Annotated in this window: 34 protein-coding genes and 1 pseudogene (1 of these 35 running past the window's edge); 20 read left to right on the plus strand and 15 right to left on the minus strand. The window is 73.0% G+C overall.

What is annotated here, in order from left to right:
• Nucleotides 1-55: 55 nt before the first annotated feature.
• Both ACFQ8C_RS06800 and ACFQ8C_RS06805 read right to left on the minus strand, forming a co-directional pair.
• A complete protein-coding gene (locus ACFQ8C_RS06800; protein ID WP_383452993.1) occupies nucleotides 56-289 on the minus strand; it encodes a chaplin in 234 nt (77 codons plus the stop codon).
• 175 nt (nucleotides 290-464) lie between these two features.
• A complete protein-coding gene (locus ACFQ8C_RS06805) occupies nucleotides 465-875 on the minus strand; it encodes a rodlin (RefSeq protein ID WP_383453065.1) in 411 nt (136 codons plus the stop codon).
• Nucleotides 876-1,097: 222 nt separating this feature from the next.
• Between ACFQ8C_RS06805 and ACFQ8C_RS06810 the strand changes: the two genes are divergently transcribed.
• Nucleotides 1,098-1,508, plus strand: coding sequence for a rodlin (locus ACFQ8C_RS06810; protein ID WP_383452995.1), 411 nt, complete (start codon nucleotides 1,098-1,100; stop codon nucleotides 1,506-1,508).
• Between the two features lie 64 nt (nucleotides 1,509-1,572).
• Here the strand turns inward: ACFQ8C_RS06810 and ACFQ8C_RS06815 are convergent, their stop codons facing one another.
• Nucleotides 1,573-1,731 (minus strand): hypothetical protein, encoded by a 159-nt coding sequence (locus tag ACFQ8C_RS06815; RefSeq protein WP_383452997.1) that lies wholly within the window; start codon nucleotides 1,729-1,731, stop codon nucleotides 1,573-1,575.
• A 187-nt stretch (nucleotides 1,732-1,918) separates the two neighbouring features.
• Here ACFQ8C_RS06815 and ACFQ8C_RS06820 point away from each other — a divergent pair, with 187 nt between their 5' ends.
• Together ACFQ8C_RS06820 and ACFQ8C_RS06825 are read left to right on the plus strand one after the other, a co-directional pair.
• Nucleotides 1,919-2,953: an LCP family protein gene (locus ACFQ8C_RS06820; protein ID WP_383452999.1), complete on the plus strand. Its 1,035-nt coding sequence runs from the start codon at nucleotides 1,919-1,921 to the stop codon at nucleotides 2,951-2,953.
• A 96-nt stretch (nucleotides 2,954-3,049) separates the two neighbouring features.
• The gene (locus ACFQ8C_RS06825; RefSeq protein ID WP_383453001.1) at nucleotides 3,050-3,448 is read left to right on the plus strand and encodes a rodlin; all 399 of its coding nucleotides are present in this window, start codon (nucleotides 3,050-3,052) and stop codon (nucleotides 3,446-3,448) included.
• A 76-nt stretch (nucleotides 3,449-3,524) separates the two neighbouring features.
• Here ACFQ8C_RS06825 and ACFQ8C_RS06830 read toward each other — a convergent pair whose 3' ends face one another.
• Nucleotides 3,525-5,549, minus strand: a complete 2,025-nt coding sequence (locus ACFQ8C_RS06830) for a thioredoxin domain-containing protein (protein WP_383453003.1) — start codon at nucleotides 5,547-5,549, stop codon at nucleotides 3,525-3,527.
• A 676-nt stretch (nucleotides 5,550-6,225) separates the two neighbouring features.
• Between ACFQ8C_RS06830 and ACFQ8C_RS06835 the strand changes: the two genes are divergently transcribed.
• Nucleotides 6,226-7,173: a LuxR C-terminal-related transcriptional regulator gene (locus ACFQ8C_RS06835; RefSeq protein ID WP_383453005.1), complete on the plus strand. Its 948-nt coding sequence runs from the start codon at nucleotides 6,226-6,228 to the stop codon at nucleotides 7,171-7,173.
• A gap of 45 nt (nucleotides 7,174-7,218) precedes the next feature.
• Here the strand turns inward: ACFQ8C_RS06835 and ACFQ8C_RS06840 are convergent, their stop codons facing one another.
• Genes ACFQ8C_RS06840 through ACFQ8C_RS06860 form a run of 5 tightly spaced genes read right to left on the minus strand, consistent with a single transcriptional unit; the run spans nucleotide 7,219 to nucleotide 12,353 of the window.
• Nucleotides 7,219-8,913 carry a DUF885 domain-containing protein gene (locus ACFQ8C_RS06840; RefSeq protein ID WP_383453007.1) on the minus strand — a complete coding sequence of 565 codons (1,695 nt, stop codon included), beginning with the start codon at nucleotides 8,911-8,913 and terminating at the stop codon, nucleotides 7,219-7,221.
• 32 nt (nucleotides 8,914-8,945) lie between these two features.
• Nucleotides 8,946-9,584, minus strand: coding sequence for a GPP34 family phosphoprotein (locus ACFQ8C_RS06845; RefSeq protein ID WP_383453009.1), 639 nt, complete (start codon nucleotides 9,582-9,584; stop codon nucleotides 8,946-8,948).
• Complete coding sequence (locus ACFQ8C_RS06850) at nucleotides 9,581-10,021, minus strand: rhodanese-like domain-containing protein (RefSeq protein WP_383453011.1); 441 nt, start codon at nucleotides 10,019-10,021, stop codon at nucleotides 9,581-9,583. The genes ACFQ8C_RS06845 and ACFQ8C_RS06850 overlap by 4 nt, the downstream gene beginning before the upstream one ends.
• Nucleotides 10,021-11,325, minus strand: coding sequence for a glutamate synthase-related protein (locus ACFQ8C_RS06855; RefSeq protein WP_383453013.1), 1,305 nt, complete (start codon nucleotides 11,323-11,325; stop codon nucleotides 10,021-10,023). The genes ACFQ8C_RS06850 and ACFQ8C_RS06855 overlap by 1 nt, the downstream gene beginning before the upstream one ends.
• The gene (locus tag ACFQ8C_RS06860; RefSeq protein ID WP_383453015.1) at nucleotides 11,322-12,353 is read right to left on the minus strand and encodes an asparagine synthetase A; all 1,032 of its coding nucleotides are present in this window, start codon (nucleotides 12,351-12,353) and stop codon (nucleotides 11,322-11,324) included. Before ACFQ8C_RS06860 ends, ACFQ8C_RS06855 begins: the two co-directional genes overlap by 4 nt.
• Nucleotides 12,354-12,940: 587 nt before the next feature.
• Here ACFQ8C_RS06860 and ACFQ8C_RS06865 point away from each other — a divergent pair.
• The 16 genes from ACFQ8C_RS06865 (at nucleotide 12,941) to ACFQ8C_RS06940 (ending at nucleotide 30,067) form a co-directional block, all read left to right on the plus strand.
• The gene (locus ACFQ8C_RS06865) at nucleotides 12,941-13,729 is read left to right on the plus strand and encodes a hypothetical protein (RefSeq protein ID WP_383453017.1); all 789 of its coding nucleotides are present in this window, start codon (nucleotides 12,941-12,943) and stop codon (nucleotides 13,727-13,729) included.
• Nucleotides 13,730-13,743: 14 nt separating this feature from the next.
• Nucleotides 13,744-14,973 carry a fatty acid desaturase gene (locus tag ACFQ8C_RS06870; protein WP_383453019.1) on the plus strand — a complete coding sequence of 410 codons (1,230 nt, stop codon included), beginning with the start codon at nucleotides 13,744-13,746 and terminating at the stop codon, nucleotides 14,971-14,973.
• A gap of 2 nt (nucleotides 14,974-14,975) precedes the next feature.
• Nucleotides 14,976-16,349, plus strand: coding sequence for a phosphoribosylamine--glycine ligase (purD, locus tag ACFQ8C_RS06875; protein WP_383453021.1), 1,374 nt, complete (start codon nucleotides 14,976-14,978; stop codon nucleotides 16,347-16,349).
• Between the two features lie 31 nt (nucleotides 16,350-16,380).
• The gene (ectB, locus tag ACFQ8C_RS06880) at nucleotides 16,381-17,676 is read left to right on the plus strand and encodes a diaminobutyrate--2-oxoglutarate transaminase (RefSeq protein WP_383453023.1); all 1,296 of its coding nucleotides are present in this window, start codon (nucleotides 16,381-16,383) and stop codon (nucleotides 17,674-17,676) included.
• The gene (locus ACFQ8C_RS06885; protein WP_383453025.1) at nucleotides 17,673-18,929 is read left to right on the plus strand and encodes an acetyl-CoA carboxylase biotin carboxylase subunit family protein; all 1,257 of its coding nucleotides are present in this window, start codon (nucleotides 17,673-17,675) and stop codon (nucleotides 18,927-18,929) included. The genes ectB and ACFQ8C_RS06885 overlap by 4 nt, the downstream gene beginning before the upstream one ends.
• A 29-nt stretch (nucleotides 18,930-18,958) precedes the next feature.
• Nucleotides 18,959-20,260: an acetyl-CoA carboxylase biotin carboxylase subunit family protein gene (locus ACFQ8C_RS06890; protein WP_383453027.1), complete on the plus strand. Its 1,302-nt coding sequence runs from the start codon at nucleotides 18,959-18,961 to the stop codon at nucleotides 20,258-20,260.
• Between the two features lie 2 nt (nucleotides 20,261-20,262).
• Entirely contained in the window at nucleotides 20,263-21,531 is a 1,269-nt protein-coding gene (locus ACFQ8C_RS06895) for an ATP-grasp domain-containing protein (RefSeq protein ID WP_383453029.1), read from the plus strand.
• Nucleotides 21,532-21,603: 72 nt separating this feature from the next.
• Nucleotides 21,604-22,929 carry an MFS transporter gene (locus ACFQ8C_RS06900; protein WP_383453031.1) on the plus strand — a complete coding sequence of 442 codons (1,326 nt, stop codon included), beginning with the start codon at nucleotides 21,604-21,606 and terminating at the stop codon, nucleotides 22,927-22,929.
• Nucleotides 22,930-23,330: 401 nt separating this feature from the next.
• The gene (locus tag ACFQ8C_RS06905) at nucleotides 23,331-24,209 is read left to right on the plus strand and encodes a hypothetical protein (protein WP_383453033.1); all 879 of its coding nucleotides are present in this window, start codon (nucleotides 23,331-23,333) and stop codon (nucleotides 24,207-24,209) included.
• Entirely contained in the window at nucleotides 24,206-24,499 is a 294-nt protein-coding gene (locus ACFQ8C_RS06910; protein WP_383453035.1) for a PqqD family protein, read from the plus strand. The genes ACFQ8C_RS06905 and ACFQ8C_RS06910 overlap by 4 nt, the downstream gene beginning before the upstream one ends.
• Nucleotides 24,500-24,548: 49 nt before the next feature.
• Nucleotides 24,549-25,790, plus strand: coding sequence for an MFS transporter (locus tag ACFQ8C_RS06915; protein ID WP_383453037.1), 1,242 nt, complete (start codon nucleotides 24,549-24,551; stop codon nucleotides 25,788-25,790).
• Between the two features lie 12 nt (nucleotides 25,791-25,802).
• The gene (locus tag ACFQ8C_RS06920) at nucleotides 25,803-27,035 is read left to right on the plus strand and encodes an ATP-grasp domain-containing protein (RefSeq protein ID WP_383453038.1); all 1,233 of its coding nucleotides are present in this window, start codon (nucleotides 25,803-25,805) and stop codon (nucleotides 27,033-27,035) included.
• A 40-nt stretch (nucleotides 27,036-27,075) separates the two neighbouring features.
• Nucleotides 27,076-27,915, plus strand: a complete 840-nt coding sequence (gene nadC, locus ACFQ8C_RS06925; protein ID WP_383453039.1) for a carboxylating nicotinate-nucleotide diphosphorylase — start codon at nucleotides 27,076-27,078, stop codon at nucleotides 27,913-27,915.
• Between the two features lie 66 nt (nucleotides 27,916-27,981).
• Nucleotides 27,982-28,866 (plus strand): hypothetical protein, encoded by an 885-nt coding sequence (locus ACFQ8C_RS06930; RefSeq protein WP_383453041.1) that lies wholly within the window; start codon nucleotides 27,982-27,984, stop codon nucleotides 28,864-28,866.
• Nucleotides 28,863-29,606, plus strand: a complete 744-nt coding sequence (locus ACFQ8C_RS06935; protein WP_383453043.1) for a dTMP kinase — start codon at nucleotides 28,863-28,865, stop codon at nucleotides 29,604-29,606. The genes ACFQ8C_RS06930 and ACFQ8C_RS06935 overlap by 4 nt, the downstream gene beginning before the upstream one ends.
• Nucleotides 29,603-30,067, plus strand: coding sequence for an NUDIX domain-containing protein (locus ACFQ8C_RS06940; RefSeq protein WP_383453045.1), 465 nt, complete (start codon nucleotides 29,603-29,605; stop codon nucleotides 30,065-30,067). Before ACFQ8C_RS06935 ends, ACFQ8C_RS06940 begins: the two co-directional genes overlap by 4 nt.
• A gap of 64 nt (nucleotides 30,068-30,131) precedes the next feature.
• Here the strand turns inward: ACFQ8C_RS06940 and ACFQ8C_RS06945 are convergent, their stop codons facing one another.
• From ACFQ8C_RS06945 to ACFQ8C_RS06970, 6 genes and pseudogenes are all read right to left on the minus strand, one after another.
• Nucleotides 30,132-30,893 (minus strand): thioesterase II family protein, encoded by a 762-nt coding sequence (locus ACFQ8C_RS06945; protein ID WP_383453047.1) that lies wholly within the window; start codon nucleotides 30,891-30,893, stop codon nucleotides 30,132-30,134.
• Nucleotides 30,886-31,614, minus strand: coding sequence for a 4'-phosphopantetheinyl transferase (locus ACFQ8C_RS06950; RefSeq protein ID WP_383453049.1), 729 nt, complete (start codon nucleotides 31,612-31,614; stop codon nucleotides 30,886-30,888). Before ACFQ8C_RS06950 ends, ACFQ8C_RS06945 begins: the two co-directional genes overlap by 8 nt.
• A complete protein-coding gene (locus ACFQ8C_RS06955) occupies nucleotides 31,611-32,462 on the minus strand; it encodes a metallophosphoesterase family protein (protein WP_383453051.1) in 852 nt (283 codons plus the stop codon). Before ACFQ8C_RS06955 ends, ACFQ8C_RS06950 begins: the two co-directional genes overlap by 4 nt.
• A pseudogene (locus ACFQ8C_RS06960) lies at nucleotides 32,459-38,299 on the minus strand (acyltransferase domain-containing protein); the annotation flags it as partial. The gene ACFQ8C_RS06955 and the pseudogene ACFQ8C_RS06960, both read right to left, overlap by 4 nt.
• Before the next feature lie 112 nt (nucleotides 38,300-38,411).
• Nucleotides 38,412-50,441, minus strand: coding sequence for an SDR family NAD(P)-dependent oxidoreductase (locus ACFQ8C_RS06965; protein ID WP_383453053.1), 12,030 nt, complete (start codon nucleotides 50,439-50,441; stop codon nucleotides 38,412-38,414).
• Nucleotides 50,442-50,542: 101 nt separating this feature from the next.
• Nucleotides 50,543-57,671: the 3' portion of an SDR family NAD(P)-dependent oxidoreductase gene (locus tag ACFQ8C_RS06970; RefSeq protein WP_383453067.1), read on the minus strand. 3,707 nt of this gene lie beyond the right edge of the window; the window shows 7,129 of its 10,836 coding nt (coding positions 3,708-10,836); its start codon lies beyond the right edge, outside the window; the stop codon is at nucleotides 50,543-50,545.

Genomic DNA, 57,671 nt, shown 5'->3' on the forward strand with positions numbered 1-57,671 from the left:
CGGATGGGCTTCCCGGGGCCGGCCGGTGCCGTGGACGTGACCGCGGCGGTCCGGGTCAGGCGTTGATGCAGACGTTGCCGGCGGCCGGGTTCAGCGCGCCGATGACGTTGACGCTGTTGCCGCAGGCGTTGATCGGGATGTGGATCGGGACCTGGACGACGTTGCCCGAGAGGACACCCGGCGAACCGATGGCGGCACCGTACGCGTCGGCGTCGGCGAAGGCGGGGGTGGCCGCGCCCATGGCCATGATGACTCCGGCGATGACGGCGGCAGCCTTCTTGCACTTCATTTCGTCTGGCTCCTTTTCCGCGACGGAAGATCGGCTTCCGTCGCACACACGGACAACGACAACCTCCCGCGAAGGAAACCGGGAATTGCGGTCCCCGGCCCGGCATTCACTCCGTTGCGCGCACGACACAGGGCCGGAGGAAGGAATTCCTCCGGCCCCGCGGCGCGCTTCGGGATCAGTTGTTGCCGATGCCGTTCCCGGAGAGGACCGGGATGTCCTCCAGGACGTGCGACAGCGGCTCGTCGCCCTTGGCCTGGGTCGAGTTCTCCGCGCACTGCTGGTTCTGCGGGGAGGACAGGACGTTGACGTCCTGGACCGCGACCGGGATGAGCACGCCGATGACCGAGCCGACGTTGCCCTTGACCGGGGCGCCCAGGCAGAGCTTGTTCAGCGAGCCCTGGACGGCGGAGAACTGCGGGCTCAGGTGCCCCTCGGTGGTGGAGTTACCGAACGCCTGGTGGGCGCCGTTCCCCGAGAGGGAGGTCGTGCCGCCGTCGTTGGCGATGGCCATCGCGGGGGCGGCGGCCGCGGCGGCGACGCCGACGGCCGAAGCGGTGACGGCCGCGGCCGCCATCATCTTCTTGATCACGGTGAATCCGTTTCTGTTCGCACCGATCGACGTGATGGATGCGACCGGATCAACTGCGGCCGGGGGGCGAGGTTCCGGTGCTTCACCCGATCGACTGGGAACCACGACGAGCGCTGCCGCGTGCGCTCCGCCAACGGGGTGACAGGGCGGAACCCGCCGCTCCGGAGCGAGTTGATCAGGGGGCTCCCTGCACGGAGCCGGTTCTAGAAGGGAAATCCCGTGATCAAGAAGGTCATGGCCACCGCGGCCGCCGCCGCCTCGATCGTCGGCGTCAGCGCCGCCGCGGCCACCCCCGCCCTCGCCATCGCCGACGACGGCGGCACCACCTCCAAGAGCGGCAACTTCGCCCACCAGGAGTACGGCAACTCCACCACGTACGGGAACATGAGCCCGCAGTTCGCGCTGGTCCAGGGCTCCCTGAACAAGCCGTGCATCGGTCTGCCGGCGAAGCTCAACGCCGGTTCGGTCGCGGGCCTGATCCCGATCGCGGTCCAGGACGTCAACGTCCTGTCCTCCCCGCAGAACCAGCAGTGCGTCGAGAACTCGACGCAGGCCAAGGGCGACGAGCCGCTGTCGCACCTGCTGGAGGACATCCCGGTGCTGTCCGGGAACGGCATCGGCAACAGCTGACCGTCCCTCCCGCACGTCGAGGGGCCGCCCCGCCAGGGCGGCCCCTTCGCGCGTACCGGCTCCGCTAGCGCGGCCAGACGGGGGTGGAGACCAGCCGCTCCCACTCCCGGTCCGGCATGCCCGGCACCGTCCGACCCGCCTGCACCCACTGGGTCACCAGGGCGGAATAGACCGGGAATTGCCGGGAGGACGGCGCCCGGTCGGCGGTCGGCGGTTCGCTCACATACCGGCTCTTCGGAATGAAGGCCATCCGTTCCCATTTCCCGGGATTACCGGGAACCGGCGGCGCCATCCTCGCTCCTTCCGCTGCTATTCCCGCATCATTACACAAGCCTCGCAACCGAGTGATTCACACGCCCGATGCCGCGTCGCGTATCTGTGTGCGAGCGGGGTCGAAATAGCGTGCGGCCATGAGATTCCCGCGTCCGTGGCGGCTCCTGCTCGCACCGGCGGCGCTTCTCGCGCTCGCCCCCGGAGCCCTCGCCTCCGCCCTCGGCGGTCCCCCCGAACTCCCGTCCCCCGAACAGGGACTGAACCTGCTCCTCGTCGGCGTCGACTCCCGGACGGGGATCACCGCCGAGGAGAAGGAACGCTTCCGGCTCGGCGGCCAGGGCTGCGACTGCACGGACGTGATCATGCTCGTGCACGTCTCCGCCGGGTACGACCGGGTCAGCGTGGTCTCGCTGCCCCGCGACTCGCTCGCCGAACTCCCCGGCCCGCACACCGACCAGCGGACCGGCGCCCTCCACGACTCCCATCTCGCGAAGATCAACGCGGCGCACGCGGAGGGCGGTTCGGCCCTGACCGTCGAGACCGTCGAGGCGGCGACCGGGCTCACCGTGCACCGCTACCTCGAAGTCGACTTCCGGCGGTTCATGGACAGCGTCGACCGGGTCGACGAGGGGGTGCCCATCTGTACGGAGAAGCCGCTGAAGGACCTGGCGACCGGGCTCGACCTGGCGGTGGGGACCCGGCGGGTGGGCGGCGGCGAGGGGCTCCAGTACGTGCGGTCGCGGAAGGCCGACGGGGAGATGGACTTCGGCCGCATCCGCAAGCAGCAGAAGTTCCTCGTCAACATGCTGGACCGGGTCCGCGCCGAAGGGATTCTCGGGGACCCGGCGAAGCTGAGGGCGCTCGCCTCGGTCCTGCGCGGCACGGCCGCCGCCGAGCGGGGCGTCTCGACGGCCGAACTCCTCACGCTCGCCACCCGGCTGAAGGCGGTCGGGCCGTCCCGCACCGAGTTCGCGACGGTGCCCGTACGCGGCTTCAACCCGGTCGTCGAAGGGGCCGGGTCCACCGTGGGCTGGGACGAGGAGGGGGCGGCGGAGGTCTTCGCGCGGCTGCGCGCGGACCGGCCGCTGCCGTCCGGCGACCTGATCGCGCCCAGCGAGCTCTCCGTCGCCGACTACGCGCCCGCCCGGGGGTCTTCGCTCATCTGCCCGTAGGCCGTCCGGTGGACATACCGGAACCTCAGCCCCTCCGACCAGTTGATCAGCACGGCTCGGCACTCAGCGCGAGCCAGTCATCCGAAAGGCCAGAACATGAAGAAGCTCCTCGCGACCGCTGCGGTGGCTGTTTCGGTCGTCGGCGCGACGGCCGGGCAGGCGCTCGCGATCGCCGACGACGGTGGCACCACCTCGCTCTCCGGAAACGGCGCGCACCAGGAGTTCGGCAACTCCGCCACCCACGGCAACATGAGCCCGCAGTTCGCGCTCGTCCAGGGTTCCCTGAACAAGCCGTGCGTCGGCCTGCCGGCCAAGGTCAACGCCGGTTCGCTGATCGGCGCCATCCCGATCGCGGTCCAGGACATCAACGTCCTGTCCTCCCCGCAGAACCAGCAGTGCGTCGAGAACTCCACCCAGGCCAAGGGTGACGAGCCGCTGTCGCACATCCTCAGCGACATCCCCGTGCTGTCCGGCAACGGCGCCGGCAACAGCTGAGCGACGGCGCTCGGCCACGGCGCGGCCCCGCCGGCCCTCCTTCGGGAGGGGCGGCGGGGCCGTCTCCGTTCGGGGCTCAGCGCAGCAGCCGGGCCAGGGCGTCCGGGTCGGTGACGGGGGCGTCGCAGGTGAAGTGACGGCAGACGTACGCGGCGGGCGCCCCGGCGACCAGGGGGCGGTCGCGCAGGAGCGGGAACTCCTCGCCGTCGGGGGCTCCGGAGGCGATGACCGCTCCGGGCGTGGTCGCCCTCAGGGCCGTACGGCGCAGCTCCTGGAAGGCCGGGTCGGCGGCGGCGCCGACGACGGCGATCTCCCGGGGGCCGTCGAGCAGGGCCTCGGCGACGGCGAGGCCCCAGCCGATGAAGCGGGGGGCGCGCGGGCCGAGCGCCTTGACCACGCCGAGGGCTCCCTCGGCGGCGGCCCGGTGGGCCTCCGAGCCGGTGTGGGCCGCGTACGAGAGCAGCGCGCCGGCGGCGGCGGTCCAGCCGGACGGGGTGGCGTTGTCGGTGGGGTCCTGGGGGCGCCGGATGAGGGTCTCGGCGTCGTGGGCCGTGTCGTACAGCGCCCCGCCCTCGGCGGTGAAGCGGTCGAGGACGTGGTCCAGGAGGAGGCCGGCGAAGTCGAGCCAGGCGCCCTCGCCGGTGACGGCGGCGAGGGCGAGGAAGCCTTCGGCGACGTCGGCGTAGTCCTCCAGGACGCCCGCGTGGGCGCCGGCCCGTCCGTCCTTCGAGGTGCGGGCGAGCCGGCCGGCGTCGTCGAGGTGGAGGCGGACCAGCAGGTCGGCGGCCTCGGTGGCGCGCTCGACCAGGTCGGGGCGGTCGAAGAGGGCGCCGGCCTCGGCGAGCGCGGCGACCGCGAGGCCGTTCCAGGCGGCGACGATCTTGTCGTCGCGGCCGGGGCGCTCGCGGCGCTCGCGGGCCGCGTGCAGCCGGGTGCGGATGGAGGCGATCCGGCCGGCGTCGGCGGGACCCGCCTCCTGGGGGAGCTGGAGGACGGAGGCGCCGTGCTCGAAGGTGCCCTCCTCGGTGACGCCGTAGTGGGTGGCGGCGAGGACGGCGTCCTCCGGGCCGAGGGCCTCCACCAGCTGGGCGGGGGTCCAGACGTAGTAGGCGCCCTCGACGTGCCGGCCCGCGCCGTCGTCGCTGTCGGCGTCGAGGGCGGAGGCGAAGCCGCCTTCGGGGGTGCGGAGTTCGCGGACCAGGAAGTCGGCGGTCTCCAGGGCGACGCGGCGGGCGAGGTCGCTGCCGGTGGCCTTCCACAGGTGGGTGTAGACGCGGCAGAGCAGGGCGTTGTCGTACAGCATCTTCTCGAAGTGGGGGACGACCCAGGCGCGGTCCACGGCGTAGCGGGCGAAGCCGCCGCCGAGCTGGTCGTAGATGCCGCCGCGGGCCATCGCCTCGCAGGTGTCGGCGGCCATCTGGAGGGCGCCCTCGGCACCGGTGCGGGCGTGGTGGCGGAGGAGGAACTCCAGGGCCATCGACGGCGGGAACTTGGGGGCGCCGCCGAAGCCGCCCCGGGTGGCGTCGTACTCGCGGGTGAGGCCGAGGAGGGCGGCGGCGAGTTCCTCCTCGCCGGGGAGCCCGTCGCCGGCGACGGCGAGGGAGCGGCCGGCGAGGTCCTTCACGATCCTGTCGGCGACCTCGGCGACCTCGCCGCGGCGGTCGGTCCAGGCGGCGTGGACGCCTTCGAGGACCTCGGGGAAGGACGGCATGCCGTGGCGGGGCTCGGGCGGGAAGTAGGTGCCGAAGTAGAAGGGGGCGGCGTCGGGGGTGAGGAAGACGGTCATGGGCCAGCCGCCCTGGCCGGTGGCCGCCTGCACGGCCTCCATGTAGACGGCGTCGACGTCGGGCCGTTCCTCCCGGTCGACCTTGACGGCGACGAAGTGCTCGTTGACCAGCGCGGCGATGGCCTCGTCCTCGAAAGACTCGTGCGCCATGACGTGGCACCAGTGGCACGAGCTGTAACCGACGCTGAGCAGTACGGGGACGTCCCGGCGGCGGGCCTCCTCGAAGGCCTCGGGCGACCAGGGCCACCAGTCGACGGGGTTGTCCGCGTGCTGGAGGAGGTACGGGGACGTGGCCTGAGCGAGTCGGTTGGACATGCCCCCATCCTCGCGCACGGGCCCGCGCGCCCGCCCGTACGGCACGGAACGGAACGGCCGGTGAAGTCGGAAACGGAATCCGCGATCACTGTCACGCTTAGGACAGTCGTAAACAGGAAGACCGGCGGATCTTGATGGGGTGAAGCGGGGCGCGACAGAATTTGGACAGCAACCAGGGGGGTTGCTCCGAATCCGAGGCCCACTGCGGTTCGGGTCATTGAAAGGTTGACTGTCATGCTTGCGAGAATCTTTGCCTTGGTCGCGTTTGGCGTGGTGGTCACTCTCGGGGTGGCCGGCGTGCCGGAGACCGGCGCCGTCGTCGCCTCGGTCGCCAACAACCCCGGCAACGACACCGGCTGGGGCTGACGGAGCCGCCCCAGGGGCCTACGCGCAAACCCGGCCCCCCTCCCGCGTCCAGGACGCGGGAGGGGGGCTGGCGCATTTTCATTTACGGAACTTGACATTCTTTTTGTGGGGGTCACAGGCCGCTTGCAGGTGGGGGGCCTGGACTCGCCTTCCCGAGCGCCTCGCAGGGTGGCGCGAACTTCTCGCAACTGGCAAGATCCAGTCGCTCTCACATTCAAGACTGTCACAAGAAAGACAGCGCGAGATGTCCTCAGAAGATACCCGTTCACCTGACATAGAAGGTTCCGTTCCTACCCTCCAGCCGGTAGCGATGGAGCTCTACCGTCACATCGCCCACAGAACCGTGCTCAACGTCGCCGTCGCGGCGGATGTGGCCGATTGCAGCCCGGAAGAGGCCGAGGAAGCGCTGGACTCACTGCTCCGTCTCGACCTGCTGCGCAGGGTCGGGGCGGAGCTGGTGACGGCCGTGCCCCCCTCCGAGTCCTCGATCGAGAGGATCGACGTCCACGAGGCGCGTCTGCTGGAGGAGCGCAGACGGCTGTCCCTGCTGCGTGACCAGATCATGTCGCTCACGGCGATCCACGCCCGCGCCGACGACGGACAGGCGCCCCCGCTGGAGTGGATCACCTCGATCGCCGCGATCCGGGAACTCCTCACCCACCTCGCCGTCACCTGCAAGGAGGAGGTGCTCGCCGCCCAGCCCGGCGGACCCCGGCCCGAGAGCGAGCTGGCCGAGGCGTCCGAGCGCGACCTGGACCTGCTGAAGCGGGGCATCGCGCTCCGTACGCTCTACCAGTACTCGGCCCGCTTCGACCCGAGCACCAGCCAGCACGCCGCGCTGCTCTCCTCGCACGGCGCCCAGATCCGCACCATCACCGGCGGCCTCATGCGGCTGCTGGTCTTCGACCGCGAGACGGCGGTCATCCCGCTCGGCGACGCCAGCGGAGGCGCCGTCGTCATCCGCGACGCGGCGATCTGCAAGTTCATGGTGCAGATCTTCCAGCTGCTCTGGGTGCGCGGCGAGCCCATCGACCAGGGGCACGACCGGCCCTTCGTCCAGGACCTCACCGACCAGACCAAGCAGGCCATCATGAGCCTGCTGATCGAGGGCGCCGACGACCGGGCGGCGGCCCGCGCCCTCGGCATCTCGGTCCGCACCTGTCAGCGGCACGTCTCGGACATCATGGCCCGCGTGGGCGCGGGGAGCCGGCTCCAGCTGGGGTACCTCATCCACCAGAAGAACCTGGTCATCGGATAGCGCGGCCCGGGTCCCCGTCCCGGGCCGCGCCTCACGGTGCCGGTGTCACAGCGCCGAGAGCTCCGCCACCAGGTCGTCGAGGCCCAGGGAGCCGAGCGACAGCGCCGCCATGTGCCAGGCCTTGGCGTCGAAGGCGTCGCCGTGCGCGGCGCGGGCGTTCTCCCGGCCCCGCAGCCAGGCACGCTCGCCCAGCTTGTAGCCGATCGCCTGTCCCGGCATCGAGAGGTAGCGGGTCAGCTCGCTGCGGATGAACTCGGCGGGCCGGCCGCTGTGGCTCGCGAAGAACTCCTCGGCCAGGTCGGGCGTCCAGCGCTCGCCCGGGTGGAAGGCCGCGTCCTTCGGGATCTCCAGCTCCAGGTGCATGCCGATGTCGATGATGACCCGGCAGGCCCGCATCATCTGGGCGTCGAGGTAGCCGAGGCGCTTCTCCACGTCGTCGAGGTAGCCGAGTTCGTCCATCAGGCGCTCGGCGTAGAGCGCCCAGCCCTCCGAGTTCGCCTCGACCTGGCCGATCGTCGCCTGGTAGCGGGAGAGCCGGTCGGCGACGTACGCCCACTGGCCGAGCTGGAGGTGATGGCCCGGCACGCCCTCGTGGTACCAGGTGGACACCAGGTTGAAGACCGGGAAGCTGGTCTCGCCGAGGGTGGGCAGCCAGGTGCGGCCGGGGCGGGAGAAGTCCTCCGAGGGCGCCGAGTAGTACGGGGCCGCCGAACCTCCCGCCGGGGCGATCCGGGACTCCACCGTGCGGATGGGCTCGGCGAGTTCGAAGTGGGTGCCGTCGAGCGCCTCGATCGTCTCGTCCATCAGCCTCTGCAGCCAGAGCCTGGTCTCCTCCACGCCCTCGATGCGCGTGCCGTGCTCCTCCAGGTGCGCGAGCGCCTCCCAGGGGCCCGCGTCCGGCAGGATCTTCGCGGCCTCGGCCTTCATCTCGCCGAGCAGCCGGTAGTACTCGGACCAGCCGTACGCGTACGCCTCGTCGAAGTCGAAGTCGGCGCCGTTGAACCAGCGCGACCAGCGGGCGTAGCGCTCGCGGCCGGCCGTCTCGGGCGCGCCGGCGACGGCGGGCGCGTACACGTCCCGCATCCAGTCCCGCAGCTCCGCCACGGCCGCGGTCGCCCGGGCGGCCGTCGACGCCAGGTCCGGCTCCACGCCGAGTCCCTCGGGCGCGGGCGCCACCAGCTCGTCGAACCAGCCGCGGCCGTCGCCCACCCACTCCGTGAGCTGGGCGACGAAGGTCGCCGTCGGGCGGGGGGCGCCGAGCAGGCCGCGCTCCAGTCCCAGGGTGAGCGAGGCCCGGTAGCCCTCCAGGGCCGCCGGGACGGCCCGCAGGCGCTCGGCGATCACCCGCCAGTCCTCGTCGTCGCCCGTCGGCATGGCGGCGAACGCCTTGCGCACCTGGTGCACCGGCGAGTGGATGTTGCTGACCGCCCGCAGTCCTTCGCCGGCCTCGCGGACCTCCAGGTCCACGGTGAGCCGCTCGCGCAGCAGGCCGGCGCAGCGCCGCTCGGCGACGCTGTCGGCGCCCGGGCGCTTCTCCGCCTCCGACAGCTCGTCGAGGGTGCGCGACACCAGCGCCTTCACGGCCTCCTGCCCGGCGGGCGAGAGGTCGGGGAGCCTGCGGTCGCACTCCCGCGCGCCGAGGTAGCTGCCGGTGAGCGGGTCTAGGGCGACGAGCGCCTCCACATAGCCGTCCGCCACCTGCCGCGGCAGCGGGCCGGCCACGTTGTCCTGCGTGTCCATCGTCTTCTTCTTCCTGTGGGGGCGACCGGATCTCAGCCGCCGAACGCGAGGGGGACGCCGGCCGCCGCGACGGCCAGCGAGAGGTCCTTGGCGACCACCGCCACGGGTCGCGGGCAGTGGTCCCAGTGGGCCGGTGGGCACCCCATCGCCCTGCCCAGCCGGGCGGCCCCGATCAGGGGGGCCAGGACACCGGCGGTGTCGCCGCCGGCGCCGGGGGTCCCGGAGGCCGTACGCACCAGGGCGACGAGCCGGGCCGCCGCCCGCTCGTCGGCCGGGAGGTGGTCGACCACCGGGAACAGTCCGAGCCTCCTGCGCCGTGCCGGGGTCAGCCGGCCGGTGGCCAGCAGCTGGTCGCGGACGGCGGTGAGCATGCCGCCCGCCAGGGTCTCCAGCCAGGCGCGGGCGGCGTGCGCGCGGTCGGCCAGCACCATCCGTTCGAGCAGTGCGTCGGCGACCGGGTCGTCGGCCGCCGAGGCGTCCCTGACCAGTACCTGGTCCGGGAGCACCTCGACCCGCCCCGTCCGCTCCAGGTCCAGGAGGACGGCGGCGGCCAGCCCGTACCCGAGCTCCCGGTGCCACCGGCGCACGGCGGCCTGGTCACAGGCGCCGGCGAAGGCGAGCAGCAGGGACTCGTGGAGGGCGGGGCCGGCGGCCCGGCGCCGGAGGGTCAACTCCCGGACTCCACGGGGAAGCCCTGGCGCTTCCAGTACTCGAGCCCGCCCAGCATCTCCTTGACGCGCAGGCCGTGGGCGGCGAGCTTGGCCGCGCCCCTGGTGCCGCCGTTGCAGCCGGGGCCCCAGCCGTACGTGACGTAGACCTGCTCCGGGTCGAGCGCGGCGATCACCTCGGGGGTCATGTCGTGGTGCGAGAGGTTGCGGGCCCCGGCGACGTGCTCGTCGCGGTACGACGCGGGCCGGCGGACGTCGAGGACGACGAAGCCGCCGATGCCCGCGACCAGGTCGTGGTTCACGTCGTAGGGGTCCGTCTCGCAGCGCAGTTTCGTGCGGTAGAAGTACTCGACGGCCTCGGCGGGTTCCGCCGCGGGGACGCCGAGCACCTTGCGCTCCTCGTCGTTCAGCTCGTCCTTCAGCTTCTCGAGGTCGTTCATCACACCTGTCCCATGACGGAGTCGGCCGGAGCGGCCGCGGTGGCGGCCCCTTCCGGATGCGGTAGCCAGAGGTCCTCTGGCGAGAGGGTGGAGAGGTCGTACTTGCCCAGCGCGCTGATCAGCAGCTGGAGCTCGAACCGGAGGGCCTCGACCAGGCGGACCAGGCCCTCGCGGGGGTCTTCGTCGACGGCGAGCAGGGCGGCGCGGCCGAGGCCGACGGCGTCGGCGCCGAGGGCCAGGCACTTGAGCGCCCTGCCGCCCTCCCAGATCCGTCCGGAGGCCAGCAGTCCGCGGCGCGTGCCGCCCGCCTCCCGGATCCGGGCGAGGCACTCGCCGAGGCCGAGGCCGACCTGGGAGAGGAAGACCCGGGGCGCCCATCCCGAGCCGCCCTCGGCGCCGTCGACGCTCACCGCGTCCGCGCCGGCGCTCAGCGCCACGTCGACGACGTGGGCGATGTCGCGGCCCGGCGGCAGCTTCACCCAGACGCGGCAGCGCGGGTAGTTGTTGCGCATCAGGCGGATCTGCTGGGTGAGGATCTCGGCGGTGAAGGTGCCGGGGGTCGCGCAGCGCATCACCCGGTCGCTGTCGGGGCCGTAGCTGTCGGTGATCTGGAAGCGGTCGGAAAGCGAGCCGGCGGCCGTCCGGTCGACGAGGGTGAGTCCGCCGAGGCCGGGCTTGGCGCCCTGGCCGACCTTCAGCTCGAAGGCGAGGCGGCCGGTCTCCAGGAGGGGTGCCACGTTCGGGTCGCTGTAGACCAGGTTCCAGACCTCGGCGTCGGCGTCCTGGGTGGACTGCTGGACGACGATGCCGCCCGAGGTGCCGCCCGCCTCCAGGTAGCCGGAGATCCTGGCCAGGAGCGAGCCGGGGCGCCGGTCGCCGGTCCGGCCGTAGCCGTTGACGGGGACGACGTTCTCGCCGATGACCATGGGGATGCCGAGCCGTCCGGCCTGCCGGCCCAGGTCCTCGCCGAGGGTGGACGACGCCACCTGGGTGGAGCCGAAGGCGGAGACGTACAGCGGCAGCGGCGCGGAGAAGCCTCCGACGGAGGCGGTCAGGTCGACGTCGCCGGGCAGCGGTTCCTCGCCCAGGTCGAAGAGCTTCTCCAGGCGGTGCGGCACGAACACCGGGGGCACGATCCGCATGCGGTCGAGCGGATCGCCCGCGGCCGGCCCGCCGGGCTCGGCACCGAGCAGGACCCGGCCGTACTCCTCCGGTGCGGGGAAGACGGCGGCCGCGCCGCGGCGCGCCCGGTCGCGCACCGCCTCCTCCTCGTACCCGGGCGCTCCCAGCGGGTGGCCGCTCATGCCGAGACCACCCCGGGGATCTTCGGGAAGGAGCAGGCGCGCCACACGGCGTCGAGGCCGGCGACGCAGCGGGTGAGCCGCTCCAGGCCGATGCCGAAGCCGGCGCTGGCGGGCAGGCCCTGCCGGGCGATGTCCAGGTACCAGCGGTACTTGGCGGGGTTCTCGCCGGTCTCCCGCATCCGGGTGATGATCCGGGTGTACTCGTACTCGCGCTCGCTGCCGCTGATGACCTCGCCGTAGCCGCCGGGCAGGATCAGGTCGAAGTTGTGCAGCAGTCCGGGGTCGGTGCTGCTCTCCCGGTCGTAGAAGCCCCGGGAGCCCTTGGGGTAGTCGACGACGAAGAAGGCGCCGGGGCTGCGGCGGGAGAGGATCTCCTCGCCGACCCAGTCGATCTCGGCGTCGACGCTCTGGGCGTGGCCCAGGGCGTGCAGCCGCTCGGCGGCCTGGCGGTGGGTGATCGTCTCGAAGTCGGTCTCGGCGAGGGCCCTGAGGGCGTCGACGTCCCGGCCCAGCAGGGTCAGTTCCTCGGTCATGTCGGCGACGCAGGCGGCCACGACGTGCCGGACGAGCCGCTCGGCGAGCGCCGTGACGTCCTCGCGGGTGGCGCCGGCGACCTCGACGTCGATCTGGTGGAACTCGGCGAGGTGACGGTGGGTGGTGGCCGTCTCGACGGGCTCCAGGCGCACGTTGGGCGCCACGTTGAAGATCTTGTCGAAGGCGAGCAGCGAGGCCTGCTTGTAGAGGATGCCGCTCGTCATGAGCTTGTAGGTGTGGCCGTAGTAGTCGATGTCCACCTGCTTGGCGCCGCGGGAGCCGGGGTCGGTCACGGCGCCGATGGTGGGCGGCAGCAGCTCCATGAAGCCCTCCCCGCCGAGGTGTTCGCGGGCGGCCGCCAGGATCCGCTGCTGGATGCGCAGCACGGCGCGGGTGGCCGGCGAGCGCAGGTGCTCCAGCGGGGGCGGCGGCGCGAAGGCGGCCCGGTCGGCCGGCGCGGTCTCCGTGGCGGGCGTAAGGGAGGTCAGGGCCATGGTTGTTTTCCCCACTTGGGTCATTGGTCGCGGAAGGGCGAAGGAGCGGGCACGAGCGGGTGCGACGGCGGGGGTCGGCCGTACATCCGTCGTGGGGCACGCGGTGGCCGGGCGAGTCGGCGGGTCACCGAGGCTTCCGGACGCGAAGAGCCCGCCGAAGGGGTCTCGGGGGCACCGCGGTGGCGGGCGGGAGGTCTGGAGCAGCGGGCCTTCGGGTCCGGTGCGAGGGAGGGAGCGGCCGGAACGGCGGCCGCCCTGAACGAGGTTGCCCGTCGGCCGAGGGCTCCCGCAACCGCCGGGGACCTCATGATCACGCCTGTCGCAAGAACGACGGCGAATCCCCGGAAACCGGCCGGTACGACGGGTGAGCGTCGTACTTACGACAGGCGCAATCACGAAGTCCTCCCGGCCTTGTAGCCGGGATTCGCCCACGTCAAGCTCGGTTCGGCAGAAGCGGTGAACCACGCCCTGCGTGACCGGGACCCCTGCCCGTACCGAGTCGATGCCCTTCCTTTCCGTACGGGCCGAAGGGAACCGCGGCCAACTCACAGCAAGCGAAACGAAGGAAACCAGTGACGATTAATCACGTGGATGCAGTCTCTGCCACGCCGGTCGCCGACGAGGTGAACGGGATTCTCCGGAAACACATGGCGGAGGCCTTCTCCGGTGACGCGCTCGACGCGGTCAAGGAGCAGTTCAAGAACGAGCACATCGTCCCGCTGCGCGGGTTCTGCCCGCCCGAGCTGCTGGAGGCCATGCGGGCCGAGGCGTTCGGGATCATGGACGAGCACGGTGTCGACCGGAAGTTCAGCTTCGCGATCACCGACAACTCCCCGCGCCAGATGACCACCGTGGGCCAGCCCGTCATCAGGGAGCACGGCCCGCTCATCGACGCCCTGTACTTCTCCGAGTCGGTCAAGGACCTCCTGTCGGAGGTCGTCGGCGAGGAGGTGCACACCTGCCCGTACGCCGGCGAGCACTACGTGATCAGCCGCCTCGGCAAGTCCGGCGACACCCACGGCTGGCACTGGGACGACTACACCTACGGCTTCATCCTGGTCCTCCAGGCCCCCGAGTACCGCGACGGCGGCTTCGTCCAGGCCGTCCCGCACACCTCGTGGGACAAGGAGAACCCGGACGTGCACGGCGCGCTCCTGAAGAGCCAGGTGCGCTCGTACCACCTGGAGGCCGGGGACGCGTACATCGTCAAGACGGACACCACGATGCACCGGGTGTACCCGATCCGCGGCGAGACCACCCGCACGATCGTCAACATGACGTGGGCGAACAACGCCGACCTCACCCGGAACATCACCCACGAGACGAACGACCTGCTCTTCGGCGGCACCGGTGACACCACGGCTGTCGGTGCCTGATGGGGCGCGAAGCGATGGCGGAGAACAGCCGCCCGGAGGACACCCTCCAGGAGATCAGCCCGCGTGAGACCATGCGGGGACTTCCGGGGTTCGTGCAGCCGTATCTGACCTGGATCACCGGCGTCCCGCTGGAGGGCGGCAAGCAGCTGATCCCCTGGAGCCCGGCCAAGGCGGGCCTGCTCGGGCTCGTGCAGATGGCGGCCGGCATCTCGGTCGGGGCCTGGGCCCTCCACCCCTTCCGGGCCTGGACGCTCCCGGTGCTCGTGCTGTGCTGGCTGTTCACCAGCGGCGGCATGCGCCGCCTCGACGTGGTGGTGGTCCACCAGACGCTGCACCGGATGTTCACGAAGTCGGCGCGCGGCGACCGGATCGTGGGCGAGCTCATCACCACGTTCTTCTGGCGCATGCCGTACGACGACAACCGCAAGGAGCACCTGGCGCACCACGCCTTCCCGTGCTCCATGAAGGACGGCGACACGCACTACCTGCTGTCCACCGGGATGCGGCCGGGCATGACCCGCTCCGAGTTCCGCCGGTACCTGTGGCGCACGCTCTTCTCGCCCAAGCACCACGCGCGGTTCTTCTTCGGCCGGGTGAAGAACAACTTCTTCGGGGTCGCCCCCCGGTACCGGCTCTTCATGTCGATCGGCTACCTCGCCGCCACCGTCGCCTTCATCACGCTGACCGGCTGGTGGATGGAGTGGCTGGTGCTGTGGCTGGTGCCGATGTCGGTGTTCTTCCAGTCCTGCACGTACCTCTACACCATGACCGAGCACCGCTGGTGGCTGTTCGGCAACCAGGAGCGGCTCAGCCGGGACAAGCGGGACCTGCTGACCTTCGGCCGGTTCTGCGGCGAGGCCGTCCCGGACGCCTCGCTCACCGGGGGCCGCAAGGCCGCCGCGTGGAGCAGCTGGACCTTCCGGATGCTCTTCGTGCACTCCTCCTACCGGATGTTCGTGCTCGTCGGCGACACCGTCCAGCACGACCTGCACCACGTCATGCCGGCCTGCGACTGGGCCAACTCGCCCTGGATCAGGGCCGATGACGTCGGCAACCGGCCGGAGCGGTACACCGAGGTCTGGGGCTCCCTGGCCGATCACCTCCGCGCCGCGGGACAGGTGGACAACACCATGACCGGCCTGCCCGGCGACGTCGTTCCGACCGAATGGAGTCGGTCGGCGAGTCAGGTCGCCGCGGCGACCGCCTCCTCCGCGCCCTCGGGCGCCGAATCCACGGGACAGTAACCATGAACCGTCGTGTACTTGTGGTGGACGGGACCGGACGCGGTCACGCGATCTGCGATCTGTTCGTACGCACCGATCCGACCGTGACCGTCTATTACGGCCCCGGCTGCGAGGCCTCCCAGGACGAGCCCCGTATCGTCTCCGTTCCGCGGATCCGTCTCGACGATCCGTCGACGGCGCTGCGGTTCCTCGCCGAGCAGCCGGTGGACTTCGTGTTCGTCTCCAACATCGACGCGCTCTCCATCGGCTACGCGGACGAGCTCCGTGCCCACGGCCACCAGGTGATCGGCCCCTCCAAGGCCGCGTCCCTGCTGGAGAGCAGCAAGGAGCAGGGCAAGCGCTTCTGCCTCGAACACGGCCTGCCCGCCGCGGAGTACGCGGCGTTCGACGACCCGAACGCGGCCCGGGAGTACGTGCGCGCCGCGCCGTACGCCTGTGTCGTGAAGACCGACGGTCTCACCCCGGACGGGGACGGGGCGATCGTCTGCGACACCGCGGCCGAGGCCGAGCGGGCCGTCTCCCGCTTCGCCGACGCCCAGGGCGACGACTTCCACGTCGTCGTCGAGGAACGGCTGTACGGCCGGGAGATCTCGGTCTTCGCGCTGCTCGACGGCGAGGACTACCTGATGTTCCCGACCGCCCTGGACTCCAAGCGCACCCTGGAGGGCGACGCCGGCGGCAACTGCGACGGCATGGGATCCATCGCCCCGCACCCGGAGGACTCCCCGGCCCTGCTCGCCGAGATCCGGCGGGTGCTGCTCGACCCGCTGATGGCGGGCCTGCGGGCACGGCGGCTGCACTACACGGGCTTCGTCTACGTGGGCGCCATGCGCACCGCCGACGGGCTGCGCGTCATCGAGATCAACACCCGCTTCGGCGACTCGGAGGCCGAGGCCGTCCTGCCCGCCGTGCGCAGCGACTTCACCGCGCTCTGCGAGGCCGTGCTGGCCGGGACGATCGGGCGGCAGCAGCTGCTCACCGACGAGCTCGTGCGCTGCTCGGTGGCGCTCACCCAGGGCTGCGTGGACCCGCTGGACCCGGACGCCGCGCCGGGGTGGCCCTTCGGCCGCTTCGAGACGGGGCAGCCCATCAGCGGTCTCGACGAGGTCGATCCGGGCCGGGCCCGGGTCTTCTACGCCAACGTGGCCCTGGACGCGGACGGCCGGCCGGTCAGCTCCGGCGGCCGGGTCCTGCACGTCGTCGGCGCCGGCGCCGACCTCGCCTCGGCCCGCGCCGAGGCCTACGCCGAGCTCGCCAAGATCTCCTTCCCCGGAATGCGCCATCGCGCGGACATCGGGGTGGTGGCGGCCCGCCACCACAGGGAAACGCCGGCCTTGACCGAGGCCGAGGCGCCCGCCCTCGCATCGATTCACTGACCCCCGACCGGGGTCCAGGAAGGTTTCGCAGATGACGACCATCCCGCCGACGGCGACCATCGAGGAGAACGAGTCCGCCGTCCGTACCTATTCACGCTCCTTCCCGTCCGTCTTCGCCTCCGCGAAGAACGAGGCGCTGTACACCGCGGACGGAACCCGCTATCTGGACTTCCTCTCCGGTGCGGGATCCCTGAACTACGGCCACAATCCGGAGCCGATAAAACAAGCGCTCGTCGACTACCTCCAGCAGGACGGCCTGATGCACGGGCTGGACCTGGCGACGTCCGCGAAGGCCGAGTTCCTCTCGGTCTTCCGGGAGCTCGTCCTGGAGCCCCGGGGCCTGGCCTACCGCGTGCAGTTCACCAGCCCCTCCGGCACCAACGCCGTCGAGGCGGCGCTGAAGCTGGCCCGGCTGGTGACCGGCCGCACCAACGTCGTCGCCTTCAGCGGCGGCTTCCACGGGGTCAGCACCGGCTCGCTCTCCGCGACCGGGTCCGGCTACTACCGGCAGGGCCTGGAGGCCACGCTGCCGCAGACCACCCACATCCCCTACCCCGAGTCGCCGCTCGGCTCCTTCGACTCCCTCGGCCTGCTCAGGGCCCACCTGGAGGACCCCAGCTCCGGCGTGGAGCTGCCGGCCGCGGTGCTCCTGGAGACCGTGCAGGGCGAGGGCGGCGTCTACGTGGCGCCGGTGCCGTTCCTGCGGGAGCTGCGCGAGCTGTGCGACCGGTACGGGATCCTCCTCATCGTCGACGACATCCAGGCCGGGTGCGGGCGCACCGGCACGTTCTTCTCCTTCGAGCGGGCCGGGATCGTGCCCGACCTGGTGACCCTGTCGAAGTCGATCGGCGGCTACGGCCTGCCGATGGCGATCACGCTGATCAAGCCGGAGCTGGACATCTGGCGTCCCGGCCAGCACAACGGCACCTTCCGGGGGAACCAGCTCGCCTTCGTCGCGGCCGCGGCCGCCATCCGCCACTTCTGGTCGGACGGCGCCTTCGCCGAGCAGGTCGTGAAGAAGGGCGCCCTGGTCGAGGAGTGCCTCCAGCGCCGCCTCGCGGCCCCGTACGGCGCCAAGGTGCGCGGCCTCGGCCTCATGTACGGCGTCGACCTCGGCTCCGTGGCCGGCCTGGAGGCCTCGAAGGTCTCGCGCCTCTGCTTCGAGAGGGGCCTGATCGTCGAGACCTGCGGTCGCGACGGCGAGGTGCTGAAGCTCCTGCCCCCGCTCACCGTCAGTCAGGTCGTGCTCTCCCAGGGGCTCGACATCATCATCAACGCCGTCACCGAGCTGGCGGCCGACGCAGGATACGGGTCACCCACCTCATGAAGACCGCTGTCATCATCTCCACCCGGGGCTTCGGAGTCTTCCGTCGCGACCTCCTCGAGGACCCGGCCGAGGTCCGTCTGATCGGGGTCTTCGCCGACCGCGACATCGAGAACCTCGCCGCCGAGCAGCGCGACTGGTTCGAGCAGATCCACGTCGTGCGCTGCGGCCTCGACGACCCCACGCCCATGCTGTACTCGCTGGTCGACCTGGCCGAGGCCAGGGACGTCGTCGGCGGCCTGCTCGACGACACCGAGCCCGCGGACCTGACGGTGCACTGCTACGACGAGCAGAACATGCTGGTCGCCGCCGAGATCCGGACGCACTTCGGGATCCAGGGCCCGCACCTGGACGACATCCTGCCCTTCCGCGACAAGTGCCTGATGAAGGACCTGCTGGTCAAGGCGGGCGTGCGGGTGCCGAAGTTCGGCCACTACGCGGCGGAGCGGTTCGCGGCGGACGCCGAGGGCTACTTCGGCGAGCTGGTCGCCGAGGTCGGGCTGCCCTTCATCCTGAAGCCGATCGACGCGGCCGCCGCCGAGGGGGTCTACAAGGTCGCCGACCTCGCGGAGTTCCTGGCGCTGGAGGGCGACTTCGGCCGGGCGTACGAGTACGAGGAGTTCGTCGAAGGGACGATGTACAGCGTCAACATCGTCTCCCGGGACGGGAAGACCGTCTTCGGCGGTGTCACCGAGTACCTCGTCAACTCCTTCGAGGTGCCCGGCGGCAAGGTGAACGCCGACATCAACCTGATCGACTCCGACCCGCGGGTGGCCCGCATGGTCGCCTTCGCCGACGAGGCGCTCGACGCGCTGGGGCGGCCGGACGGCGGCTCCCACCTCGAACTCTTCCTGACCGCCGACGACGAGCTGGTCTTCCTGGAGGTGGCGGCCCGCTTCAAGGGCATGGCCGGCCTGGCCGCGATGCAGCGCAACTACGGCATCGCCTTCGTCAACCTGGCCTTCGAGATCGAGTCCGGTGTCAGGAGCCGCCCGTACGACGGCGAGCAGGTCTACTGCTACGACGGCGTGGTCCCCAAGACCCACGGCACCGTGGCCGAGCTCGTCGAGCCGGAGCTGGAGAGCGACGTCGAGATGACGTGGAAGGTCCGGGTGGGCGACGTCGTCGAGAAGAGCAACTCGCTCCTCGCCAACGGCGGCACCTTCCTCGTCTCCAACAAGGACTACGACGCGGCCTACCGCGACTTCCGGCGGCTGGCCGACTACCGGCCGATCCGCTACGCGCAGGCCGACTGACTCCCTCTCCCCCAAGGAACCGAACTGCCATGAAGCAAGCCTTCGTCCTGCTCGAACTCCTCAACCACATGGTGCTGGTGGCCAAGGAGGCCAAGGCCCGCGGCCACTGGGTCGTCGCCCTGAACCACGACCCGCTGCGCGACTCCGGCCCCTTCGAGGTGCCCGAGGGGCTGGTCGACGAGCTCATCACCGTCGACTCCTGGTCGGACCGGGAGCAGATCAACAAGCTCGTCACCGATCTGCACGCCCGGTACGACGTCGTCGGCACCTACGCCGCGTTCGAGGCGACGCTGCCCTACGAGGCGGCGCTGCGCGAGCTGGCGGGGCTGCCCGGCAACGGCGAGCGGAACGTCCAGCACGTGCTCGACAAGGCGGCGGTGCGCCGCACGCTGCGCGGCGCGGGCCTCTCGGACCTGCGCTCCGCCACCCTGAGCGACGCCCTCACCTGGACCGAGTGGCCGTTCCAGGGCGCGGCCATCCTCAAGCCGGCCAACGGCACGGGCAGTTCGCTCTGCTTCCGGGTCTCCTCCCTGGAGGAGCTGCGGGAGGCGGCGGAGTCGACGCGGTCGGTGACCGTCGTGAACCCGCTGATGAAGGAGTACATCCACCGGCACGGCGAGTTCGTCCTGGAGGAGGAGGCGGCCGGCGAGCTGCTCTCCGTGGAGTCGCTCGTCGACCGCGGCGAGGTGCACGTCCTCGGCCTGACCGGCCGCTACGTGCTGGGCTCCGACGCGGTCGTGGAGATGGGGCTCCAGTTCCCGTACCACCACCCGCGCAGCGCGGAGATCATCGAGAAGGCGAAGGCCATCCACGCGGCCATGGGCATCGTGCACGGCCCCACCCAGATCGAGTTCATGGTGCCGCTGGAAGGCCCCGTCGAGCTGATCGACTTCAACGTCCGCAGCGCCGGCACCGCCTCCGTGGTCACCTTCAGCGAGGCCTTCGACGTCCGCCACGAGGTCGCCCTGACCGACCTGGCCTGCGGTCTCACGCCGGACGTGTCGTTCCTGAAGCGGCCCACCCGCTTCTCCACCGAGATGCTGCTGCTCCCGCCGCCCGGTGCCACGGTCATGACGGAGATGACCTTCCCCGAGAACGCGCTCTGCTGCCGCCTCACCAAGGCGCCCGGGGCGCCGCTCTCCGGCCGCGCGGACCAGCTCGACGCCGTCGCCATGATCGTCGTCACCGCCGACACCGCCGCCGAGGTGCACACGGCCGCCCTGGAGGCGCGCCGCGCCACCCTCTTCGCGGGCGAGCCCCTCGGCGACAACCCCAACAACCGGCTCAGCAGCTCGCCGCTCATCGGGCAGAACCTGACCCGGCAGTACTGACCATGACCAGCAACGAGCCGAAGGAGCGGGGCATGGACGGGCCCGCCATTCTGATCATCGGCGGCCGGACGGAAGCCCTGCTGAAGGCCTCCGCGCTCGGCGTCAGGACCGTGCTCATGCAGCACAAGGACCGGCTGCTGCCCGGTCAGGTGGAGGCGGCGGACGCCACCCTGCTCGTCGACTTCACCGACTGGCGCCTCGCGGTCCCGCTCGCCCGCGCCGCCCAGGAGGCGTACGGCTTCACCCGGGTGATGTCGCTGACCGAGCCGGCCCTGGAGACGGTGGGGCGCATCAACGACGCGCTGGGCCTGGAGGGCACCTCGTACGAGGTCGCCCACCGGTTCCGCGACAAGCTGCTGATGCGCCGCCGGCTCGCCGAGGCCGGACTGCCGGACCTCGCGGCGGCGCCCGTCGAGAGCGCCGGGGACCTGACGGACTTCGGCCGGACCCACGGCTACCCGCTGATCCTCAAGCCGGTCGACGGCGTGGGCAGCCGGGGCGTCACCCGGATCGACTCCGAGGAGGAGGTGGCCGGGGCCTGGAGCCGGGCGGAGGGGCTGCGCGGCCGCACCGACCTCCAGCAGGCGGCCTTCCACCCCGTGGACCGCTACATGGTGGAGCGGTACGCCGAAGGACCCGAGTTCAGCGTGGAGGCGGTGTCGGCGAAGGGCGCGCACACGGTCGTCGCCGTCACGGAGAAGCTCACCGAGGGCAGCGTCGAGCGGGGTCACGCCCAGCCGCCCCGGATCCCCGCCGCGCAGGAGGCCGCGCTCGTCGCCCACGTCCAGGAGTTCCTGACGGCCATGGGCCTGCGCGACGGGCTCTCCCACACCGAGGTGCGCCTCACCCCGGAGGGGCCTCGGGTGATCGAGGGCCACGACCGGGTCGGCGGCGGCCGCATCATGGACCTCACCCGGCACGTGCACGGGGTCGACCTGGAGGAGTACGCGGTGGGGGCGCCGTTGGGCCTGCTGCCGCCGCTGCCCGACGCCCCGGCGCCGCGCGGGGCCGCCGCCACCCGGTTCCTCACCGCGGAGCCGGGCGAGGTGGTCGAGGTGGAGGGCCTGGAGGCGGTACGCGCCCATCCCGGTCTGATCGACGTCGACCCCGGAGTCCGCCCCGGCGACCTGGTCAGGCCGGTGACGGAGAACTTCGACCGCATCGGCCAGCTGCTGGCCGGCGCGGAGAGCACCGACGCCGCCGTCGAGCTCTGCGAGGAGCTGGTCGGCCGGGTCGTCATCCACACCCGGACACCCCAGCCGGCCGACTGATCCGGACCCGGGCGCCCCACGACCGCCGCCCTCCGCACCCCCCACCCTCATCGAAGCCGTAAAGGAAGCTCCATGTCCAAGACATCCGCGAATCCGCCCGAACAGTCCCCCGCGCCCGAGGGCCTGATGTCCAAGCTGGGGCTTCCCCGGATGCGGGGCAAGGGGAAGTTCGTCGGCGCCCACGCCGCCGACAGCCTGGGCAGCGGCCTGGTCCTGGCCTTCATCGTGGTCTACTTCGCGCAGACCACGACGCTGTCGCTGCCGGCCATCGGCGCCGCCCTGACCCTGGCTCGCGGCCTGGCCTTCCCCACCGCGATCCTGGTGGGCCCGCTGCTCGACCGGTACGGCGCCCGGGCCGTGGCCGCCGCCGGCAACGTGGCCTCGGCCGTCGGTTTCGCGGGCTTCCTCCTCGCCGACCAGGTGTGGGAGATCGTGGTGGTGGCGCTCCTCAACCAGGTGGGTCAGGCCACGTACTGGACGAGCAGCAGCGGTCTGGTCGTCCTGGCGGCCGAGGAGGGCGAGCGGCCCCGCTGGTTCGGCTTCGTCCGGGCCCTGCGGAACATGGGCCTGGGGCTCGGCGGCGCCATCGCGGCCTTCGCGGTCGGCATGGGCGGCACCACCGGTCTGAAGGCGGTCGTGGTCGCCAACAGCCTCAGCTTCCTGTTCGCCGCCTTCCTGCTGCTCACCTGGAAGCAGCACGCGCAGAACGGCGCGGAGGCGCCGGGCGGGGCAGCGAAGGAGGCGGAGGCCGCGCCGCCGGCGAAGGTCTCGTACGGGACCGTGCTGCGCGACCGTCCGTACATGACGATGGTCTCGCTCAACCTGCTGTGCGTCTTCGGCGCGATGCTCAACAGCGTGCTGATGGCCGTCTACATCGTCGAGGGGCTGCACCGCGGCGCCTGGCTGGCCGGCACCCTGCTGGTGCTCAACACGGTGCAGGTGGCGGCCACGCAGACGATCATCAGCCGGCAGCTGGAGCGCTTCCGGCAGACCAGGATGGTCGCGGCGGCCTGCGGACTGAACATCCTCGCCTTCGGCATCTTCGGCGCGCTCAGCATGTCGCCGAGCTGGCTGGTGGTCGCCGGTCTGTACGTGGCGATGTTCATCTACACCCTCGCCGAGATCGTCCAGGCTCCGCCGATGGACGACCTGAGCGTCTCGCTGGCGCCCGCGCACGCCCGCGGCCGGTACCTCGCCGTCTTCCAGCTCTCCTGGACGGTCGGCCAGACGCTGGCGCCCGGTCTGCTGACGCTGCTGCTCTCCAAGGGCGCGGTGTGGCCCTGGGTCTTCCTCATCGCGGCGAGCGCCGTCGGCATCCCGCTCGTCCTGCGCCTGGAGCGGATGATCGAGGCCAAGAAGGCGGCGGCCGAGGCCGCCGGGGTCGCGGTCCCCGCGTAACCCTCCCGAAGCCGAACGAACCGTCCCGATGCCGCCGCCCGCACGCGGCGGCATCGGGCTTTCGGTACGTCCGCGGGCCGTCCGCGAACCACCCCGGCAATACGGTCGCTTACGGCGCAATTCCCTTGCCACGAACGCTCTATGGCCTTAGTGCGCCTAACTCCGGGTAAGGGTCGCCGAGTTGACATAAAACCTTTTCGGTTTCAACTTCTGGCCGAATTCATCAGATGCCTTCAACTCGCATGAATGAACGCCGACTTGCCCGCATCTGACCGCCCCCCGACAAGTAACCCCTCGCCTGACCTGCTACTGCTTGGTACAGTCCCACGTCCGCAGGCCGTCGCGTCGTCCGACCGGCGCGGAAGAATCCGGCTTTTCCCTTCCTGTCAGGAGATTCAGCGGTGCCCGAAAACCAGCAGAACTTCACCCTGAAGTACGGAACCGGCAAGGAGGCGACCGCGGAAGGCCGGGACGAACTGCGGCAGAAGCGCGCCGGACAGAACGCCATTCCGTCGCTGGACGACGTGCTCGCCGACTACCCCGAGTTCGCGCCGTCCACCTGCATCTTCGTGAGCGGCAGCCTGACCCAGGGCTGGGGCCACGCCAAGAGCGACCTCGACCTGTACGTGATCTCCGAGGAGCCGCTCGACCTGAGCAACCCCCAGCTGGAGCTCTACGAGCAGACCGTCTCCACCGACCCGGCCGGCATGCACGTCGCCATCGCCGAGCTCGGCCACTACCGCGCCGACATCGAGCTGTGGCTGGTGTCGCAGGTCGAGCAGCTGATCGGCCGCTTCGACGCCGCGGTCCCGAGCCAGGAGGCCGCCGCCCTCGGCCACGGCGAGAAGGACCTCTTCTACCGCCTCGTCGCCGGCGCCCCGCTCTCCGGCGACGCCTGGTGGAGCTCCGCCCGCGAGCGGATCCTGGCCTCCTCGTACGGCCTGTGGCTGGCCGAGAACCGGAAGCTCATGGCCGAGGGCCAGCTGGAGGACGTCTCCGGTCTCCTGGAGAGCGGCGACGAGCACTCCGCGGCCCTCGCCGCCCGCGAGGGCCTGGTCCTGGGCCTGGAGGCGGCGCTCGCGCTGGGCGGCGACTACTCGCCCTCCCGCAAGTGGCTGCACCGCAGGACCGAGGTGGCGAAGAACCTGCCCGTCGCCACCGACGTCGTCTGGTCCGCGCTCACCATGCAGGGCGCGACGGAGGAGCCGGGCCGCTGGGCCTCCCGCACCGCCGGGCTCATCCAGCAGCTGATCCTCCCCGTCGAGGAGGCGGCCCTGTGACCGCCCCGGAGACCCCCGGCGCCGGCGAGGTCGCCGACGACTGGCGGCCCACCCGCGAACTCGGCATCTACACCCGCCGGTCCGGCCAGAAGGTGCTGATCGAGGGATACCTCGACGTCTACGAGACCGACCTGACCGGCGCCCACATCTGGATGCTGTGCGGCACCGGCGCCACCGTCGCCGAGATCACCGAGCGGGTGGCGACGAAGCAGGAGAAGACCGTCGAGGAGGTGGGCCCGGTCGTCAGGGAGTTCATCTCCGACCTGGTCCGCTGTGGCTTCGTCCACTGATCGAACGACCTGATCACACGACCCCCAGGGTCGTCCGGAGGAGACATTCGTGAGCTTTGCACGGGGGGCCCTGCGCAAGCTGGGCTGGTGGGACGCGTTCAGCACGCCCGGGCCGCAGCGCCTGCTCGCCGTGAACGCGCTGGTCGACGCCATGGGAACGGGACTCGCGGGCATCTGCGTGCCGTTCCTGGTGCTCCGGCTGCCGCAGACGGACGGCGGTGACCTCGCGCTCGCGCTCTCCGCCGCCGGTGTCGCCGAACTGCTCGCGACCGTCCCCTCCGGCATCGTCGCCGGGCGCTACGGGGTGTGGCCGTACACCATCCTCAGCCGCGTCGCGCGGGCCGCGGTCCTCGGCGTGGTGGCGCTCTCGCAGAGCTTCACCGTCTTCCTCCTGATGAGCGTCCTGATGGGCCTGTTCCGCGCCGGCGGCATCGGGCTCAACCAGAGCGTCACCGCCTCCGTCGTGGGCGCCGAGCAGCGCTCGGCGACCCTCGGCACCAACCGGGCGCTGCGGAACATCGGCTACCTGGTGTCCGCGGCGCTCGGCGCCGGGGTGCTGGCCCTGGACTCCGAGGCCGCGCTGCGGGCCGCCGTCACGGTCAACGGCCTGACCTTCCTCGCCAGCGCCTTCTGCTACTACCGGCTGCGGCCCGCCACCCCGCCCAAGGCGCCGGACCGGCTCGACCTCAGCGTGCTGCGCGACGTCCGGTACTTCGCCCTGATGCCGATGGCCTCGGTCTTCGGCAGCAGCCTCCTCGTCTTCGAGGTGGCGCTCCCGCTGTGGGTGCTCGGCACCCCGCACGTCCCCTCGGCCGTCGTCGGCGTCGTGATGGCGGTCAACACGCTCCTCGTCGTCCTCTTCCAGTTCCGGGTCTCCGGCCGCGTCGACGACGTGCCGCGCTCGCTGCGGGCCCTGTGGCTGAGCGCCGCCGCCTTCACCGGCACGGCGCTGCTCTTCATCGCCGCCGGCCGGCTCGGCACGGTGGCCGCCGTCACCGCGATCCTGGTGGCCGCGGTCCTGCTCACCGCCGGGGAGATGTTCGAGGGCCCCGCGTGGTGGACCATCTCCTTCGAGCTCGCGCCCGAGCGCTCCCGCGACCAGTACCTGGCCGCCTTCGACCTCAGCTCCGCGATCCTCAACATCGTCGGCCCGCTGCTGCTCGTCGCCGTGGTCCACGCGGGCACCACCGGCTGGCTGCTCTTCGCCGCGGCCACGCTCCTGGCCGCCGCCGGCTCCCAGGCACTCCTACGCTCCCACGGCGCGGCCCGGCCGCTCGTGGCGGGCAACTGAAGGGGCCCGCACATGCGCGTTCTGATCGTCGACGGATACTCCACGGGCTCGCGGCTCGCCCAGCGGCTGCACGCGGCCGGCGTCGAGTGCTGGCACACGACGTCCATGCCCGAGGTCCCCGAGTACTACGCCCGCTCCTTCCTGCCCGACTCCTACGCGCGTGACCTCGGCCACCGGGAGCCGACCGAGGAGTTCACGGCGCTGCTGCGGGCCGGCGCCCTGGACGCCGTGGTCCCCTCCACCGAGTCCGGGGTGGAGCTCGCCGAACGGCTCACCGCCGCCCTCGGGCTCCGGGGCAACGACCCCGCCCTGGCCGGCGCGCGCCGGAACAAGGTGCTGATGGCCGCCGCCCTCCGGCGGGCCGGGGTCGCCGCCCCCCGGGGCGAGTTCTGCGAGACGGCCGAGGCGGCCGTGGCGTACTACCGCGCCCAGGGCCTCGGCGAGGCGGTCGTGAAGCCGGCCGACTCGGCGGGCTCCGACCACGTGACCCTCTGCTCCACCGCCGAGGAGGTCCGCGAGGCCACCCTCGCCATCCTCGGCTCCGGCAACTTCTTCGGGAACCCCAACTCCGGCGCCCTGGTGCAGGAACGGCTCCGGGGGACCGAGTACTACATCAACTCCGTCTCCTCCGGCGGCATCCACCGGATGGTGGAGACCTGGCGGTACACCAAGACCGAGAGCGACGCCCACGCGCCGGTCTACGACCACGAGGAGCCCGTCCCGCACTCCTCCGCCACCGCCCGGCTGCTGCACGCCTACGTCCGGGAGGCGCTGACCGCCCTCGGGATACGCGACGGCGCGGCCCACAGCGAGGTCATGCTCACGGCGTCCGGGCCCGTCCTCATCGAGACCGGCGCCCGGCTGGGCGGCGGGGTGCTCCCCGCCGTCGCCGAGCTCCACTTCGGCAGTTCGCACCTGTCCGCGCTGACCGACGCGATCCTGGGGCGCCCCGGCACCGAGGACCCGGCGTGGGGCACCGGGGGCAACCTGCGGTACGTCTCGCTGATCAACCGCTTCGCCGGCCCCGGCAGCCCCCGGCCGTGGGCCCGCGCCCTGCTCTCCCTGGAGTCCTGCACGGACCTGGTGGCCGAGGTGCCGGTGGGCGCCCCGACGCCCGTCACCGCCGACCTGGCCTCCTCCCCCGGCTACCTGTACCTCTCCCACTCCGACCGGAAGCAGGTGATCTCCGACTACGAGGCGATCCGCACCTGGGAATCGGAGCCCTTCTACACGGCCGGCGCCTGAGATCCAGGCCCGTTCCCCGTACTACCCGAAAGGCAAGACCTTGCTTGAGCTGCCCGTCATCCGCGAGCTCGTCTCCCACTGTCTGATCGAGGACCTCGGACGCGGCGACACCACCACGGACGCCTGCGTCCCGCACGACGCCGTCGGCCGGGCCGTCATGGCGGCGCGGGAGGACCTGGTCTTCTCCGGCGGCCCCCTGGTGACCGAGGTGTTCGCCCAGCTGGACCCGAAGGTCCGCGTCGAGCTGCTCTGCGAGGAGGGCGGGCGGCTCGCCGCGGGGCAGGCCGCGGTCTCCCTGGAGGGCCCGGCCCGCTCGCTCCTCAAGGGCGAGCGCCTCGCGCTGAACTTCGCGCAGCGCATGAGCGGCGTGGCAACGCTGACCCGGTCCTTCGTCGACGCCGTGACGCCCGGCGCCCCCACCCGGATCACCGACACCCGCAAGACCACGCCCGGTCTGCGCATCGTGGAGCGTTACGCGGTCCGCTGCGGCGGCGGGCACAGCCACCGGTCCGACCTCGGCGCCGCGGTGCTGATCAAGGACAACCACATCGCGGCCGCCGGCGGCATCACCGCCGCGGTGACCCGGGCCCGCGCGGCGGCCACGCACGCCACGCGCATCACCTGCGAGGTGGACACCGAGGAGCAGCTCGCCGAGGCGCTGGCCGCCCGCGTCGACATCGTCATCCTCGACAACTTCACCAACGAGCGCATCGCCAAGGCCATGACCGTCATCGACGGCCGGGCCGTGGTCGAGGTCTCGGGGTCCGTCTCCCGCGACCGCATCACGGAGCTCTCCGCGCTCGGCGTGGACATCGTCAGCATCGGCGCGCTGACCCACTCGGCCCGCGCCGTCGACCTCGGTCTCGACTGGACCGCCTGATCCTGCCTCCAGACCCTTCTGAGCCAACGGGGTGAACTAGTGCCAAAAGCGGTCCTTGACGTCAACGTGCGGTACCTGCAGCAGGATCTGAGGGAGGAGTACACGCGGACGCTGTCGCTGAACGAGTACCTCTACCAGGATCCCCCCTCGGGCCTGCCGCGCCTCATCGAGCGGGACTACGTCCGCTCGGAGTTCTTCGACTGGGCGCGCACCGTCCTGGAGGAGAACGGGTTCGATCCGAAGGAGATCGACCTGCGGTACGCGTCGGTCGACGTGACGCTGGCCCCCCTCAACGAGTCCGGCCGGCTCCTCCGCTTCCCCTTCATGATCAACTCGGCCTTCACCTGGAACGGCCTGAACATCCACGGCCCCTTCGTGGCCGGGCACCAGGCCGGCATCTCCATGGTGCAGTCGATGAGCGAGGTCCCGTACGCGCGCTTCAACCTGCCGCCGCGCTTCGACGGCGTCTTCACGAGCGACCACCAGACCTCGGTCATCTCGCACAGCATCCACGGGATCACCACGGCCCCCGGCGTGGACGGCCTGATCGCCGCCCTGCCCGACCGCGGCCGCGACCCCGAGCTGTTCCGCAAGTCCAACATCGCCCGGCTCCTGACGGGCGGCCACATCACGGACGCGGCCCACGACCGCGAGCCCGGCACGATCTGGCACGACAACCCGCTGCGCGCCGTGCCGTTCAAGATCACCGAGGCCGCCTACGAGGGTGCCCAGCCGCTGTACGCGAACGACTTCACGTACTACTCCTTCCTGCGGCCGGAGCTGCGGGACGCGTTCCTGCGGGACGCCCGCTTCCTGCGGCTCCTCGACCTGATCCGACGGCTCGGCCCGTCCTTCAAGGCGCACCGGCCGGAGTTCTCGGAGGGACTGCTCTTCAACCCGAAGCGGAACATGGAATTCATCAACGCACTCATCACCCGGAGCGCCCAGTGACCGGCACACCTTCCGGCATACCCGCCGACATCGCCACCGGAGCGCATCCCGGGCGCGGGCTGCTCGTCAGCTTCTCCGGCGTCGACGGGTCCGGCAAGACCACGAACATCCGGCGTCTCAAGGCCAGTCTGCGCAAGATGGGCTACCAGGTCCACGTGTTCAAGCTGCCGAGCAACGAGTGCAAGCGGCTCGCCCTCTTCACCGAGTACAAGACCGACCCGCTGACGGCGGAGTCCGAGAACCGGGTCGACATCTTCTCGATGTTCCTCGCGGTGGCCGGCGACCGGCTCAACACCATCAAGACGCGGATCGTCCCGCTGCTCGACCGGGGCCACGCCGTCATCGTCGACCGGTACCTGTACTCGGCGCTGTGCGAGATCCTGGTCTCCTCCAGCGGCTTCTCGCCCGTCCAGTGGCGGGTCGTCTCGGACATCGTGTCCCACTTCCCCACCCCGCACGTGGCGTTCTTCAACCGGGCCAGCTTCATCGAGGCCCGCAAGCGCATCAACTCGCGCGAGGCGGAGCGGGACGACTTCGTCGACCCGGTGCTCTTCAACAAGCGGATCGACGCGTTCGAGGTCATCCGGAGCCGGTTCACGGGCGTGCTCGTGGACACGGCGCTGGACGAGCACTCCTGCTTCAAGATCGTCATACGGGAGGCGCGGAGGGCGAAGGCCGCCGCGGAGGCCCGGGCCGCCGCCACCGAGGAGTCCCGGACCGCCGGCGCGGTGGCCGCGTGACGTACTGCGGGCACTGCGGGACCCGGTACGCCGACACCGACACCTGGCCGCGCACCTGCGGGTCCTGCGGGCGCACCACCTACCGCAACCCGCTCCCCGTGGCCGTCGCCCTGGTACCGGTGGCCGGCGGCCGGCTGCTCGTCGTCCGCCGGGACATCGAGCCCCGGCGCGGCCACCTGGCCCTGCCCGGCGGCTACATGGACCACGGGGAGACCTGGCAGGAGGCCGTCGTCCGCGAGCTGCGCGAGGAGACCGGGGTGCGGTTCGCCCCCTCGGACGTGCGGCTCTTCGACGTGCACAGCAACCGCGAGTGCGTCGCCGTGTTCGGCGTGCTTCCCGCGATCGAGGCACTGCCCGACCACCGCGACGCGGAGGTCAGCGAGGTCACGACCGCCGGTCCCGACACACCGCTGGCCTTTCCGGGCCACATCGCGGTGGCCGCGCGGTACTTCGGCGGCTGAGCGGAACCGCGCCACGGAACGACTGCCCGGGTCCCGACGGACCCGGGCAGCCCCGTTCCGGCCCTCAGCGCCGGAAGTCGTCGAGCTCCTCGACGAGGGCGGCGATCACCTCGCCGGGGTGCTCGCTCAGGTAGAAGTGGCCGCCGGGGAAGGTGCGGACGGCGAAGGTCGAGGCGGTGTGCTCGGCCCAGCTCTCCGCCTCCTCCCGGTTCACCTGCGGGTCCGCGGCGCCCGTGAAGACCCGGACGGGGCAGTCGAGCGCCGGGCCCTCCCGGTACACGTAGGTCTCCACCGCCGTGTAGTCGGCGCGGAGCGACGGCAGCGCCATCCGCAGGATGTCCTCGTCGACGAGGAGGGCCGGGTCCGTGCCGTTCAGCTTCTGGATCTCGGCGATCAGCCCCGCGTCGTCCCGCAGGTGCACGTTCTCCTCGCGCACCGTCCGGGGCGCGCGGCGGCCCGAGAGGACCAGGCCCAGCGGCTCCGTGCCCTGGCCGGCCGCGAGCCGGCGCGCGGTCTCGAAGGCGAGCATGGCGCCCATGCTGTGGCCGAAGAAGGCCAGCGGACGGCCGGCCAGCGGCCGCAGCGCCCGGGTGATCGCGTCCGCCAGCCCGTCGACGCTCTCGATGCACGGCTCGTTCCTGCGGTCCTGCCGCCCCGGGTACTGGAGGGACACCACGTCGACGCGGGGCGCCAGCGCGCCGGCGAGCGGGCGGAAGTAGCTGGCCGATCCGCCCGCGTGGGGGAAGCAGACGAGGGTGAGGTCGCTGCCGGGCGCGGGGTGGTGGCGTACGAGCCAGGGGTCGTCCAGCAGGGGGAGCTCAGCCATGGGTTTCTTCCGTTTCTCTTGCTTCGATCTCGCTTGCATGGGTTTCGCCCGGCGCGGCCCCGCCCGGGCGCGCCGGCACGTGGACCGAGGTCACGACGTGGTGCTCGCCGGCCGCCCACCGGCCGGCGAACCCGGTCAGCGCGCGGCCGTCCACGACCGGGCCCGGCACCAGCAGCCGGGCCGTGAACCGGCCGTCCGCGGTGAGGACGAGGCGGGCCTCGTCGAAGCCGAGCATCCGCGCGGCCAGCGGGAACCACGCCTTGTAGACGGACTCCTTGGCGCTGAACAGCAGCCGGTCCCAGTCGACTCCGGGCCGGTCGCGCCGCAGCTCCCGGAGGTGGGCGGCCTCCTCCGGCAGCGCGATCGCGTCCAGTACGCCCTCCGGCAGCGGCGCGTGCGGCTCGGCGTCGATGCCGACCGCGCGGACGTCCGCGCGGCGGGCCACGGCGGCCGCCCGGAAGCCGGCGCAGTGGGTGAGGCTGCCGACGATCCCGTCCGGCCAGCGGGGTTCCCCGCGCGGCCCGGACGGGATCGGCACCGGCGGGATGCCGAGGCCCTCCAGGGCCAGCCGGGCGCAGTGCCGGCCGGCGGCGAACTCCGCCCGCCGGGAGGCGACGGAGTTCGCGACGATCGCCGCCTCGGCGGGGAAGAGCACCTCGGGCCCCGGGTCGTGGTCCAGCGTCGCCCACGACGCCTCCGGCGGCAGGACGGCCCCGATCACCGCTCCTCCCCCCGCGCGCGCAGGACGTCCCGCAGCACCCCGCGGGGCAGCCCGCGCTTGCGGTGCTCCCTCGGGTAGCCGATGGAGACCTCGTCGAAGCGGACCCCGTCGTGGAAGGTCGTCCGCGGGATGTGCAGGTGCCCGTACACCACGGCCGCCGCGCGGTACCGCGTGTGCCAGTCGGCGGTGAGGCGGGTGCCGCACCACTGCGCGAACTCCTGGTAGTACAGCAGTTCGGTGTCCTCGCGCACCAGCGGGAAGTGGTTGACGAGGACGGTCGGCAGGGACGGGTCGACGGCGTCGAGCCGGGCCCGGGTCTCCGCGACCCGCGCCCGGCACCAGGCGTCCCGGGACGGGTACGGGTCGGGGAACAGCAGGAACTCGTCCGAGCACACCACCCCCGACTCGTACGCGGCGGCCAGGGCCTCCTCCTGGGTCAGGCCGTCGGCCCGGAACGAGTAGTCGTAGAGCACGAACAGCGGTGCCACGACCACCGGACCGCCCGCCCCGGTCCACACCGGGTACGGGTCCTCCGGGGTCAGCACGCCGAGCCGCCGGCAGACCTCCACGAGGTGGCGGTAGCGCTCGTCGCCGCGCAGCTGGACGGCGTCGTCCCTCGGGGTCCACAGCTCGTGGTTGCCGGGCACCCAGACCACCTGGGCGAACCGGTCGCGCAGCAGCCCGAGGGCCCATTCGATGTCGGCGGCGGTCTCGCCGACGTCGCCCGCGACCAGCAGCCAGTCGTCGGGGGACGTGGGGAGGATCCGCTCCTCCAGGATGGCGCGGTTCTCCGGGTAGGCGATGTGCAGGTCGGAGACGGCCAGCAGACGGCCGGGGGAGTCGGTCATCGGCCGACGACCTCCTTCAGCCAGCCGTCGACGGCGGCGGCCGTGGTGGCGCAGTCGCCGCTCAGGAGCGAGAAGTGGTCGCCGGGCGCCTCCGTCTCGTGGGTGGCGTGCTCCCAGCCGCGTGCGGCACCGGAGGCGGCCGCGCGCAGGAGGAGCGTGGGGACGCCGGCCGGCGCGGGCTCCCAGTCGGCGAACGCCCGGAGGTAACCGCCCATGGCGATCAGCCGGTCGTCGTCCGGCGCCAGGAAGGCGTCCTCGGCGTCGACGAGCCTGCCCGCCAGGACGGACAGGCTGTGCCGGTCCTCCCCGCGCGCGTACGTGTCGAGCAGCACGACGGCCGCCACGTCCACGCCCAGCCCGGCGAGCTCACCGGCCACCGCGTGCGCGACCCAGCCGCCCGAGGAGTGCCCCAGGAGCACGGGGGCGGTGCCGGCCGCGGCGTCCGCGACGGCCCGCGCCTGGGCGGCCACCAGCGCCCGCCAGGTGCGCGGCAGCACCGGGTCGCCGGCGAAGCCGGGGTGCGGGAGGACCGTCAGGGGCCGGGTGCCGTTCCAGACGGCGCCCAGTGCCAGGTACTCGTGCGGCCCCGAGGCCGCGCCCAGCGACGGGAACGCGAAGACGCCGGGGACGTCCGCCGCCGGCGGCCGCGACGCCAGCCCGACCGGTTCCGGCCACGCGGTGACCTCGTCGCGGGAGCCGAAGTCCGGCAGCAGCCGAGAGGCCGCCATCAGCACGTCGACGGCCTCCTCGGTCCGGCCCCGCTCGTACGCGGTGCGGAACAGCCGGACGAAGGTGTCCGCCGCCCGCCGCTCCGGGCGGTCGCCACCCGGGGCCCGCTCGTCGAGGAGCTCGGCGAGGTGCGCGGCGAGCCGGGTCACCGACGGATGGTCGAAGACCGCCACGGGGGGAAGGTCGAGACCCGTGGCCTCGGCCAGCCGGCGGGCCAGCTGGAGGGCGGCCACCGACTGGAACCCGGCCTCGGTGAACGACCGGTCGACGGCGAGCGAGTCGGCGGAGGCGTGGCCGAGGGCCGTGGCGGCGTGCGCCCGCACCAGCTCGGCCAGCGCGACCGCCCGCTCGGCCTTCGGCAGCCCGGCGAGCCGCTCGCGCGGCGTGCCCCCGCCCGCGCCGGCGGTCGGGTCGGCGGCCCGCCGCGGCTGCGCGGGGATCAGCCCGCCGAGCAGCGCGGGAACCTCCGCGCCGGCCGCGCGCAGCGCCCGGCCGTCCGGGCGGGCGCCGACGAGAACGGCCCCGTCCCCGGCGACGGAGAGCAGCCGCGCGTCAGCCTCGCCCGGGTGGGCGGCCAGCCCGAGCGGCGCGCCGCCCCGGTCCGCCCCCCAGCCGACGAGCGCCGTCGGCAGTCCGTCCGCCCGGCGCCGCCGCGCCAGGGCGGCGAGGAACGCGCCGAGGACGGCGGAGTGTTCGCCGGACGCGCCCAGGACGCCGCCGATCGGGGTCACGAACAGCACGCCCTGCCCGGGGGCCGTGTCGAGACCGAGGGCCGCGTCGACCTCGGCGGCCAGAGCGGCGTCGGAGCCCCCCTCGCCCCGGTCCGCGTCGACGATCCGCACGGTCGTGTCCGGCGTGGCCGGGACGTCGGCGGTGTCGGGGCCGTCGGTCCTCACCAGGCGGCGGGCGCTCGCCGCCCCGTCCCTGAGGGCGAGGTCCGGCTCACCGGTGGCCAGCGCCTGGGGGAGCGTCTTGCGGCTCGTGTCGCCGTCGTCGAGGTCCACCAGGACGACCCGGCCGGGGTGGGCGGCCTGGACGGCCCGGACGAGACCGCGCACGGCGGCGGCGTACGGGTCGGGCAGCGGGTCCCCGGGGGCGACGGTCTCCGCCCCCCTGGTCGCCACCACCAGCAGGGAGTCCGCGCACCGCTCCTCGGCCAGCCAGCCGTGGAGCAGTTCCCTCGCGCGGGCGACCTCGGCCAGCACCGTCCGGCCGTCGACCGGGTCCGCCGGGGGCACGTGCTCGGCCAGGACGACGCCGGGCACGCCCGGGCCCTCCGCGGTCACGGCCAGCAGCGCGGCCAGGTCCGGGTACGCGCCGGCGCCGAGGCCGGCGTGCTCCCACTCCCGGAAGCGGGAGGCACCGGCGCCGAGGGCGCCGAGCAGGGCCCAGCGGCGGGAGTCGTCGGACCCGGACGGGTTCGCGACGGCCTCCCAGACCGGGCGCAGCAGGGGTGCGGTGGCGCGGGCCCCGGCGAGGGGCGCGGCGGCCGTCCGTACGCCGCGGACCTCGGCGACCGGCGCGCCCACGGCGTCGGCGAGCTCGACCGTCAGGGAGCCGTCCGGGAGCCGCTCGGCGCGGACGCGCAGGAACCGGGCACCGGTCGCGTACAGGGTGGCCCCGTGCCACGCCACCGCCTGGAGCGGTTCCCCGGCGGTCGCGAGGGCCGGGTGGAGGGCGGCGTCCAGGAGGACCGGGTGCAGGGGGAACGCCGTCGTGTCGTCCCCGAGGACGGACGGCAGGGCCACCTCCGCGAAGTACTCCTCGCCCCGGTGCCAGGCGCGGGTGACGGCGCGGAAGGCGGGGCCGTGGGAGACGCCGGTGCCGGCGAGCCGGTCGTACAGCTCGTCGGGGTCGACGGCGGTGGCGCCGGCGGGCGGCCAGGCCGTCAGGTCGAAGGCGGCCTCCGGGGCCTCCGGGGACAGGACGGCGGTGAACCGGCGGGTCCAGGGCTCGTCCTCGGGGGCGCCGTCGGGCCGGGACAGCCCGGTGAGCCTGCGCCGGCCGGTGCCGTCGGGGGCCTCCGCGAGGAACTGGACGGCGAGGGCGCCGGTCTCCGCGAGCGGCGGGAGCGACTCGACGGTCAGCTCCTCGACGTGCGGGCAGCCCGCCCGGGCCGCGACCAGCAGCGCCGCGTCGACGAGCGCGGCGGACGGCAGGGCCGTCGTCCCGGACACCGTGTGGTCGGCGAGCCACGCGTGGGCGCGCGCGGAGACCGTGCCGGTGAGGAGCAGCGCCCCGGCCTCGGGGAGCTCCAGGAGCGCGGCGGCGAGCGGGTGGCCGGTGGGGGTCGTCCCGGACGGGCCCGCGCCGCCGGCCGGCACGCCGTCCTCCAGCCAGTACGGCCGGTGCCGGAAGGCGTAGGTGGGCAGGTCGACCGGCCGGGCCCGGTGGTCCGCGAACACGGGCCGCCAGTCGACCGGGCCGCCCTGCGCGTGGAGTTCGGCGACCGATTCGAGGAAGCGGGCGAGTCCGCCCTGGTCGCGGCGGAGGGAGTCGACGACGACGGAGCGGTCGGCGAGGGAGCCCTCGGCGGCGGAGAGGGTCTCCGTGATGCCGAGGGTGAGCACCGGGTGGGGGCTGATCTCGACGAGGAACCGGTGCCCGTCGGCGGCCAGCCGGCGGATGGACCGGTCGAACCGCACGGTCCTGCGCAGGTTCTCGTACCAGTAGCCGGCGTCGAGGGTGGCCTCGTCCACGATCTCGCCGGTGACCGTCGAGTACAGCGGCAGCCGGGGCCGCAGCGGCCGGACCGGCTCCAGGACGTCGAGCAGACGGTCCCTGATCGCCTCGACCTGCGGCGAGTGCGAGGCGTAGTCCACCGGGATGCGGCGGACCCGGACGCCCTCGTCGGTGTAGCGGGAGAAGAGCGCGTCGAGGGCGGCGGTCTCCCCCGCGACGACCGTGGCGGCCGGGCCGTTGACGGTGGCGACCGCGACCCGCTCGCCGTACGCCGCGAGGTCCTCGGTGACGCGTGCCACGGGCAGCGCCACGGACATCATGCCGCCGCGCCCGGAGAGTTCGGCCAGCACCCGGCTCCGCCGGGCCACGACGAGGGCGGCGTCCTCCAGGGAGAGCGCCCCGGCCACGGCCGCGGCCGCGATCTCGCCCTGGGAGTGCCCGACGACGGCCGCCGGCCGCACCCCGTACGACTGCCACAGCGCCGCCAGGGACACCATCATGGCGAACAGCGCGGGCTGGACGACGTCGACGCGGTCGAAGGTCGGGGCGCCGGGCTTCTCCTCCAGCACGTCGAGGAGCGACCAGTCGGTGTGCGGGGCGAGCGCCTCGGCGCACTCCCCCATCCGCTCGCGGAAGACGGCCGAGGTGCGCAGGAGGTCCCGGGCCATGGCGGGCCACTGGGCGCCCTGGCCGGGGAAGACGAAGACCACGCCGGCGTCCGGGTCGGCGGTCGCGGTGCCCCGGACGAGTCCCTCGGCGGGCTCTCCCGCGACGAGCGCGTCGAGACGGGCGCGGAGTTCCTCGTGGTCGGCGGCCATGAGCACGGCCCGGTGCTCGAAGGCCGCCCGTCCGGTGGCGAGGGTGTGGCCGATGTCGGCGAGGCGGGCGGGGGCGTCGCCCCGGTCGAGGTGGTCGCGCAGGCGTACGGCCTGGGCGACCAGGGCCTCTTCGGTGCGGCCGGAGATCGGGCAGGGCACGACGGGGGTCCCCGCCGTCCCGGCGGGCGCCTCCGCCGGGAGGGCTTCCCCTGCCGCGGCCTCGTCCGCCGGCTCTTCGAGGATGACGTGGGCGTTGGTGCCGCTCATGCCGAAGGAGGAGACGGCGGCCCGGCGCGGGCGCTCGGCCCGCGGCCACTCCCGCTCCTCGGTCAGCAGCTCGACCGCGCCCATCGTCCAGTCGATCCGCGAGGAGGGCTCCTCGACGTTCAGGGTCTTCGGCAGGACGCCGTGGCGCATCGCCTGCACCATCTTGATGACGCCCGCCACACCGGCGGCGGCCTGCGTGTGGCCGATGTTCGACTTCACCGAACCCAGCCACAGGGGGTGCCCCTCGGGACGGTCCTGGCCGTAGGTGGCGAGCAGCGCCTGCGCCTCGATCGGGTCGCCCAGCTTGGTACCGGTGCCGTGCGCCTCGACGGCGTCGACGTCGGCCGCCGTCAGACCGGCGCTGTCGAGCGCCTGCCGGATGACGCGCTGCTGCGACGGGCCGTTCGGAGCGGTCAGACCGTTGCTCGCGCCGTCCTGGTTCACCGCAGAGCCACGGACCACCGCGAGCACCCGGTGACCGTTGCGGACCGCGTCCGACAACCGCTCCACCAGCAGCATGCCGACGCCCTCGCCCCACGCCGTGCCGTCCGCGCCCTCCGCGAACGACTTGCAGCGGCCGTCCAGCGCCAGGCCGCGCTGACGGCTGAACTCCACGAACGCGCCCGGTGAGGACATCACCGTGACGCCGCCGGCGAGCGCCATCGTGCACTCGCCCTTGCGCAGCGACTGCACCGCCAGGTGGAGCGCCACCAGGGACGAGGAGCAGGCCGTGTCCACGGTCACCGCCGGGCCCTCGAAGCCGAGGGTGTACGAGATCCGGCCCGAGGCGACGCTGCCCGCGCTGCCGGTGCTGAGGAGGCCGCCGAAGTCGTCGGGGGCGTGGGCCAGCCTCGTCACGTAGTCGTGGTGGATGACGCCGGCGAAGACGCCGACCGCGGTCTCACGGGCCGAGGCGGGGTCGATGAAGGCGTCCTCGAAGGCCTCCCAGGAGGCTTCGAGCAGCAGGCGCTGCTGGGAGTCCATCGCCAGGGCCTCGCGCGGCGAGATCCCGAAGAACTCGGCGTCGAAGTCGACGGCCTCGTGGAGGAAGCCGCCCTCCCGCACGGAGGAGGTGCCCGCCTCCCCGCGGCTCTCGTCGAAGAGGGCGTCGAGGTCCCAGCCGCGGTTGACGGGGAAGCCGGAGCGGCCGTGCCCGCCGCGGGCGACGAGGTCCCAGAGGCCTTCCGGGGTGTCGGCGCCGCCGGGGAAGCGGCAGCTCATGCCGATGATCGCGATCGGCTCGCGGTCCTTGGCCTCGGCCTCGGCGAGACGGCGGCGGCTCTCCCGCAGGTCGGTCGTGGCCCGCTTGAGGTAGTCGAGCAGTTTGGCTTCGTTGGTGTTCGCGTCGGTGTTCGTCACGTGCAGTCGCTCCAACAGAGGTTCGCGGGTCGGCGGGGGCTGGGCCTGCGGCCCCGGGCCCGGGATCTGTCGTCCCGGGCCCGGGACCCGGCGGTCACAGGGCGCCCAGCTCGCCGTCGAGAAGGTCGAAGATGTCCTCCGCGGTCGCGGATTCGATGTCGGTGTCACCGGCCGGCGGCGCGGCCGTCGTCCGGGCGTTCCAGGCGGCCATCAGCTCGCGCAGCCGGACGGTGACGGCGGCCTCGTCGGCCTGGTCGACCGATCCGAGCAGCGCCTCCAGGCGGTCGATCTCGGACAGGGAGGCGGCGCCGCCCCGTGCCTCCTCGGCCGCGTTCCCGCCCTCGCCGCCCACGGGCTCGTCCTCGTTCCCGTCCCCGGTGCCGAACTGCTCCTGGAGGTGAGCGGCCAGGGCGGCGGGCGTCGGGTAGTCGAAGACGACGGTCGGGGAGAGCCGCAGCCCGGTGGCGGCCGCCACCCGGTTGCGCAGCTCCAGCGCGGTGAGCGAGTCGATGCCGATCGCCTTGAAGGTGCGGCCGGCCTCGACCATGTCGGAGGTGGCGTGCCCGAAGACGATCGCCGTGTTCTCGCGGACGATGTCGAGCAGTTCCCGGTCACGGGCCCGCTTGGCCAGGCCCGCCAGGCGCTCGGCCGGAGAGACGGAGCCCGCGCGGTCCCCGGCCGTCGCCGCGGCCGCGGCCCGGCGCACCGACGCCCGGACGAGACCGCGGAGCAGCGGCGGGACGGGACCGGACGAGGCGTTGACGGCGGCCAGGTCGAGCCGGGCGGGGACCAGCGCGGCGGTACCGTCCGCGAGCGCCGCGTCGAAGAGGGCGAGCCCCTCCGGCGAGGTGAGGGCGGTGGCGCCGGCGCGCTCGTGGCGGCCGTGTTCGCCCTCCCCCAGGTGGGCGGTCATGTCGCTGCTCTCCTCCCACATGCCCCAGGCGAGGGAGACGGCGGGCAGGCCGAGCGAACGCCGGTACTGGGCGATGGCGTCGAGCGAGGCGTTGGCCGCCGCATAGTTGGCCTGGCCGGGGTTGCCGAAGACTCCGGCGGCGGAGGAGAAGAGGACGAACGCCGACAGGTCCAGGTCCCGGGTGAGCTCGTGCAGGGCGAGGGCCGCGCCGGTCTTGGGGACCATCACCTTCGCGAGGCGCTCGGCGGTCAGCGAGGGCAGGATGCCGTCGTCGAGGACGCCGGCGGTGTGGACGACCGCCGTGAGCGGGTGCTCGGCGGGGACCTCCGCGAGGAGTTCGGCGAGCGCCACCCGGTCGGACACGTCGCAGGCGGCGATCCGGACGTCCGCGCCGAGCCCGGTGAGCTCGCGTTCGAGGTCGGCGGCGCCGGCGGCGTCCCGGCCGCGCCGGCTGGTCAGGACCAGCCTGGTCACCCCGTACTCGGCGACCAGGTGCCGGGCGAGCAGGCCGCCCAGGGCGCCGGTGCCCCCGGTGACGAGCACGGTGCCCCGCGGGTCGAGCGGCACCGGCACGGTCAGGACGACCTTGCCGGTGTGCTTGGCCTGGCTGACGTACCGGAAGGCGTCGCGCGCCTGCCGGACGTCCCAGGTGGTCACCGGCAGCGGCGCGAGGGCACCGCTCTCGAAGAGCTCGACGAGCGCGGCGAGCATCTCGCCGATCCGCTCCGGACCGGCGTCCACGAGGTCGAACGCCCGGTAGCGCACCCCCGGATGGGCGGCGGCCACCTCTTCCGGGTTCCGGATGTCGGTCTTGCCCATCTCCAGGAACCGGCCCCCCTCCGGCAGCAGCCGCAGGGACGCGTCGACGAACTCGCGGGCGAGCGAGTCGAGGACGATGTCGACCCCGCGCCCGCCGGTCGCGCCGAGGAACGTGCCCTCGAAGTCCAGCGTGCGGGAGGAGGCGATGTGCGCGTCGTCGAGCCCCAGGGACCGCAGGGTGTCCCACTTGCCGGGGCTCGCCGTGCCGTACACCTCCAGGCCGAGGTGGCGGGCCAGCTGCACCGCCGCCATGCCGACGCCGCCGGCGGCGGCGTGGATCAGCACGGACTCGCCGCGCCGGGCCCCGGCCAGGTCCACCAGCGCGTAGTACGCGGTCATGAACACGATGGGGACGGCCGCCGCCTGCGCGAACGACCAGCCCTTGGGGATCCGGTGCACCGACCGGGCGTCGGCGATCACCGTCGGCCCGAACGCGCCGTCGAAGATGCCCATGACCCGGTCGCCCGGACGGACGCCGGTGACCTCCGGCCCGACCTCCAGGACGACGCCCGCGCCCTCGCCGCCGAGCACGAAGTCGCCCGGGTAGAGACCGAGGGAGAGCATCACGTCACGGAAGTTGAGCCCCGCGGCCCGCACCCCGATCCGCACCTGCCCGGCCGTCAGCGGCGCGGCCGCCTCCGGGGCCGGCACCAGCACCAGGTTCTCCAGCGTGCCCCGCACGGTGGCGTCCAGCCGCCAGGGGGCGTCACCGTCCGGCGCGACCAGCGCGTCGGCGGTCCGGGCCCGGGCGAGCCGGGGCACCAGCAGGGCGTCGCCGCGCAGGGCGAACTGCTGCTCGTCGGTGCCGAGCGCGGCCGACAGCCCCGCCCAGGCGGCCCCGTCGTCCTCCGCGAGATCCGCGAGGACCACCCGGCCCGGGTTCTCCGCCTGCGCCGAACGCACCAGACCCCACACGGCGGCCGGCGCCAGATCCCGCTCCCGCACCGGCTCCCCGGCGCGGGCGGCGACCGCGCCCGAGGTCACCAGGACCAGACGCGCGTCGTCGAAGCGGGGCTCCGAGAGCCAGGACCGGAGGAGGGCGAGGGTCCGCTCGACCGATGCCCCGACCCGGTCCGCGGCGCCGCGCTCCACGGGGATCCCGGGGGCGGGGCAGGGCAGGAGCACGACCTTCGGCAGCGGACCGGAGGCCGTGGCGAGGTCCTCCGGACCGGCGTACGCGGTGAACGGGATCCCGGCCCCGGCCAACGCCCGCCCGGCGGACGAGTCCTCGCCGCCGAGCAGCCCCCAGCCGGTGTCGGACGGGACGGCTCCCGCCGTCGGCACCTCCGCCCAGTCGACCCGGAACAGCGCGTCCGACAGGAGGGACGCGTCGCCGCCGAGCTGGTCGGACGTGACCGGCCGCAGGACGAGGGAGTCGACGGACGCCACCGGCGCGCCGGTGGCGTCGGCCAGGGCCAGGGACACCGCGTCCGTACCGGCGGACGGGGAGATCCGCACGCGGACGGCGGCGGCACCGGAGGCGTACAGCGAGACCCCCGACCACGCGAACGGCAGCCGCGCGCCGGCGCCGTCGCCGGTGACGAAGTCACCGAGGCCGATGCCGTGGAGCGTGGCGTCGAGGAGCGCCGGGTGCAGACCGAAACGGCCCGCCTCCCCCGCCACCGACTCCGGCAGCTCCACCTCGGCGAACACCTCGCCGTCGAGACGCCAGGCCGCACGCAGCCCCTGGAACACCGGGCCGTACGCCAGCCCGGCCTCCGCCAGAACCTCGTAGACGCCTTCCACGGAGGCCTCGACCGCACCCGCCGGCGGCCAGACGCCCAGGTCCGCGTCGCTCGCCGGCCGGGCCGTGGACAGGACGCCGGTGGCGTGCCGCGTCCACGGACCGTCGCCCAGGTCGTCCTCGGCGCGCGAGAACACCGAGACCGAACGCCGCTCCTCCCCGTCCGCCTCGCCCACCAGGACACGCAGCTGCACGCCGCCGTCCTCGGCGAGCGCGACGGGCGCCTCCAGCAGGAGCTCGTCCAGCGTGCCGCAGCCGACCTCGTCGCCGGCCCGGATCGCCAGCTCCACCAGGGCCGCGCCCGGCACGATCACCCGGCCCAGCACGCGGTGGTCGTTCAGCCACGCGTGCGTGCGCGGCGACAGCCTGGACGTGAACACCAGACCGTCGGACTCGGGCAGCGCGATCGAGGCGCCCAGCAGCGGGTGCCCGGCGGACTTGAGGCCGACCGACGCGACGTCCTGCGTGGTGTCGCCGGCGTCCTCCAGCCAGAAGGTCTGCCGCTGGAAGGCGTACGTCGGAAGCTCGACCCGGCGCGCGCCGGACTCGGCGAAGAAGGAGTCCCAGTCGACCGAGACGCCGCACAGGGCCTCCCAGTCGAGGTCCACGCCACGCCGGTGCAGCTCCGAGACCGCCTTGGTGATGCCCGGCGCCTCGGGCTGTTCGCGGCGCAGCGCGGGGACGAGGAGCGCGCCGGTGTCCTCGGGGAGGCAATGACGGGCCATGGCCGTCAGTACGCCGTCGGGGCCCAACTCCAGGTACGCGCCCACGCCTTCGGCGTCGAGCGTACGGACGGCGTCGTGGAAGCGGACCGCCTCGCGGACGTGCCGCACCCAGTACTCGGGGTCGGCGATCTCCTCGGAGACGGCCGTCCCGGTCAGCGTCGACACGAACGGGATGCGGGGGGTGTGGAACTCCAGGCCTTCGACGACCTCGCGGAACGCGTCCAGCATCGGATCCATGAGCGGGGAGTGGAAGGCGTGGCTGACCCGCAGCCGCTTCGACCGCACACCCTCCGCCGTCAGAGCCTCCACGACGGTCTGGACCGCGGCCTCCGCCCCGGAGATCACGACCGCCGTCGGCCCGTTGACCGCCGCGATCGCCGCGCCGTCCGCCAGGAGCGGGGCGACGCGCTCCTCACCCGCCTGGACCGCGACCATCACACCGCCCGCAGGCAGCGCCTCCATCAGCCCGCCACGCGCCGCCACCAGGGCGGCCGCGTCCCGCAGGGAGAGGACACCCGCCGCGTGCGCGGCGGCGATCTCGCCCACCGAGTGACCGGCGACGAAGGCCGGACGGATGCCCCACGACTCGGCGAGGCGGTACAGCGCCACCTCGATCGCGAAGAGGGCGGGCTGGGTGAAGCCCGTACGGTCCAGCAGCCCCTGGCCCTGGTCCTGGCCCTCGCCCTGGTCCTGGTTCTCGAAGACGACGTCCTTCAGAGCACGGTCCAGCAGCGGGTCCAGCTCCGCGCACACCGCGTCGAACGCCTCCGCGAACACCGGGAACGACTCGTACAGACCACGACCCATCCCCAGCCGCTGCGCACCCTGCCCCGTGAACAGGAAGGCGAGTCGGGCACCTGCCGGGTCCTCGGCGGCCGGGACGTTCGACGTCGCGCCGTCGCGGATCAGGGCCCGCAGACCGTCGAGGAACTCGCCGCGGTCCCGGCCGACGACCACCGCGCGGTGGTCCATCGCGGAACGGGCCATCAGCGAGGAGGCCACGTCGGTCACGCCCAGCTCGGGGCGCGCCTCCACGAAGTCGAGGAGCCGCGACGCCTGCGCCCGCAGCGCCTCCGCCGTCCGGCCCGACAGCATCCACGGGACCATTCCGCCGCCCGCGGGCTCGCCGGCCCCCGCCTCCGTCCCGTCCTCGGCCCCGGCTTCCGGGGCCTGCTCCAGGATGATGTGGGCGTTGGTGCCGCTGATGCCGAACGAGGACACGCCCGCGCGGCGCGCCCGGCCGGTCTCCGGCCAGGCCTGCCCCTCGGTCAGGAGCTGGACGGCGCCCGCCGTCCAGTCGATCTGCGAGGAGGGCTCCTCGACGTGGAGGGTGCGCGGGAGGACGCCGTGGTGCATGGCCTGCACCATCTTGATGATGCCCGCGACACCGGCGGCGGCCTGGGTGTGGCCGATGTTGGACTTCACCGAGCCCAGCCACAGCGGCCGGTCCTCGGGACGGTCCTGGCCGTAGGTGGCGAGCAGCGCCTGCGCCTCGATCGGGTCGCCCAGCTTGGTACCGGTGCCGTGCGCCTCCACCACGTCCACGTCCACGGTCGTCAGACCGGCACTGTCGAGCGCCTGGCGGATGACGCGCTGCTGGGAGGGACCGTTCGGAGCGGTCAGACCGTTGCTCGCGCCGTCCTGGTTGACGGCCGAGCCACGCACCACCGCGAGTACCCGGTGACCGTTGCGGACCGCGTCCGAGAGCCGCTCCACGAGGAGCATGCCGACGCCCTCGCCCCAGCCCGTACCGTCCGCGCCCTCCGCGAACGACTTGCAGCGGCCGTCCGGAGAGAGGCCGCGCTGACGGCTGAACTCCACGAAGGTCCCCGCCGACGACATGACCGTGACACCGCCGGCGAGCGCCAGCGTGCACTCGCCGCGCCGGAGCGCCTGGACGGCGAGGTGGAGCGCCACCAGGGAGGAGGAGCAGGCGGTGTCGACCGTCACCGCCGGACCCTCAAGGCCGAAGAGGTACGAGACACGGCCCGAGGCGACGCTGCCGCTGCTGGCGGTGCCGCGGAAGCCCTCCAGGCCCTCCGGCACGGAGCGCAGCCTGGTCAGGTAGTCGCGGTACATGAGGCCGGCGAAGACACCGGTGCGGGAGCCCCTGAGGGACTTGGCGTCGATGCCCGCCCGCTCGATGGCCTCCCACGCCGCTTCCAGGAGCAGCCGCTGCTGCGGGTCCATCGCCAGCGCCTCGCGCGGCGAGATCCCGAAGAACTCGGCGTCGAAGTCGGCGACGTCGTGCAGGAAGCCGCCCTCGCGGGTGTACGAGGTGCCCCGGTGCTCCGGGTCCGGGTGGTAGATCGAGTCGAGGTCCCAGCCGCGGTTGACCGGGAAGGAGGAGATCCCGTCCGCGCCCTCGGCCACCAGGCGCCACAGGTCCTCGGGGGACTCGACGCCACCCGGGTAGCGGCAGCTCATGCCGACGATCGCGATCGGCTCGTCGTCCGCGGCCACCGCCGCGCCCACGGCCCCGGCCCCGGCCCCGGCCGCCGCCGTCTCGTCGTCGCCGAGGAGCTCCGAGCGGAGGTACTCGGTCAGCGCGGTGGGCGTCGGGTAGTCGAAGACCAGCGTCGCGGGCAGGGTGAGACCGGTGACGGGGCCGAGGGCGTTGCGGAGGTCGACCGCCGTGAGCGAGTCGAAACCGAGCTCGCGGAAGGCCCGGTCGGGGTCGACCGTCTCCCCGCCCGCGTACCCGAGGACGGCGGCGACATGCTGCCGTACGAGGCCGACCAGGGTCGCGTGGCGCTGCTCCTCCGGCAGTGCGAGCAGCTGCTGGCGAAGCGAGGCGTCGGCCGCCTTCGCCGAGGAGGCGGTGGTGCGGTGGCGGGGTGCCGTGACCAGACCCCGCAGGAGCGCGGGTATCTCGGCACGACCCCGCAGGACCCGCAGGTCCAGCGGAACCGCCACCAGCAACGCCGCGTCCACACACAACGCCGCGTCGAACAACGCAAGACCCTGCGCCTCACCCAGGACCTGCACACCCGAGCGCTCCACACGGCGGACGTCCTGCGCGTCGAGCCCGCCCCCCATACCGCCGACGCCGTCCCACAGACCCCACGCCAGAGACAGACCCGGCAGACCCTGCGCACGGCGGTGCTCCATGAACGCATCGAGGAAACTGTTCGCCGCCGCGTAACCGGCCTGACCCGCGCCACCGAAGACACCGGCGACGGAGGAGAAGACGACGAACGCGGAGAGGTCCAGGCCGTCCGTCAGCTCGTGGAGGTGGACGACCGCGTCCACCTTGGGCGCCAGAACCGCGTTCACACGGTCGGCGGTCAGCTCGGTCACCACACCGTCGTCCAGAACACCCGCCACGTGCACCACCGCGGAAAGCGGACGATCCGCGGGAACGGAGGACAGGACCTCCGCCAGCGCCGAACGATCCGTCACGTCACAGGCAGCCACCTTGGCCGACGCACCCAACTCGGCCAGCTCCGCGACCAGTTCACGCGCACCCGGAGCCTCCAGACCACGACGGCTCGTCAGGAGCAGATCCCGCACCCCGTGAACGGTCACCAGATGACGGGCGAACACCGCACCCAGACCACCGGTACCACCCGTGACCAGCACCGTGCCCGCACCGAACCCGGCGACGACCTCAGAACCCGGCGCCACCCGGCCCAGACGCGGCACACGCACCACGTCACCACGCACCGCCAGCTGAACCTCACCGGAATCCAGCGCCGCCGGAACCAGGCCCCACGAAGAGTCCTCGCCCGTCACGTCGAGCAGGACCAGACGGCCCGGGTTCTCCGCCTGCGCCGAACGCACCAGACCCCACACCGCCGAAGCGGCCAGATCCTCGACCCGGTCACCCGCACCCGACGTCACCAACACCAGCCGGGAACCGGAGAACCGCTCCTCCGCCAACCACGACTGAACGACACCCAGAGCCCACCCGACCGCCTCCCGCACCTCACCGGCAGCGGGGCACGGCAGCAGTACGACCTCCGGAGCGGGAGCGTCGTTCGTCCGCAGCTCCTCCAGACCGGCGTACGCGGTGAACGGGATGCCCGCCGCCGCCAGTCCGCGCCCGACGGCCGAGTCGTCGGCGCCGAGCAGCGCCCAGCCCGCGTCGGACGGCACCGCTCCTCCCGTGACCACGGGCAGCTCCGCCCAGTCGAGGCGGAAGAGCGCGTCGCGCAGTGCGGCGGCCGTCGCGTCCCCGGCGAGCTGGTCGGACGTGACCGGCCGCAGCGCGAGGGAGTCGACGGACGCCACCGGTGCGCCGGTGGCGTCGGCCAGGGCCAGGGACACCGCGTCCGTACCGGCGGACGGGGAGATCCGCACGCGGACGGCGGCGGCACCGGAGGCGTACAGCGAGACACCCGACCACGCGAACGGCAGCCGCGCGCCGGCGCCGTCGCCGGTGACGAAGTCACCGAGGCCGATGCCGTGGAGCGTGGCGTCGAGGAGCGCCGGGTGCAGACCGAAACGGCCCGCCTCCCCCGCCACCGACTCCGGCAGCTCCACCTCGGCGAACACCTCGCCGTCGAGACGCCAGGCCGCACGCAGCCCCTGGAACACCGGGCCGTACGCCAGCCCGGCGCCGGCCATCACCTCGTAGATGTCCTCCGTGTCGGCCTGGACCGCGCCGGCCGGCGGCCAGACGCTCAGGTCCACACCGCTCGCCGAGTCCGCGACGGACAGGACACCGGTGGCATGCCGCGTCCACGGACCGTCACCCAGGTCGTCCTCCGACCGCGAGAACACCGAGACCGAACGCCGATCCTCCCCGTCCGCCTCGCCCACCAGGACACGCAGCTGCACGCCACCGTCCTCGGGAAGCACCAGCGGCACCTCAAGGTTCAGCTCGTCCAGACGACCACAGCCCGCCTCGTCACCGGCCCGGATCGCCAGCTCCACCAACGCCGCACCCGGCACCACCACCCGGCCCAACACCCGGTGATCGTCCAGCCACCCGTGCGAACGCAGCGAGAGACGGCCCGTGAACAGGAAGCCGCCGCCCTCGGCGAGGGCGATCGCGGTGCCCAGCAGGGGGTGGCCGGCGAGGCTCAGGCCCAGTGCGGCGGCTGCGGCGGAGTCGCCGACGCGGGCGGCGCCCGCCGGGGCCTCCAGCCAGTAGCGGTCGCGCTGGAAGGCGTACGTGGGCAGGTCGGTGGTGCGCGGCCGGAGGTCCGCGAAGAACGCGGACCAGTCGACGCGGATGCCCCGGGTGTGGAGCCGTGCGACGGCGGCGAGCAGCGAGCCGACCTCGGACCGGTCCCGGCGGAGCGTCGAGACCAGGGCGGTGTCGGCGTCCTCCTGGGTCAGGCACTCGCGGGCCATCACGCTCTGCATGGCGAGCGGTCCGACCTCCAGGTAGGTGGTGACGCCCTCGCGCTCCAGGGTGCGGACCGAGTCGCAGAACCGCACCGCCTCGCGGACGTGCCGCACCCAGTACTCGGGGCTGCACACCTCCTCGGCGCTCAGCAGCTCGCCGGTCAGGGCGTCCACCATCGGGATGGTGGGGGCCCGGAAGTCGAGGCTCGCGGCGACGCGGCGGAAGTCGTCGAGCATCGGGTCCATGTGCGGGGAGTGGAAGGCGTGGCCGACGAGGAGCCGCTTGATGCGGTAGCCCTCGGCCTTCCAGCGGTCGCCGAGGGCGACGATCAGCTCTTCGTCGCCGGAGACGACGAAGGCCTGCGGTCCGTTGACGAGCGCGATGTTGACCCGGCCGTCCAGCTCGTCGAGGGCTTCCCGTACGACCTGCTCGGGGGCCTCGACGGCCACCATGCCGCCGCCCGGCGGCAGGGCGTTCATGAGGCGGCTGCGGCTGGTGACGAGGGTCGCGGCGTCCGCGAGGGAGAGCACGCCCGCGACGTGGATGGCGGCGGAGTCGCCGATCGATCCGCCGGCGATCAGGTCGGGGCGCAGACCCCAGTGTTCGAGCAGCCGGTACAGGGCCACTTCGAGGGCGAAGATGGCGGGCGACGAGTAGCCGGTGCGGTCGAGGAGTTCGGCCTCCGGGGTGCCCTCCGCCGCGAAGACGATGTCCCGGATGGGGCGGTCGAGGTGCTTGTCGAGCTCCGCGCAGACCGCGTCGAAGGCGGCGGCGAAGACCGGGAAGGCCTCGTACAGCTCGCTGCCCATGCCAGGGTGCTGGCTGCCCTGGAAGGTGAAGAGGAACGCCGTCCTGCCCGCTGCCGGGACGCCCTGGACGACGGCGGGCGCGGAGCCCCCGAGGGCCAGGGTGTCGAGGCCGGAGAGGAGTTCGGCGCGGTCGGCCGCCACGACGACGGCACGGTTCTCCATGGTGCCGCGCGAGGTGAGGAGGGAGTACGCCACGTCCAGGTCCGTCGCCGTGACCGGCGCGTCCTCCTCGTCCCGCCGGAGGAAGGCGGCCAGGCGGGCGGCCTGGTCGCGGAGGGCGGCGGGGGTCTTTCCGGAGAGGGCGAAGGGGAGCGCGGAGGGCGCGGTGGGCGCGGTGGGGAGCGGGGTGACGGACTCGGTGGGGGACGCGGTGGTGGACGGGGTGGCGGACGGGGCCGCCTCCGTCTCGGCCGTCGCCGCTGCCGCCTCGGCCTCGGGGGCCTGCTCCAGGATGATGTGCGCGTTCGTGCCACTGATGCCGAACGAGGAGACGGCGGAGCGGCGCGGGCGGCCCTGCTCCGGCCACGCCTGCTCCTCGGTGAGCAGCTCGACGGCGCCCGCCGTCCAGTCGATCTGCGAGGAGGGCTCCTCGACGTGGAGGGTGCGCGGCAGGACGCCGTGGCGCATCGCCTGCACCATCTTGATCACACCCGCCACACCGGCGGCGGCCTGGGTGTGGCCGATGTTCGACTTCACCGAGCCCAGCCACAGCGGCCGGTCCTCGGAGCGGTCCTGGCCGTAGGTGGCGAGCAGCGCCTGCGCCTCGATCGGGTCGCCCAGCTTGGTGCCGGTGCCGTGCGCCTCGACGGCGTCGACGTCGGCCGCCGTCAGGCCGGCGCTGTCGAGCGCCTGGCGGATGACGCGCTGCTGGGAGGGACCGTTCGGAGCGGTCAGACCGTTGCTCGCGCCGTCCTGGTTGACGGCCGAGCCACGGACCACGGCGAGTACCCGGTGACCGTTGCGGACCGCGTCCGAGAGCCGCTCCACGAGGAGCATGCCGACGCCCTCGCCCCAGCCCGTACCGTCCGCGCCCTCCGCGAACGACTTGCAGCGGCCGTCCGGAGAGAGGCCGCGCTGACGGCTGAACTCCACGAAGGTCGCGGGGGTCGACATGACCGTGACACCGCCGGCGAGCGCCAGCGTGCACTCGCCGCGCCGGAGCGCCTGGACGGCGAGGTGGAGCGCCACCAGGGAGGAGGAGCAGGCGGTGTCGACCGTCACCGCCGGACCCTCAAGGCCGAGGGTGTACGAGATCCGGCCGGAGGCGACGCTGCCCGCGCTGCCGTTGCCGATGTAGCCCTCCAGCTCCTCGGGGACCTCGGCGACGCTGGTGGCGTAGTCGTGGTACATGAGGCCGGCGAAGACGCCGATCCGCTCGCCCTTCACCGACAGCGGGTCGATGCCCGCCCGCTCCAGCGCCTCCCACGACGTCTCCAGGAGCAGCCGCTGCTGCGGGTCCATCGCCGTCGCCTCGCGCGGCGAGACGCCGAAGAAGCCGGCGTCGAACTCCGCCGCGCCCTTCAGGAAGCCGCCCTCGCGGGTGTACGAGGTGCCCCGGTGGTCCGGGTCCTCGTCGTACAGCCCCTCCACGTCCCAGCCGCGGTCGACGGGGAACGGGGAGACGCCGTCGGAGCCGGAGGCCACCAGGCGCCACAGGTCCTCGGGGGACTCCACACCGCCCGGATAGCGGCAGCTCATACCGACGATCGCGATCGGCTCCGTGGCCTCGGCCTCGACCTCGCGCAGGCGCCGGGACGTCTGGCGCAGGTCGGCAGTGACCCGCTTGAGGTATTCAACAAGCTTCGTCTCGTCGGCCATCGTTCTACTGCCCTCTCAGGGAATTTCTTCGGCTCGGAGCCGTGAGGTAGCGAAAAGGGACCCGCCGCGCCCGGCGGTGATGCTGTGGTGGTGGCCGCCGCTTACATCGAGCCGAACTCCTTGTCGATCAGGTCGAGCAGTTCGTCCGCCGTGGCCGATTCGATCTCCCGCTCCGCCTCGGCCTCGGCCTCGTCCTCCGCCGACCGGGCGGTGGCGGGACCGGCGGAGAGCTGCGCGAGCAGCGTCCGCAGCCGGGCTTCGGCCTTCGTGCGCAGCGCTTCGTCGCGGGCGATCGCGTCCATCAGCGGAACGAGCGCGTCGAACTGTCCGAGCAGCTCCGATTCGGCGTACTTGCCGAGGAGTTCGGTCCGCAGGTAGTCGGTGAGGACGGCGGGCGTCGGGTAGTCGAAGACGAGCGTGGCGGGCAGGCCGAGGCCGGAGACGGCCCCGAGGCCGTTGCGGAGCTCGACCGCCGTGAGCGAGTCGAATCCCAGCTCCCGGAAGGACCGGTCGGCGTCCACGGCCGTGGTTCCGGCGTACCCGAGGACGGCCGCGACCTGGCCGCGTACGACCTCCAGCAGCGCGGCGTCCCGCTCCTCCTCCGGCAGGGCCAGCAGGCGCTGCCGCAGCGACTGCTCGGCGGCGGCCCCGGCGGCGCCCGCGGTTCCGGCGCCCGCGCGGGCGGCCGTGCGGTGCTTCGCCGGGGGGACGAGGGCGCGCAGCAGGGCGGGGACGTCGTCCCGGCGGCGCAGCACGGCCAGATCCAGCGGTACGGGGACGACGACCGCGCGGCCGGTCCCGGCCGCCGCGTCGAAGAGCCCCAGCCCGAGGGGCAGGTCCAGCAGCCGGACGCCGGAGCGCTCGACACGGCGTACGTCCGCCTCCGACAGGCCGCCGCCCATGCCGCCCGAGCCTCCTGCGACGCCGACGCCGTCCCACAGGCCCCAGGCCAGGGACAGACCCGGCAGGCCCTGGGTACGGCGGTGCTCCATGAACGCGTCGAGGAAGCTGTTCGCCGCCGCGTACCCGCCCTGTCCTGCGCTGCCGAAGACGCCGGCGACGGAGGAGAAGACGACGAACGCGGAGAGGTCCAGGCCGTCCGTCAGCTCGTGGAGGTGGACGACCGCGTCCACCTTGGGCGCCAGAACCGCGTTCACACGGTCGGCGGTCAGCTCGGTCACCACACCGTCGTCCAGGACACCCGCCACGTGCACCACCGCGGAGAGCGGACGATCCGCGGGAACGGAGGACAGGACCTCCGCGAGTGCCGAACGGTCCGTCACGTCACAGGCCGCGACTTCGGCCGACGCACCCAACTCGGCCAGCTCCGCGACCAGTTCACGCGCACCCGGAGCCTCCAGGCCACGGCGGCTCGTCAGGAGCAGATCCCGCACCCCGTGAACGGTCACCAGATGACGGGCGAACACCGCACCCAGACCACCGGTACCACCCGTGACCAGAACCGTGCCCGCACCGAACCCGGCGACGGATCCGGATCCGGATCCGGCATCCGGCGAGATCCGGCCCAGACGCGGCACACGCACCACGTCACCACGCACCGCCAGCTGAACCTCACCAGTGGCCAGCGCCGCCGGAACCAGGCCCCACGAAGGGTCCTCGCCCGTCACGTCGAGCAGGACCAGACGGTCCGGGTTCTCCGCCTGCGCCGAACGCACCAGACCCCACACCGCCGACGCGGCCAGGTCCTCGACCCGGTCACCCGCACCCGACGTCACCAGCACCAGCCGAGAACCGGCGAACCGCTCCTCCACCAACCACGACTGAACGACACCCAGCGCCCACCCGACCGCCTCCCGCACCTGCTCCGCGGAGGCGGTACCGCCGGCGGTCGGGCAGGGCAGGAACACGACCTCCGGCACCGGCGCCTCGCTCGTCCGCAGCTCCTCCAGACCGGCGTACGTCTCGACGTCGGCCCCGAGCTGCTTCAGGCCCAGCTCGGCCGACGAGCCGAGCACGCCGACGGCCACGCTCGCGGAGAGGTCCAACGCCGTTTCTTCGAGGGCCAGTTCCGTCCAGTCGATCCCGAACAGCGCGTCCCGCAGGCCTGCCGCCGCGCCGCCGCCGAGCTGGTCGGACGTGACCGGCCGCAGCGCGAGGGAGTCGACGGACGCCACCGGTGCGCCGGTGGCGTCGGCCAGGGCCAGGGACACCGCGTCCGTACCGGCGGACGGGGAGATCCGCACGCGGACGGCGGCGGCACCGGAGGCGTACAGAGAAACACCCGACCACGCGAACGGCAGCCGCGCGCCGGCGCCGTCGCCGGTGACGAAGTCACCGAGCCCTATGCCGTGCAGCGCCGCGTCCAGCAGCGCCGGGTGCAGACCGAAACGGCCCGCCTCCCCCGCCACCGACTCCGGCAGCTCGACCTCGGCGAACACCTCGCCGTCGAGACGCCAGGCGGCACGCAGCCCCTGGAACACCGGACCGTACGCCAGCCCGACCTCCGCCAGAACCTCGTACATGCCCTCGACCGAGACCTCGGCCGCGCCGGCCGGCGGCCAGACGCTCAGGTTCACACCGCTCGCCGGGTCCGTGACGGACAGGACACCGGTGGCGTGCCGCGTCCACGGACCGTCACCCAGGTCGTCCTCCGACCGCGAGAACACCGAGACCGAACGCCGCTCGACCCCGTCCGCCTCGCCCACCAGGACACGCAGCTGCACGCCACCGTCCTCGGGAAGCACCAGCGGCACCTCAAGGTTCAGCTCGTCCAGACGACCACAGCCCGCCTCGTCACCGGCCCGGATCGCCAGCTCCACCAACGCCGCACCCGGCACCACCACCCGGCCCAACACCCGGTGATCGTCCAGCCACCCGTGCGAACGCAGCGAGAGACGCGCGGTGAAGAGCAGGTCCGCCGATTCCGGCAGGGCGACCGCAGCGCCCAGCAGGGGGTGGTCGACGGGGGCGATGCCGGCGGCACCGGCGTCCATGGAGGGACCCTGGTCGTGGATCCAGTACGTCTGGTGCTGGAAGGCGTAGGTGGGGAGGTCGGTGTACGAGGGACCGGCGCCGATCCCGCTGAAGTACGCCGACCGGTCCGCCACCGCGTCCCGGGCGAGCAGGTGCGCCAGCGCCGTCACCGCCGTCTGCGCCTCGGGGCGCTCGCGGCGCAGGACGGGCACGAGGACCGCACCGGTGTTCTCGGGGAGGCAATGACGGGCCATGGCCGTCAGTACGCCGTCGGGGCCCAACTCCAGGTACGCGCCCACGCCTTCGGCGTCGAGCGTGCGGACGGCGTCGTGGAAGCGGACCGCCTCGCGGACGTGCCGCACCCAGTACTCCGGCTCCGCGATCTCCTCCGAAACCAGAGACCCGGTCAACGCCGACACGAACGGGATGCGGGGGGTGTGGAACTCCAGACCCGCCACGACCTCACGGAACGCGTCCAGCATCGGATCCATCAACGGCGAGTGGAAGGCGTGGCTGACCCGCAGCCGCTTCGACCGCACACCCTGCGCCGTCAAAGCCTCCACAACGGCCTGAACCGCAGCCTCCGCCCCGGAGACCACGACCGCCTCGGGCCCGTTGACCGCCGCGATCGCCGCACCCTCGACCAACAGAGGAACAACCCGCTCCTCCGCCGCCTCGACCGCGACCATCACACCACCCGCAGGCAGCGCCTCCATCAGCCCACCACGCGCCACCACCAGGGCAGCCGCGTCCCGCAGGGACAGGACACCCGCCGCGTGCGCGGCCGCGATCTCACCCACCGAATGACCGGCGACGAAGGCCGGACGCACACCCCACGACTCGGCGAGCCGGAAGAGCGCCACCTCGATCGCGAAGAGCGCGGGCTGGGTGAAGCCCGTACGGTCCAACAGCCCCTCGCCCTCGCCTTCGAAGACGACGTCCTTCAGAGCACGGTCCAGCAGCGGGTCCAGCTCCGCGCACACCGCGTCGAACGCCTCCGCGAACACCGGGAACGACTCGTACAGACCACGACCCATCCCCAGCCGCTGCGCACCCTGCCCCGTGAACAGGAAGGCGAGTCGGCCCCGGGCCGCGACACCGGACACCGCCGACACGTCCGGTTCGCCCGCCGCCACGGCGCCCAGCGCGCGTACCAGTCCCTCCCGGTCCCCCGCGAGGACGACCGCGCGATGCTCGAAGGCCGTACGCGTCTCCGCCAGCGAGGCGCCGAGACCGGTGATGCCCAGCTCGGGCCGCGCCTCGACGAACTCCAGCAGCCGCGCGGCCTGCGCCCGCACCGCCTCCGCCGACCGCCCCGACACCAGCACCGGAACCGGAACGTCCCCGACCACCGGGGCCGAGACCCCAACCCCGGCCTCGCCCCCGACCTCAGGAGCCTGCTCCAGGATCACGTGCGCGTTGGTGCCACTGATGCCGAACGAGGAGACGGCGGAGCGGCGCGGGCGGCCCTGCTCCGGCCACGCCTGCTCCTCGGTGAGCAGCTCGACGGCGCCCGCCGTCCAGTCGATCTGCGAGGACGGCTCCTCGACGTGGAGGGTGCGCGGGAGAACACCGTGGTGCATGGCCTGCACCATCTTGATCACACCCGCCACACCGGCGGCGGCCTGCGTGTGGCCGATGTTCGACTTCACCGAACCCAGCCACAGAGGGTGCCCCTCGGGACGGTCCTGCCCGTAGGTGGCGAGCAGCGCCTGCGCCTCGATCGGGTCGCCCAGCTTGGTACCGGTGCCGTGCGCCTCGACGGCGTCCACGTCGGCCGCCGTCAGACCGGCGCTGTCGAGCGCCTGCCAGATGACCCGCTGCTGCGACGGACCGTTCGGAGCCGTCAGACCGTTGCTCGCACCGTCCTGGTTGACGGCCGAGCCGCGGACCACGGCGAGTACCCGGTGACCGTTGCGGACCGCGTCCGAGAGCCGCTCCACGAGGAGCATGCCGACGCCCTCGCCCCAGCCCGTGCCGTCCGCAGCCTCCGCGAACGACTTGCAGCGGCCGTCCAGTGCCAGGCCGCGCTGACGGCTGAAGTCGATGAACGTGTCCGGGGTGGACATGACGGCGACGCCGCCGGCGAGCGCCATCGTGCACTCGCCCTTGCGCAGCGCCTGCACCGCCAGGTGCAGGGCCACCAGCGACGACGAGCACGCCGTGTCCACCGTCACCGCCGGACCCTCGAAGCCGAAGAGGTACGAGACCCGGCCCGAGGCGACGCTGCCCGCGCCCGCCGTGCCGCGGAAGCCCTCCAGTCCGTCCGGGATCGCGGTCAGCCGGGAGAGGTAGTCGTGGTACATGAGGCCGGCGAAGACGCCGATCCGCTCGCCCTTCACCGACAGCGGGTCGATGCCCGCCCGCTCCAGCGCCTCCCACGACGTCTCCAGGAGCAGCCGCTGCTGCGGGTCCATCGCCAGCGCCTCGCGCGGCGAGACACCGAAGAAGCCGGCGTCGAACTCCGCCGCGCCCTCCAGGAAGCCGCCCTGGTCGGCGTACGAGGTCCCCGGGTTGTCCGGGTCGTCGTCGAAGAGGTTCTCAAGGTCCCAGCCGCGGTCGGCCGGGAAGGAGGAGATCCCGTCCGCGCCCTCGGCCACCAGGCGCCACAGCTCCTCGGGGGACTCGACGCCACCCGGGTAGCGGCAGCTCATGCCGACGATCGCGATCGGCTCGTCGTCCGCGGTCACCGCCGCGCCCACGCCCGCGCCCACGGCCCCGGCCGCCGCCGTCTCGTCGTCACCGAGGAGCTCCGAGCGGAGGTACTCGGTCAGCGCGGTGGGCGTCGGGTAGTCGAAGACCAGCGTCGCGGGCAGTCGGATTCCGGTCTCCGCCATCAGGGTGTTCCGGAATTCCACCGCCGTGAGCGAGTCGAACCCCAGGTCGCGGAAGGCCTGCCCCGGCTCGATCACCGCGGCACTGCTGTGGCCGAGTACGGCCGCCGCGTGCGAGCTGACCAGGTCGAGCAGGGCCAGCCGCTGCTCTGCGGTGCTGAGCCCCGACAGGCGGGCTTCGAGGGCGGATCCGCCGCGCGCCGACGTTCCGGCGTTCGCGGTGGTGCGGTGGCGGGGTGCCGTGACCAGACCCCGCAGGAGCGCGGGTATCTCGGCACGACCCCGCAGGACCCGCAGATCCAGCGGAACCGCCACCAGCAACGCCGCATCCACACACAACGCCGCGTCGAACAGCGCAAGACCCTGCGCCTCACCCAGAGCCCGGACACCCGAGCGCTCCACACGCCGCACATCCTGCGCGTCGAGCCCGCCCCCCATACCGCCGACGCCGTCCCACAGACCCCACGCCAGGGACAGACCCGGCAGACCCTGGGCACGGCGGTGCTCCATGAACGCGTCGAGGAAACTGTTCGCCGCCGCGTACCCGGCCTGACCCGCGCCACCGAAGACACCGGCGGCCGACGAGAAGACGACGAAGGCCGAAAGGTCCAGGCCGTCCGTCAGCTCGTGAAGATGGACGACCGCGTCCACCTTGGGCGCCAGAACCGCGTTCACACGATCGGCGGTCAGCTCGGTCACCACACCGTCGTCCAGAACACCCGCCACGTGCACCACCGCGGAGAGCGGACGATCCGCGGGAACGGAGGACAGGACCTCCGCCAGTGCCGAACGATCCGTCACGTCACAGGCGGCGACTTCGGCCGACGCACCCAACTCGGCCAGCTCCGCGACCAGTTCACGCGCACCCGGGGCCTCCAGGCCACGGCGGCTCGTCAGGAGAAGGTCACGCACCCCGTGAACGGTCACCAGATGACGGGCGAACACCGCACCCAGACCACCGGTACCACCCGTGACCAGCACCGTGCCCGCACCGAACCCGGCGACAGCCTCAGAGCCCGGCGCCACCCGGCCCAGACGCGGCACGCGCACCACGTCACCACGCACCGCCAACTGGACCTCACCGGAATCCAGCGCCCCCGCGACCAGGCCCCACGAAGGATCCTCGCCCGTCACGTCGAGCAGGACCAGACGACCCGGGTTCTCCGCCTGCGCCGAACGCACCAGACCCCACACCGCCGACGCGGCCAGATCCTCGACCCGGTCACCCGCACCCGACGTCACCAACACCAGCCGAGAACCAGAGAACCGCCCCTCCGCCAACCACGACTGAACGACACCCAGCGCCCACCCGACCGTCTCCCGCACCTCACCGGCAGCGGGGCACGGCAGCAGTACGACATCCGGAACCGTGGGGGCGCTCGCCAGCGCGTCCAGGTCGGCGTACGCCTCGACACCCGCCGCACCGGCCCACGACGGCGAGTCCGGGGCGCCCAGCAGTGCC

Origin of the sequence: Streptomyces sp. NPDC056503 (assembly GCF_042794995.1) — a bacterium.
Taxonomy (GTDB): domain Bacteria; phylum Actinomycetota; class Actinomycetes; order Streptomycetales; family Streptomycetaceae; genus Streptomyces.

Excerpts from the sequence above, each read along its gene's own strand:
- ACFQ8C_RS06890 (WP_383453027.1), top strand. The coding sequence starts at position 18,959 with ATGAAGCAAGCCTTCGTCCTGCTCGAACTCCTCAACCACATGGTGCTG.
- ACFQ8C_RS06900 (WP_383453031.1), top strand. The coding sequence starts at position 21,604 with ATGTCCAAGACATCCGCGAATCCGCCCGAACAGTCCCCCGCGCCCGAG.
- ACFQ8C_RS06965 (WP_383453053.1), bottom strand. The coding sequence starts at position 50,441 with ATGGCCGACGAGACGAAGCTTGTTGAATACCTCAAGCGGGTCACTGCC.
- ACFQ8C_RS06885 (WP_383453025.1), top strand. The coding sequence starts at position 17,673 with ATGAAGACCGCTGTCATCATCTCCACCCGGGGCTTCGGAGTCTTCCGT.
- ACFQ8C_RS06820 (WP_383452999.1), top strand. The coding sequence starts at position 1,919 with ATGAGATTCCCGCGTCCGTGGCGGCTCCTGCTCGCACCGGCGGCGCTT.
- ACFQ8C_RS06825 (WP_383453001.1), top strand. The coding sequence starts at position 3,050 with ATGAAGAAGCTCCTCGCGACCGCTGCGGTGGCTGTTTCGGTCGTCGGC.
- ACFQ8C_RS06945 (WP_383453047.1), bottom strand. The coding sequence starts at position 30,893 with ATGGCTGAGCTCCCCCTGCTGGACGACCCCTGGCTCGTACGCCACCAC.
- ACFQ8C_RS06920 (WP_383453038.1), top strand. The coding sequence starts at position 25,803 with ATGCGCGTTCTGATCGTCGACGGATACTCCACGGGCTCGCGGCTCGCC.
- ACFQ8C_RS06800 (WP_383452993.1), bottom strand. The coding sequence starts at position 289 with ATGAAGTGCAAGAAGGCTGCCGCCGTCATCGCCGGAGTCATCATGGCC.
- ACFQ8C_RS06850 (WP_383453011.1), bottom strand. The coding sequence starts at position 10,021 with ATGAACGACCTCGAGAAGCTGAAGGACGAGCTGAACGACGAGGAGCGC.
- ACFQ8C_RS06855 (WP_383453013.1), bottom strand. The coding sequence starts at position 11,325 with ATGAGCGGCCACCCGCTGGGAGCGCCCGGGTACGAGGAGGAGGCGGTG.
- ACFQ8C_RS06860 (WP_383453015.1), bottom strand. The coding sequence starts at position 12,353 with ATGGCCCTGACCTCCCTTACGCCCGCCACGGAGACCGCGCCGGCCGAC.
- ACFQ8C_RS06840 (WP_383453007.1), bottom strand. The coding sequence starts at position 8,913 with ATGGACACGCAGGACAACGTGGCCGGCCCGCTGCCGCGGCAGGTGGCG.
- ACFQ8C_RS06955 (WP_383453051.1), bottom strand. The coding sequence starts at position 32,462 with ATGACCGACTCCCCCGGCCGTCTGCTGGCCGTCTCCGACCTGCACATC.
- ACFQ8C_RS06830 (WP_383453003.1), bottom strand. The coding sequence starts at position 5,549 with ATGTCCAACCGACTCGCTCAGGCCACGTCCCCGTACCTCCTCCAGCAC.
- purD (WP_383453021.1), top strand. The coding sequence starts at position 14,976 with ATGAACCGTCGTGTACTTGTGGTGGACGGGACCGGACGCGGTCACGCG.
- ACFQ8C_RS06835 (WP_383453005.1), top strand. The coding sequence starts at position 6,226 with ATGGAGCTCTACCGTCACATCGCCCACAGAACCGTGCTCAACGTCGCC.
- ACFQ8C_RS06870 (WP_383453019.1), top strand. The coding sequence starts at position 13,744 with ATGGCGGAGAACAGCCGCCCGGAGGACACCCTCCAGGAGATCAGCCCG.
- ectB (WP_383453023.1), top strand. The coding sequence starts at position 16,381 with ATGACGACCATCCCGCCGACGGCGACCATCGAGGAGAACGAGTCCGCC.
- ACFQ8C_RS06895 (WP_383453029.1), top strand. The coding sequence starts at position 20,263 with ATGACCAGCAACGAGCCGAAGGAGCGGGGCATGGACGGGCCCGCCATT.